General features: G+C 67.2%; 49 protein-coding genes and 1 pseudogene. 18 read left to right on the top strand and 32 right to left on the bottom strand.

From position 1 onward, the window contains the following. Nucleotides 1-81: 81 nt before the first annotated feature. From EIL87_RS12475 to EIL87_RS12460, 4 genes and pseudogenes are all read right to left on the bottom strand, one after another. Nucleotides 82-1059, bottom strand: a pseudogene (locus EIL87_RS12475) (MFS transporter); the annotation flags it as partial. Between the two features lie 36 nt (nucleotides 1060-1095). Next, nucleotides 1096-2304, bottom strand: a complete 1209-nt coding sequence (locus EIL87_RS12470) for a tyrosine-type recombinase/integrase (protein WP_125090417.1) — start codon at nucleotides 2302-2304, stop codon at nucleotides 1096-1098. 104 nt (nucleotides 2305-2408) lie between these two features. Then, nucleotides 2409-2744 carry a helix-turn-helix domain-containing protein gene (locus tag EIL87_RS12465; protein WP_125090415.1) on the bottom strand — a complete coding sequence of 112 codons (336 nt, stop codon included), beginning with the start codon at nucleotides 2742-2744 and terminating at the stop codon, nucleotides 2409-2411. Next, complete coding sequence (locus EIL87_RS12460) at nucleotides 2741-3640, bottom strand: TRM11 family SAM-dependent methyltransferase (protein ID WP_125090413.1); 900 nt, start codon at nucleotides 3638-3640, stop codon at nucleotides 2741-2743. Before EIL87_RS12460 ends, EIL87_RS12465 begins: the two co-directional genes overlap by 4 nt. Before the next feature lie 170 nt (nucleotides 3641-3810). On the opposite strand from EIL87_RS12460, the gene EIL87_RS26820 reads away from it, so the two are divergent. The 10 genes from EIL87_RS26820 to EIL87_RS12410 all read left to right on the top strand — a co-directional run bounded on the left by EIL87_RS26820 (nucleotide 3811) and on the right by EIL87_RS12410 (nucleotide 15582). Beyond that, on the top strand, nucleotides 3811-4089 hold the full coding sequence (locus EIL87_RS26820) for a hypothetical protein (RefSeq protein WP_158628632.1): 279 nt from the start codon (nucleotides 3811-3813) through the stop codon (nucleotides 4087-4089). A 790-nt stretch (nucleotides 4090-4879) separates the two neighbouring features. After that, nucleotides 4880-5719 carry a hypothetical protein gene (locus EIL87_RS12450; RefSeq protein ID WP_233576205.1) on the top strand — a complete coding sequence of 280 codons (840 nt, stop codon included), beginning with the start codon at nucleotides 4880-4882 and terminating at the stop codon, nucleotides 5717-5719. Continuing rightward, entirely contained in the window at nucleotides 5710-6120 is a 411-nt protein-coding gene (locus tag EIL87_RS12445; protein ID WP_325049449.1) for a pilin, read from the top strand. Before EIL87_RS12450 ends, EIL87_RS12445 begins: the two co-directional genes overlap by 10 nt. A 4-nt stretch (nucleotides 6121-6124) precedes the next feature. Next, a complete protein-coding gene (locus EIL87_RS12440) occupies nucleotides 6125-7087 on the top strand; it encodes a hypothetical protein (protein WP_233576204.1) in 963 nt (320 codons plus the stop codon). 21 nt (nucleotides 7088-7108) lie between these two features. Beyond that, nucleotides 7109-8215, top strand: coding sequence for a hypothetical protein (locus tag EIL87_RS12435; RefSeq protein WP_125090411.1), 1107 nt, complete (start codon nucleotides 7109-7111; stop codon nucleotides 8213-8215). Next, entirely contained in the window at nucleotides 8212-9267 is a 1056-nt protein-coding gene (locus EIL87_RS12430; protein ID WP_125090410.1) for a PrgI family protein, read from the top strand. Before EIL87_RS12435 ends, EIL87_RS12430 begins: the two co-directional genes overlap by 4 nt. After that, nucleotides 9264-11036 (top strand): VirB4 family type IV secretion system protein, encoded by a 1773-nt coding sequence (locus tag EIL87_RS12425; protein ID WP_233576203.1) that lies wholly within the window; start codon nucleotides 9264-9266, stop codon nucleotides 11034-11036. The genes EIL87_RS12430 and EIL87_RS12425 overlap by 4 nt, the downstream gene beginning before the upstream one ends. 42 nt (nucleotides 11037-11078) lie before the next feature. Then, the gene (locus EIL87_RS12420) at nucleotides 11079-13526 is read left to right on the top strand and encodes a type IV secretion system DNA-binding domain-containing protein (protein ID WP_125090405.1); all 2448 of its coding nucleotides are present in this window, start codon (nucleotides 11079-11081) and stop codon (nucleotides 13524-13526) included. A gap of 190 nt (nucleotides 13527-13716) precedes the next feature. Further along, a complete protein-coding gene (locus EIL87_RS12415; RefSeq protein ID WP_325049448.1) occupies nucleotides 13717-14604 on the top strand; it encodes a replication-relaxation family protein in 888 nt (295 codons plus the stop codon). A 6-nt stretch (nucleotides 14605-14610) separates the two neighbouring features. Then, nucleotides 14611-15582, top strand: coding sequence for a M23 family metallopeptidase (locus EIL87_RS12410; protein ID WP_325049447.1), 972 nt, complete (start codon nucleotides 14611-14613; stop codon nucleotides 15580-15582). Between the two features lie 72 nt (nucleotides 15583-15654). Here EIL87_RS12410 and EIL87_RS12405 read toward each other — a convergent pair whose 3' ends face one another. The 21 genes from EIL87_RS12405 to EIL87_RS12305 form a co-directional block, all read right to left on the bottom strand. Beyond that, a complete protein-coding gene (locus EIL87_RS12405) occupies nucleotides 15655-15948 on the bottom strand; it encodes a hypothetical protein (protein WP_125090401.1) in 294 nt (97 codons plus the stop codon). A 244-nt stretch (nucleotides 15949-16192) separates the two neighbouring features. After that, nucleotides 16193-16888 (bottom strand): hypothetical protein, encoded by a 696-nt coding sequence (locus EIL87_RS12400; RefSeq protein ID WP_125090399.1) that lies wholly within the window; start codon nucleotides 16886-16888, stop codon nucleotides 16193-16195. Between the two features lie 95 nt (nucleotides 16889-16983). Continuing rightward, a complete protein-coding gene (locus EIL87_RS12395) occupies nucleotides 16984-17610 on the bottom strand; it encodes a helix-turn-helix domain-containing protein (protein WP_125090397.1) in 627 nt (208 codons plus the stop codon). A 199-nt stretch (nucleotides 17611-17809) separates the two neighbouring features. After that, the gene (locus tag EIL87_RS12390; RefSeq protein WP_125090395.1) at nucleotides 17810-18124 is read right to left on the bottom strand and encodes a hypothetical protein; all 315 of its coding nucleotides are present in this window, start codon (nucleotides 18122-18124) and stop codon (nucleotides 17810-17812) included. A 55-nt stretch (nucleotides 18125-18179) separates the two neighbouring features. After that, complete coding sequence (locus tag EIL87_RS12385; RefSeq protein ID WP_125090393.1) at nucleotides 18180-19892, bottom strand: hypothetical protein; 1713 nt, start codon at nucleotides 19890-19892, stop codon at nucleotides 18180-18182. A 36-nt stretch (nucleotides 19893-19928) separates the two neighbouring features. Next, nucleotides 19929-21059, bottom strand: a complete 1131-nt coding sequence (locus tag EIL87_RS12380; protein WP_125090467.1) for an AAA family ATPase — start codon at nucleotides 21057-21059, stop codon at nucleotides 19929-19931. A gap of 262 nt (nucleotides 21060-21321) precedes the next feature. Further along, complete coding sequence (locus EIL87_RS27070; protein WP_199740385.1) at nucleotides 21322-21465, bottom strand: hypothetical protein; 144 nt, start codon at nucleotides 21463-21465, stop codon at nucleotides 21322-21324. Nucleotides 21466-22022: 557 nt separating this feature from the next. Beyond that, nucleotides 22023-22475: a hypothetical protein gene (locus tag EIL87_RS12375; RefSeq protein WP_125090391.1), complete on the bottom strand. Its 453-nt coding sequence runs from the start codon at nucleotides 22473-22475 to the stop codon at nucleotides 22023-22025. A gap of 66 nt (nucleotides 22476-22541) precedes the next feature. Further along, entirely contained in the window at nucleotides 22542-24545 is a 2004-nt protein-coding gene (locus EIL87_RS12370) for a BTAD domain-containing putative transcriptional regulator (RefSeq protein WP_233576202.1), read from the bottom strand. Nucleotides 24546-25267: 722 nt separating this feature from the next. Continuing rightward, nucleotides 25268-25675: a hypothetical protein gene (locus tag EIL87_RS12365; RefSeq protein ID WP_125090387.1), complete on the bottom strand. Its 408-nt coding sequence runs from the start codon at nucleotides 25673-25675 to the stop codon at nucleotides 25268-25270. After that, on the bottom strand, nucleotides 25672-26103 hold the full coding sequence (locus EIL87_RS12360; RefSeq protein WP_125090385.1) for a TadE/TadG family type IV pilus assembly protein: 432 nt from the start codon (nucleotides 26101-26103) through the stop codon (nucleotides 25672-25674). Before EIL87_RS12360 ends, EIL87_RS12365 begins: the two co-directional genes overlap by 4 nt. Next, nucleotides 26100-26513 carry a TadE/TadG family type IV pilus assembly protein gene (locus tag EIL87_RS12355; protein WP_125090384.1) on the bottom strand — a complete coding sequence of 138 codons (414 nt, stop codon included), beginning with the start codon at nucleotides 26511-26513 and terminating at the stop codon, nucleotides 26100-26102. Before EIL87_RS12355 ends, EIL87_RS12360 begins: the two co-directional genes overlap by 4 nt. A gap of 22 nt (nucleotides 26514-26535) precedes the next feature. Further along, the gene (locus tag EIL87_RS12350; RefSeq protein WP_125090383.1) at nucleotides 26536-26766 is read right to left on the bottom strand and encodes a hypothetical protein; all 231 of its coding nucleotides are present in this window, start codon (nucleotides 26764-26766) and stop codon (nucleotides 26536-26538) included. A 46-nt stretch (nucleotides 26767-26812) separates the two neighbouring features. Beyond that, nucleotides 26813-27682, bottom strand: coding sequence for a pilus assembly protein TadB (locus tag EIL87_RS12345; RefSeq protein ID WP_125090382.1), 870 nt, complete (start codon nucleotides 27680-27682; stop codon nucleotides 26813-26815). Next, entirely contained in the window at nucleotides 27679-28521 is an 843-nt protein-coding gene (locus EIL87_RS12340; protein WP_125090381.1) for a type II secretion system F family protein, read from the bottom strand. Before EIL87_RS12340 ends, EIL87_RS12345 begins: the two co-directional genes overlap by 4 nt. Beyond that, nucleotides 28518-29864: a CpaF family protein gene (locus tag EIL87_RS12335; RefSeq protein ID WP_125090380.1), complete on the bottom strand. Its 1347-nt coding sequence runs from the start codon at nucleotides 29862-29864 to the stop codon at nucleotides 28518-28520. Before EIL87_RS12335 ends, EIL87_RS12340 begins: the two co-directional genes overlap by 4 nt. Beyond that, nucleotides 29861-30448: a P-loop NTPase family protein gene (locus EIL87_RS12330; RefSeq protein WP_158628630.1), complete on the bottom strand. Its 588-nt coding sequence runs from the start codon at nucleotides 30446-30448 to the stop codon at nucleotides 29861-29863. Before EIL87_RS12330 ends, EIL87_RS12335 begins: the two co-directional genes overlap by 4 nt. A 260-nt stretch (nucleotides 30449-30708) precedes the next feature. Then, on the bottom strand, nucleotides 30709-31284 hold the full coding sequence (locus EIL87_RS12325; RefSeq protein ID WP_158628629.1) for an SAF domain-containing protein: 576 nt from the start codon (nucleotides 31282-31284) through the stop codon (nucleotides 30709-30711). A gap of 1106 nt (nucleotides 31285-32390) precedes the next feature. Then, complete coding sequence (locus EIL87_RS12315; RefSeq protein WP_125090377.1) at nucleotides 32391-32912, bottom strand: hypothetical protein; 522 nt, start codon at nucleotides 32910-32912, stop codon at nucleotides 32391-32393. A 12-nt stretch (nucleotides 32913-32924) separates the two neighbouring features. Continuing rightward, nucleotides 32925-33602 (bottom strand): A24 family peptidase, encoded by a 678-nt coding sequence (locus EIL87_RS12310; RefSeq protein WP_125090376.1) that lies wholly within the window; start codon nucleotides 33600-33602, stop codon nucleotides 32925-32927. Nucleotides 33603-33614: 12 nt separating this feature from the next. Further along, the gene (locus EIL87_RS12305) at nucleotides 33615-34028 is read right to left on the bottom strand and encodes a WhiB family transcriptional regulator (protein ID WP_125090375.1); all 414 of its coding nucleotides are present in this window, start codon (nucleotides 34026-34028) and stop codon (nucleotides 33615-33617) included. Nucleotides 34029-34242: 214 nt separating this feature from the next. Between EIL87_RS12305 and EIL87_RS12300 the strand changes: the two genes are divergently transcribed. The 4 genes from EIL87_RS12300 to EIL87_RS12285 are packed head-to-tail and all read left to right on the top strand — an operon-like array spanning nucleotide 34243 to nucleotide 37909. Further along, nucleotides 34243-34779, top strand: coding sequence for a hypothetical protein (locus tag EIL87_RS12300; protein ID WP_125090374.1), 537 nt, complete (start codon nucleotides 34243-34245; stop codon nucleotides 34777-34779). Continuing rightward, nucleotides 34772-35728, top strand: a complete 957-nt coding sequence (locus EIL87_RS12295) for a hypothetical protein (protein WP_125090373.1) — start codon at nucleotides 34772-34774, stop codon at nucleotides 35726-35728. The genes EIL87_RS12300 and EIL87_RS12295 overlap by 8 nt, the downstream gene beginning before the upstream one ends. Nucleotides 35729-35730: 2 nt before the next feature. After that, nucleotides 35731-36915: an MAB_1171c family putative transporter gene (locus EIL87_RS12290; protein ID WP_125090372.1), complete on the top strand. Its 1185-nt coding sequence runs from the start codon at nucleotides 35731-35733 to the stop codon at nucleotides 36913-36915. Beyond that, a complete protein-coding gene (locus EIL87_RS12285; protein ID WP_125090371.1) occupies nucleotides 36896-37909 on the top strand; it encodes an LLM class flavin-dependent oxidoreductase in 1014 nt (337 codons plus the stop codon). Before EIL87_RS12290 ends, EIL87_RS12285 begins: the two co-directional genes overlap by 20 nt. Here EIL87_RS12285 and EIL87_RS12280 read toward each other — a convergent pair. The 3 genes from EIL87_RS12280 to EIL87_RS12265 are packed head-to-tail and all read right to left on the bottom strand — an operon-like array spanning nucleotide 37868 to nucleotide 39512. Further along, entirely contained in the window at nucleotides 37868-38731 is an 864-nt protein-coding gene (locus tag EIL87_RS12280) for a helix-turn-helix domain-containing protein (RefSeq protein ID WP_158628628.1), read from the bottom strand. The genes EIL87_RS12285 and EIL87_RS12280 overlap by 42 nt on opposite strands. Before the next feature lie 23 nt (nucleotides 38732-38754). Continuing rightward, on the bottom strand, nucleotides 38755-39291 hold the full coding sequence (locus EIL87_RS26815) for a DUF6879 family protein (RefSeq protein WP_325049451.1): 537 nt from the start codon (nucleotides 39289-39291) through the stop codon (nucleotides 38755-38757). Between the two features lie 2 nt (nucleotides 39292-39293). Then, nucleotides 39294-39512, bottom strand: coding sequence for a hypothetical protein (locus EIL87_RS12265; protein WP_125090368.1), 219 nt, complete (start codon nucleotides 39510-39512; stop codon nucleotides 39294-39296). A gap of 205 nt (nucleotides 39513-39717) precedes the next feature. On the opposite strand from EIL87_RS12265, the gene EIL87_RS12260 reads away from it, so the two are divergent. Then, on the top strand, nucleotides 39718-40053 hold the full coding sequence (locus EIL87_RS12260) for a hypothetical protein (RefSeq protein WP_125090367.1): 336 nt from the start codon (nucleotides 39718-39720) through the stop codon (nucleotides 40051-40053). Nucleotides 40054-40350: 297 nt separating this feature from the next. On the opposite strand, the gene EIL87_RS12255 is transcribed toward EIL87_RS12260, so the two are convergent. Both EIL87_RS12255 and EIL87_RS12250 read right to left on the bottom strand, forming a co-directional pair. Continuing rightward, nucleotides 40351-40812 carry a hypothetical protein gene (locus EIL87_RS12255; protein WP_125090366.1) on the bottom strand — a complete coding sequence of 154 codons (462 nt, stop codon included), beginning with the start codon at nucleotides 40810-40812 and terminating at the stop codon, nucleotides 40351-40353. Then, on the bottom strand, nucleotides 40809-41072 hold the full coding sequence (locus EIL87_RS12250) for a hypothetical protein (RefSeq protein ID WP_125090365.1): 264 nt from the start codon (nucleotides 41070-41072) through the stop codon (nucleotides 40809-40811). The genes EIL87_RS12255 and EIL87_RS12250 overlap by 4 nt, the downstream gene beginning before the upstream one ends. 430 nt (nucleotides 41073-41502) lie before the next feature. Between EIL87_RS12250 and EIL87_RS12245 the strand changes: the two genes are divergently transcribed. Together EIL87_RS12245 and EIL87_RS12240 are read left to right on the top strand one after the other, a co-directional pair. Beyond that, on the top strand, nucleotides 41503-42357 hold the full coding sequence (locus EIL87_RS12245; RefSeq protein ID WP_125090364.1) for a helix-turn-helix domain-containing protein: 855 nt from the start codon (nucleotides 41503-41505) through the stop codon (nucleotides 42355-42357). A 2-nt stretch (nucleotides 42358-42359) separates the two neighbouring features. Further along, nucleotides 42360-42554 (top strand): DUF397 domain-containing protein, encoded by a 195-nt coding sequence (locus EIL87_RS12240; protein ID WP_125090363.1) that lies wholly within the window; start codon nucleotides 42360-42362, stop codon nucleotides 42552-42554. A gap of 64 nt (nucleotides 42555-42618) precedes the next feature. Here EIL87_RS12240 and EIL87_RS12235 read toward each other — a convergent pair whose 3' ends face one another. Together EIL87_RS12235 and EIL87_RS12230 are read right to left on the bottom strand one after the other, a co-directional pair. Beyond that, the gene (locus EIL87_RS12235; RefSeq protein WP_125090362.1) at nucleotides 42619-43563 is read right to left on the bottom strand and encodes a hypothetical protein; all 945 of its coding nucleotides are present in this window, start codon (nucleotides 43561-43563) and stop codon (nucleotides 42619-42621) included. A 988-nt stretch (nucleotides 43564-44551) separates the two neighbouring features. Continuing rightward, nucleotides 44552-45097 carry a hypothetical protein gene (locus tag EIL87_RS12230; RefSeq protein ID WP_125090361.1) on the bottom strand — a complete coding sequence of 182 codons (546 nt, stop codon included), beginning with the start codon at nucleotides 45095-45097 and terminating at the stop codon, nucleotides 44552-44554. Between the two features lie 483 nt (nucleotides 45098-45580). Between EIL87_RS12230 and EIL87_RS12225 the strand changes: the two genes are divergently transcribed. Further along, the gene (locus tag EIL87_RS12225; protein ID WP_125090360.1) at nucleotides 45581-45769 is read left to right on the top strand and encodes a hypothetical protein; all 189 of its coding nucleotides are present in this window, start codon (nucleotides 45581-45583) and stop codon (nucleotides 45767-45769) included. Nucleotides 45770-45800 lie beyond the last annotated feature (31 nt).

The following is a 45800-nucleotide window of genomic DNA, read 5'->3' as shown; positions in this document are numbered from 1 at the left end:
CGGATAGATGTTGATCTTCTTCGTCGCTGATCCATCTACCGGAGACCTCACTATGTTCAACCACCGGGCCCCACGTTCCTAAACAGCTCCTAGCAGGGTGGGGTAGACCATCGCGGTGCCCGCGCCCAGCAGTGCGGTCGCGATCGCCCATGCCGGGAAGGTGCCGACGAGGGCGATGAGAGTGAGCCCGGTTGCTTGGACGAACATTCCGGTGGTGATGAGGTGCTTGCGCCCCCATCGGTCGGACAGGGCTCCGGTGGCGAGTTGCCCGATGCCCCAGACGGCGGGGTAGAGGGCGACGAGGATCCCGACCTGGTCCACCTCGAGTCCGGCGCCGGCGAACAGCAGTGGGAACAGGCCCCAGGACAGGCCGAAGTTGAGGTTGTTGATCAGCCCGGCTTGGCTGGCCGAGGACAGCGTGGGGGCGGTGAAGGTCGTGCGGACAAGGACTTGCCGGTTGGTCAGATCGGCGTGCTGGCCGGTGAAGCTGCCGGACTGCGGCTGGCTTGCTTCGAGTCGGGCGTGTTCGCGGGTCTCGCGGACGGCCAGGGTGGACAGGGCGAGGCCGAGCACGACGTAGGCCGCGCCGAGCAGGAATGGTGCGGGGCGCAGCCCGTACTGCTCGGCGAGGTAGCCGGCCAACGCCGAGGTGATCGCGACGGCGCCATACCCGGCGGCTTCGTTGAAGCCCATCGCGAGCCCGCGTTGCCGGGGGCCGACGAGATCGACCTTCATGATCACGGTCGTCGACCAGGTCAGGCCCTGGTTGCTACCCAGCAGGAGGTTGGCGGCCACGATCCAGCCCCAGTGATCAGCCCAGATGAGCATCACCGGTACGGGGATCGCGATGAGCCATCCCGCGATCAGGACGGGTTTGCGGCCGAAGCGGTCGGACCAGGTGCCGGCGAAGTAGTTCGTGGCGGCCTTGCTGAGCCCGAACACGAGAACGTAGGTCAGCAGGACGGTGTAGCCGGTGAGGTGGAATTCCCGTTCGGCCAGCAGCGGCAGGACAGTCTGCTCCTGGCCGACCATGCCGTCGACCAGGGCGTTGACCACCATGAGCAGGATGAACTGGGTGGCTACTTGCGTAGCGGGTCAGCTTGTCGGTGAGAGTGCGTCGAGGCTTAAGGTGGGTTCTTGGGCGCTGCTTGTTCGTGTGATGGCATGTAGTGCTGTTTCCCATCGTTGTTGGAGGGCGTTGAGGAGTCGGCTTTCGACTTCGTGGGCGACGTGGGAGTAGATGTGTTCGATTTTGTCGGGGAGGACGTGGCCCATTCGGCGTGCTTGGGCGACTTGTGGGATGGCGTCGGCGATGAGCCAGGTTTTGTGGCTGTGGCGTAGTCCGTGGAAGGTGAGGCCGGGTACGACGGGCTGGAGTTTCCGGCGGGGGTTGGGGTGGTGGAGGGTGCCGTCGGTGGCGGGGCGCATGGCGCGGCGGGCGTAGTTGCTGCGGCGGATGGGCTGGTGGTCGAGGGTGACGAAGACGTGGGGCCCATCGTGAGTGGCGACGTGGTGTCGGAGTAAGTCGATGAGGAACGGGGGGAGGCTGATGGTGCGGGCGGAGTCTTCGGTCTTGGGTGGTCCCAGGGTGAGTTTGCCGTTGATTTCGTGGAGTGCGCCGTTGTCGGGGTCGATGACGATGAGACCGTCGTCGAGGTGGATGTTGTGGCGTTGGAGTCCGGTGAGTTCGCCCCAGCGCGCCCCGGTATAGGCGGCGGTGATCATGAGGATGCCGGCGCCTGGCCATGCGTAGATTGCTGCTTGGAGGGCGATGGTGAGCACTTGTTCTGGGGTTGCCCAGAGGGCTTCGCGTCGTCGGGTGTCGCGGCGTCGTTGTTTTCCGCGGCGTTGGGGACGGACCGGGTTGTCGGGGATGAGTCTTTCGTGGGCGGCGTCGGCGAGCATCATGGAGAGCACTTTTACGATGGTTGAGACTGTGGTGTGCGCATAGCCGTGGCGACGAAGTTTCTTGGCCCACCCGTGGACGGCGCTACCGGTGATGTCGCCGATGGCAGTGGATCCCCAGCGCGGAAGGATGTGGTTCTTGGTTATGCTGCGGTACTGAGATTCGGTGTTTTCGGAAACGTCGATGGAATCGAACCAGGTGGAGGCCCAAGCCTCAAAAGGAACCTTTCCGGCGCTGGGGTCGAGGAAAGTACCTCGACGTCGGTCTGCGTCGATTTCATCGGCTTTGCGTTGTGCGGCGGGTGCGCTGTCGAAGCCGGGGATTGATCCGAGTGTCCCATCGTCTTTGGGGTATCGGACGCGCCAGGTGCTGTTTCCTGTCTTTTCAACGAACGACATGGTGGTGGGTTCCGTATCTATCCGTGATGGTTGGTTCTGTGGCGGGGGCCAGTGAATATGGACGCTCGTCTTCGAATGTTTGTCAAGCCGCCGTCATTTGGGAACTACAGGGATTCTCCGTGCTGACTTGAGAGGCCGGCGATTTGTCGGAGGTCTTCTTCTGCGAAGCGGAGGTGTTTGCCGATGAATCTGCACGGGATCGCGCGTGTCGAGGCTTTCCGGCGCAGCCAGGACGGGCGGACTCTGAGTTTGGCGGCAGCTTCCTCCGGTGTATAGAGAAGTTGAGCATCGGCGCTCGCTTTTTGTTCGTCAGATGCGCATGGTTTCTGATCCGATTTTTCGGCCGTCTGGTCGAGATCGGACTCAAGGGGCTCGTATAGAGGTCTTCTCAGTCTGGACCGCTGCCTGCTAGTTATCGTCGTCCTTTTTGGGGGTGTCATGGTGCGTCCACCTGTGGGGGAGCGGGGGCACAGTCGGTGGTCACTTCTGTCGATGGTTTATGGAAGATGAGGACGTCTTCGTGAGTGATGAGATGAAGAGGTAGTCCAGCATTTCGTTGTTTGCGGACGAAGTCGCGTTGAAAGAAGCTGCCGCGGGCTACGAGCTTGTCGTCGGCAACGCGTCCGAGAAGTGCGACGCAGCGTTCGGTGAGCGTCAGGCCGGCGTGGGTTCCGCATGCCTGGATTTGGGATGGAAGGTCGATGAGTTCGGCGTTTTCGCGCCAGGGGCGGAGGGTGATGACGACGTGGCCGCCGGGGCGAAGGTAGGGGGCGGTGGCGGTGAGGATGCGGGTGAAGCCGCTGAGGAGTCTGTGGTGGCCGATGTTGGCGAGGTTGCCTCGGTCGAGGGTGTTGCCGTAGCGGTGGAGGCGCTTATGCACGCCGGCGTCGCCGGTGGTGACTCGGCCGTGGGTGGAGGGGCCGTAGGGCGGTGAGGTGACCACGAGTGCGACCGTGCCGCGAAGCTCGGAAGGGAGAACCGAGTCGAGTTGGCGGGCGTCGCCACGGAGGACGCGCCCGGGTGTGTGGGTGCCGGTGCGGTGGGCGCGGTCAAGGTTGTGCTGGGCGATCTGGGCCCACTGGTGTTCGTATTCGACACCAATGCCACGCCGCTGCTGGTGCAGTGCTTCGACCAGGGTGGTGCCGATGCCGCACATGGGGTCGAGCACGGTGTCGCCGGGCTGGGTGTAGTGGGCGATGGCGTGCGCGGCGATGGCAGGCAGCATTTTGGCCGGGTGCGCGGTGGACTCCCGGAGATAGCGGCCCTTGCGTTGGGTGACCGGGGCGGCCTGAGCGGTGGCCCACACCGACAGCGGGGGCAGGTGAGTGTCGGTCATCGCTGGGCTCCTTCGGTCCGTGCGGCCGGGTGCGTGTCGGGCTCGGGCTGACGGGGCTGGGCGAAGACCAGCAGGTCCAGGTGGACACGGCTGTGCACCGAAGGGGCGCCGTCGGGTGCTGGTCGCGTGGATCGGGTGAGCTCCTTCAACGGCGCGAGCAGTGCCACGACGTGCTGGAGATAGAGCAGATCCTCATCTTGGGCGGCCGTGACCACCGCGCCCGTGGGATCCACCAGTTGTTGGTCGTGGAGCTGGTGGTGCGTGAGAACCACGAGCACCCCACCCGCGCGGAGCACAGCGGCGGCCTGCTGAGCCAGGTGCTTGCTCTGCTCGGCGTGGCCGGGTCCGGGCGGTACAACGGCGAGCGCCAGGTCGACCGTTCCCTGGGCCGCCGGTTCGTCCACGGGTTGCCGCTGGTGTGCGCGGAGCACGCCGTGCAGCGCCGGTAGTTCCGCAGAGGTCGCGTTGAGGAACGCGACTTTCTCGCCCGCGCTGCAGAAGGCCCGCATGATCTCGTCGAGTACTGATCGGGGCCACCGCTGCGGGCCGTGTGTCTCTGTCGCTGTGGTGCAGGGCCACACGGTGGTCGGGGTGGTGTCGCCCGTCTTCGTTGTCGGTTCGCCGGCTGGGTGCACGGGCGCCGCCTGCGTGCTCGACTTTGCCGGGTCGGTGTCAATTTGGCTCGATGGCGATCGAGATTCCGAGGCGCTCATTGCGTTCCTCCGCAATCCCCTGAACGGCGCGAGCCGTTCGCGGTTGTGACACCTCTGAACTCCGAGGCCGGGCACGTTCGGGGACAGGCGAGAAATGAAATTATGAGGACGTGGTCGGCGCCTGTGATCGCGGGAAAATTTTTAGGAGTGATCGCCGTGGTAAGTAGTTCGATCTTGACGGCGGGCTCGTAGTAGTGCGCGTGTGGTGGGTCTGCGGCGACTTCAGTCCGCTAACGTCGCAGCTCATAAGGCTGCGGGGCGCCTAGGCGGCTCGCTTGTTTGCGCGTGGGTTCGATCTTGCTGACTCGGGTTCTTCTCGTTCGTAGTTTTTGCGTAGTTGTGCGGAATGAAATTCGTAAGAGGCAGGTAGCAGGTATGTAGTGGTGCGCATGGCGTGATGCAGAGGTCGTTGATTCGACGTTTGCAGAGAGGTCACGTCATGCGATCAAACTCGAACTCGAAGAATGAATCCGGCGGGCGGGAATTGTCTCCGCTCGCGGCCGCTCGTCAATCCTTCTCCTGGCTGGTGACCGGGCCCGAGCCGATCACGGTCAACGGCCGTGACTTCCCAGATCTGCCCGCTCGCATGCTGCGGCTCGATGAGCTGAGGGACTGCCTGCTGCGCAGGGGTTGCTCGCAGGACACCCGCGATGCGGTGTGGGCACACCTGGTGTCAGCCTCCCGCGCCGAGGGCGCGGTGTGGACCCTGGGGTGCGTCGGCGTGGCGGCGCCGGCGCTGATCCGGACCAGTGCCGCACTGACCTCGCGGTTCGTCGGCGACACCGCGGATATCGAAGCAGCGGTGCTCGCCGGTTTTATCGCCGAGCTCGCGCAGATCGACTGCTCCCGGAAGCAGATCATGGTGCGCCTGCGGTGGGCCGCCTACCGTGCCGGGCACGCCGCAGTCCGCGAAGCCCTGGACACACCCTTGCCATCGGGCACCACGCCGTCCTCCGCGCCCCCGCCCCGGCCGTGGGGGCACCCCGACATCGTCCTGGCCCGCGCGGTCGCCGACGAGGTCATCACCCCCGACGAAGCCCACCTGATTGGCGCCACCCGCCTGGAACGGATCCCGCTGACCGAGGTCGCCGAGCGCTTCGGCGCGAGCTACGAGGCGATCAAGAAGAAGCGGCAGCGCGCCGAACGCAAGCTCGTCGACTACCTCCGCGACGACAGCGACGCCGGCCACGACGACGAGACCACTGCCCGAACACCGAGCCCAGCCCAGAGCCCGTCCGCCGGTCGGCGGCGGTGCGCTGACGGGTTGTCCCGAACGTGCGGCGAATCCGGAGTTCAGAAGTGCGGGGCTCGCCCCGCACTGCCGTCGCCGGCGCCCGCGCGCAAGGAGGACACCCCATGCGACTGAACACCGCCACACCCCTCTCCGAACACCACGCCAACCCCGTGCGATCACGCCGCCCACGGCGAGCCGCACGGTGCCCACGATTCGTTCTCGCGGCGGGGCTCGCCCTGGTCGGCATGCTGCTTGGCGCTGCGACCGGTCACTCGGCTCCCGTGATGGTTCTCGCCGAGGCGGCCAACCTCGAAACGGTCATGAACAACGCCCGCAATTGGATCATGGGCATTCTCGCGGTGGTCGCCACGTTGTTCCTCACCATCGGCGGCCTGCGCTATCTACTCGCGGGCGGGGACCCGAGCGAAGTCGAAAAAGCCAAGCAAGCGGTCAAGCACGCTGCCTATGGCTTCGCTGTCTGCGCTCTCGCGCCGATTCTGGTCGGCATCCTCAAGGGAATTCTTGAGGTGTAAACCCATGTCCCATCAGGCCGCGCGACGCGGCACCACCCTCGTGGTGGCCGGAACGGTGCTGTGGTTGCTCTGCGGAGTGATGGGCGTAGCCCACGCTCAGGACATTCCGCTGCCATTTCCGGATCCCACCGCACCGCCCTCCTCGGTGCCGGTCGATGCCCCGCCATTGCCGTTGCCCAGCACGGCCCCACCGGCCCCGCCCGCTGCTCCTGCGACGGCACCGGATGGGAATGAAGCGCAGGAGCACGGGTGGATTCAAGAATTCCTCACCGGATGGTTCTGGGGATTCTTCGAAAACATCGCCACCTCAGGGCTCAACGCAGTTCTGGACTGGCTGGCTCACTCATTGCTGGCGACTCCCGCGCTTGATGAGTTACCGGTCGTTGGCCAAATCTGGGGAGGCTCACAACGCATCATGCTCGCCTGCTCCGGCCTACTGATCACCCTGGCTGGACTGAGCGCGATGGCCTACCAAACTCTGCACACACGAGCCTCGGTCAAAGAAATCCTGCCCCGCATCGCCGTGGCGTTCACCGCAGCCAACATGTCCCTGTTCTTCGGAGGGAAAGCCATTGAATTCGCCAACGCGCTCTCGGTCGCCGTTCTGGTGGGAGACCCGGGAAAAGCTGCGGAGACGGCCGCGGAATTCACGAACACTCTTCGCGGGCGCCTCCCCCAGGGAGAAGGTCAGCTCAGCGAACTGTACGTGATCTTCACCGTTCTCGTTCTCGTCGTCATGATCATCGCGGTGCTGCTCACCTATGTCGTCCGAGTCGCACTCACCGTCCTATTGCTAATCGCGGCGCCCCTGACGCTGATGTGTCACGCCCTGCCCCATACCGAAGCGGTCGCCTACTGGTGGTGGCGCTGTTTCGGCGGAGTGCTGGCCGTGCAAGTCGCTCAATCACTGGCCTTTGTCGCGACCATCCGACTCTTCTTCCTGCCCGGCGGGGTCACGCTCTTCTAGACCTCGATTGTGAGGTGTGTGATGGCGCAGCTTCTGATCGCGATCGCGATGTGCTACATCCTCATCAAAATCCCATTCTGGATCCTCGGGTCACTGCGCAACGGCCACCGTTCGTTTCTCGGATCCATGGTGCGCGGTTTGATCGCCTACAAGACCTTCGGCCTCATTCGCGGCGCCTCAGCCGCAATCGGACCGCCCGCCGGCGCGGGCGAGAACAAGCCCTTCACCCACGGCGAAACCGCACCCGATCCGTATTCGAACGTGCACACGGGGGCCGGTGGGCAAATGCTTCTCCCACTCGGACGCTTGGCACGAACCCGCGCACCCGCGCGCACCACCCGCACCCCCACACCGCCCACTCGCACCTTGGCGGCACGCGGGCGACAGCCCGCGCTGTGGACCCGCGACGGCAAACCCAGCCGCAACGCCCTTCCACCAGCGCTTGGCCCCGGCGCGGTGCCGACCAGCACCGAAGTCGGGCAACAACAGATGCTGCCCTTCCACACCCGCCACCACCCTGATGCGACCGGCCGCCACACCCTGCACGACAACCCGACCCCGGCCACCACCGATGCGACGCCGGGACCGGGCCAGGGTGCCTTGTTCACCCGCACCGGCCGCCCCCACCCGACGGCCCGCCCCCAGGTACCCGGGCAACCCGGCATGCGCCCCTCCACGGTCCCACCCGGCGGCCAACACCACCTGCCCCTCATCGGAGGCACACCGGTACCCAGCACGCCACCACCGGCCCCAGCACCACCACCGGCGGCGGCTCCGCCCCCGCGAGGCAGTGGCCAGCGGCCCTTGTTCACCAACTCCGGCGAGGTCGCAGCGCACGCTCGCCCGCCGCGCCCACGCCGCCGGAAACCGCCGGACCTTCCCGCCTACAAGGGGATCCGCCCGGACAAGCACGGCCAGTACGCCCTGCCGCTCGACCTGCCCACACCAGCCAGGAAACCCCGTCCCCAGCCGACCTCGAGACCGCCGCACACCACAGCCGCCACACCGCCGAAGTCACCGCCGAAGTCGGCCTCCGCAGCGCCGCCTGGCCGCGCGTCTGAGCCCGTTGAGCCCGAACTGCCGCTGACCTGGACCGAAGGCGATCGTCCACCGAGGAGTACCCGATGAATGGACCGGCACGCATCCCCGCCGATGTGGACCGCGAAGACCGCCTGTTGGCCGGACTCACCGCCCGCCAACTCACGCTGCTGGCCGCGACCGGCGCCCTGCTCTACGGCGCCTGGGCAGCCACCCGAAGCATCCTGGCGTTGCCGGTCTTCGCGGTCCTGGCAACCCCGATCGCCGCAGCCGCCCTCGTACTCGCCCTGGGCCAGCGGGATGGCGTCGCGCTCTACCGACTGGTCGGCGGAGCCGTGCGGCACCGCTTCTCCCCGCGCCAAAGGGTCGCCGATCCCACTCCGGCCGAGCCCGTCCCGGAGTGGCTCGTGCCCGCTGCCACGACCACGAAGGCTCCCCGGCTGGGAGCCGTGGCCGCCCCGGCCAGCGGCGTGGAACCCGCCAGTACCGGGGAAGCTGGAGTTGTCGACCTCGCCGGCGAGGGCATCGCCCTGGTCGCCGCGGCCAGCACAGTCAACTTCGCGCTGCGCACCCAGACCGAGCACGAAGCCCTCGTCGGCGCCTTCGCCCGCTACCTGCACTCCCTGACCGCACCCGTGCAAATCCTCATCCGTGCACAGCGCTGCGACCTCACCGACAAGATCACCGCTCTGCGCGAGCAGGCCCCGAGCCTGCCGCATCCGGCTCTGGAAACCGCGGCCGAAGAACACGCTGAGTTCCTCACCCATCTGGCCGGCCACACCGACCTGCTCCGCCGCCAGGTCCTGCTCGTCTTCCGCGAAGCACCCACTCACAGCAGCGCCGACACCCGTCCACGGCGTCCACGACAGCCACGGCGGGGGATGGACGCGGGAGCGCGCCACGCCGCCGAAGCCCGACTTCTCCGCCGTGTCAATGAGGCGATCGACCTGCTCGCCCCCGCGAGCATCCGTCTCACCGTGCTCGACACCGCCCAGGCCACTCACGTCCTTGCCGGTGCCTGCAACCCCGACCACACCGGCACCGCCGAGGCGGCTCTGGCCGACCCGTCTGAGGTCATCACCACCCACCACGCCACACCCGACGAACTCGTCGACCCGCACGGATGGGAGGCCACTCCATGACCCCGCAGCACAGCGTGTTCACGCCCGACTCGATGACCATCGGTGCGCGACACCTCACCGTCGCCGGCGAATGGGTCGCCTCCTTCGCCATCACCGGCTATCCACGCGAGGTCAACGCGGGTTGGCTGCAACCCCTGCTGAACTATCCCGGCCGCCTCGACGTCTCCCTGCACATCGACCCTGTCGACCCCGCTCACGCCGCGAAACACCTGAAACAGCAACTGGCGAAACTGGAATCCGGACGCCGCCACACCGCCGAGCACGGCCGTCTCGCCGACCCCCATGTCGAAGCCGCCACCGAGGACGCCTACGACCTGTCGACCCGCATCGCCCGCGGCGAATCAAAGATGTTCCGACTCGGCCTGTACCTGACCGTGCACGCCCACAGCGAGCAACATCTCGCCGACGAGGTCACCGCCGTGCGCGCGCTGGCGTCCTCGATGCTGCTGGACGCCAAACCCACCACCTACCGCAGCGTGCAGGGCTGGGTGGCCACCCTGCCGGTCGGACTCGATCCGCTCGGGATGCAGCGCACCTTCGACACCCACGCCCTAGCCACCGCGTTCCCGTTCACCTCCCCGGATCTCCCCGCCGCCGACCCCGCCGATCTGGAGACCACCACCGACGGCGTGCTGTACGGCTACAACGCCCAGTCCTCAGGCCTGGTGCACTGGGACCGGTTCGCCGCCGACAACCACAACGCCGTGGTCCTCGGACGATCCGGCGCGGGCAAGTCCTATCTGGTCAAACTCGAACTCCTGCGCCACCTCTACCGGGGCGTGCAGGCCAGCATCATCGACCCTGAAGACGAATACACCCGGCTCGCCGAAGCCGTCGGCGGCACCATCCTGCGCCTGGGCGCACCCGGCGTGACGCTCAACCCCTTCGACCTGCCGGTCACCGTCGGCCCGGACGGGCGCCGCAGCGCCCCCAGCGACGCACTGGCCCGCCGAAGCCTGTTCCTGCACACCGTCCTGGCCTTGATGCTCGGCAGCGACCTCACGAGTGCCGAACGCGGCACCCTGGACGAGGCCATCGCCACCACCTACCGCCACGCGGGCATCACCACCGACCCCCGCACCTGGTCACGCCCCGCACCCCTGCTCGCCGACCTCCGGGACACCCTGCACACCACCGGCGCGCACGAACTGGCCGAGCGCCTGCGCCCCTTCGTCGACGGCGCGTTCAACACCCTGTTCAACGGGCCGACCACGACCCGCCCCGACGGGCACCTGGTCGTGTTCTCCCTCAAAGACCTGCCACCGGAACTGCAGGCGATCGGCGCCGCACTCACCCTCGACGCGATCTGGCGCGAGGTCTCCCACCCCGTCGTGCGCCGCCGGCGCCTGGTCGTCGTCGACGAGGCGTGGCTGCTGATGAGCCACACAGCAGGGGCGGAGTTCCTGTTCAGGATGGCCAAAGCCGCACGTAAACACTGGTGCGGCCTGACCGTGGCCACCCAGGACGTCGGCGATCTGCTGGGCAGCGACCTCGGCAAGGCGATCGTGGGCAACGCGACCACTCAGATCCTGCTGCGCCAGTCGCCTCAAGCCATCGACGAGGTCGCCACGCACTTCGGGCTCGCCGCGGGGGCACGGCAGTTCCTGCTCACCGCCGACCAGGGCCAAGCCCTGCTGTCCACCGGAACCCAATGGGTTGCCCTGCACACCGTGGCCTCACCCGCCGAGCACGACCTCGTCACCACAGACCCGGAGTTCCTCGGGTCCGCCACCACCCATGCGGACAGCGACGACTGGATCGACCTCTAAACCCGATTAAGCAGAGCACTTTTCGACAAGAAAGGGGGACCGATGTCTCTGCGCGTCTTTCCGAACCTGTGGGGCCCGGTCGAACTCCTCGGGGACAGCATTGCCGACTACCTCCAGGACCCCGAGACCGCGATCCGCTCCCTCCTGCACCGACCACTACTGCTCGCCTCCATGCTTGCTGGGCTCGCAACGGTCGCTCTGTTGCGTTTCGTGCTGCGTGCGTATCGGCGAAACAGGCTGAACCAAAACGCCAAAGTGGTCACCATCCAATCGCCGCCCACAGTGGACCCGGATGGTGGGGCCGCGTTGTGGTCGCACCTAGTGGGGTTGCTGCGTCCGGCGTGGAAACGTGGGGTGCTCGGCCAGCCGCACCTGGCGTGCGAGTACGTCATCACCCGCGATGGCATCACCATCCAGATCTGGGTGCCCGGCACCATCCCACCCGGACTCATCGAGCGCGCCGTCGAAGCGGCCTGGCCCGGCGCCCGCACCCACACCCAGCCGGCCGCCTCACCCATCCCCGAGCCCGCCGACGAGCACACCCTGGTGGTCGGCGGAGAACTCCGCCTGGCCCGGCCCGAGACACTGCCGATTAAGACCGACTTCGACACCGACCCGCTCCGGGCGATCCTGGCTGCACCCAGTGGTCTCGGTCCGGGGGAGTACGTCTGCGTGCAAGTACTCGCCCGCCCTGCTGCCGGACGCCGACTCACCGGCGCTGCGAACCTGCGCGGATTCCTCTTCGACCTTCTCACTCCCGGAACGGCGGGCTCGCCACATGCGAAGTCCACGCGAGGGCACGCAGATGCGCACACGCGGTTGGAGCGCTCGGCGCAGGACAGGGTCCGTGTCACCAAACAACGCGGCAGTCAGTACGAGACCCGCCTGCGCTACGCCGCCAGCACCACGCTTGCCCGTCCGATCGATCCCGAACAGCGACGCCGAGCCCGCCGAGTGCTGCGCGGCCGAGCCCACACGGTGGCCACTTGCTTCGCGGCCTACACCGACCACAACCGCTACTGGCGTCACCGACTGCACCGCCCCGCCACGGCACTGCGAGGTCGTGGCTTCGGCCGGGGAGACCTGCTCTCGGTCCCCGAGATCGCCGCGCTGGCACACCTGCCCACCGATGAGGCCATTCCCGGACTGCACCGCGCGGGTGCCCGCGCCCTGACTCCACCACCCGAGGTCGCCGCACCGGGCCCGGAGGTCAAGCCTCTGGGCTCCACCGACACCGGAGCGACCCGCCGCGTGGGTCTGCGCGCCGCTGATGCCCGCCAGCACTTGCACCTCATGGGTGCGACCGGCTCCGGCAAATCCACCCTGCTCGCCCAGATGATCCTCGCCGATGCCGAGGCCGAACGCGGCTGCCTGGTCATCGACCCGAAAGGCGACCTCGTCACCGACGTCCTCTCCCGCCTGCCCAAATCTGCCGCGGACCGGCTGGTCCTCTTCGACGCCGACGCCCGCAGCCGCCCACCCTGCCTCAACCCCCTCGACGGCGAGGCCGTGGACGTCACCGTCGACAACCTCGTCTCGGTCTTCCGCCGCGTCTACTCCGCGTTCTGGGGACCACGCACCGACGACGTCTTCCGCGCCGCATGCCTGACCCTGCGCACCCAAGGCGGCGTCACCACGCTCGCCGACGTCCCCCGCTTGCTCGCCGAACCCGCCTTCCGGGACCGCGTCACCGCCGGTGTCACCGACCCTGTCCTGCGCGGATTCTGGGACTGGTACGCCGAGCTGACCGAGGCCTCCCGCGCCCAAGTCATCGCCCCGTTGATGAACAAACTCCGCAGCTTCCTGCTCCGCCCGTTCGTGCGCGACGCCCTGACCGCCGGTGCCTCCACAGTGGACATGAACGCCGTGCTCGACGGTGGCATCTGCCTCGTGCGCATCCCCAAGGGCTCGCTCGGCGACGAGACCAGCCGACTCTTCGGCTCCTTCGGGGTCGCCCGAGCCTGGCAAGCCACCACCGCCCGCGCCGCGACCCCGCAGCGCGAACGCCGCGACGCGGCGATGTACATCGACGAATGCCACAACTTCCTCAACCTGCCCTACCCGCTGGAGGACATGCTCGCCGAAGCCCGCGGCTTCCGCGTCTCCATGACGCTGGCACACCAGCACCTCGGCCAGCTCCCACGCGATCTCCGCGAAGGCATCTCCACCAACGCCCGCAACAAGGTCCTCTTCGCCGCCAGCCCCGAGGACGCCCGCGCCCTCGCACAGCACACCCACCCGAACCTCACAGATCACGACCTCGCCCACCTCGACGCCTACCACGCCGCCGCCCGGCTCGTCGTTCACGGCCAGCAAGCACGACCGTTCACGCTGGTCACCGACCCCCTCCCGGCCGCGATCCCCGGACGTTCGCGCGCACTGCGCCGCCAGGCCGCCACCCGCACACGCCCCAGCGCCGAGCCACCGTCCGCGTCGGCCGGGACCAGCCAGCCGCCTCGGCCGAGCACCGACCCACGTCTGCAGGAGTGATTTCCCCGCTCGCATGTCTCGAAAAGCCTGTGCCTGATCCACGGAGGTGCTCGTGCTCAACAAACCAATCCGGCAGAAGTCACTGCACGGAGTGCGCCCCACGCGACGACAGACCCGAGTCGCCAACTCCGTGGAACACCAGGCACGTTTGGCCAAACGGCTGACCAGCCGAGACAAGTGGATCATCCGGATGGTCCACGAGCACCGGGTGCTCACCGCACCCCAGATCACCTCCTGCGCCTTCCCCTCGCCGCGCTCCGGACGGCAGCGGATGCGGGAGCTCTACCAGTGGTCGGTACTCGACCGCTTCCAGCCCACCGTGGATACCGGCAGCGCACCCCAGCACTACGTCCTCGGGCCCGCCGGGGCCAGCGTGCTCGCCGCCGACGCCGGCATCGACCCCAAGACCCTCGGCTACCGGCGCGACCGCGCCACCAGCATCGCCCACAGCCAACGCCTCGCCCACGCCGTCGGAGTCGGCGAGTTCTTCACAGCCCTCATCGCCCGCGCCCACACCCACGAGTCCGAGCATGTCTCGGCATGGTGGTCGGAGGTCCGCTGCGCACGGCATTTCGGGGACCTCGTCCGGCCCGATGCCTACGGCCGATGGCGCCACGACGGTCGCGAGTTCGAGTTCTTCCTGGAATACGACCTCGGCACCGAAACCACCGGACGCGTAGCAGCCAAACTCTCCGGCTACGCCCGGCTGGCTGCTAGCACCGGCATCGTCACCCCGCTGCTGCTCTGGGCCCCCACCGCCCGCCGGGAAGCCAACCTCCGCACCCAGCTCGCGACCGCCTGGCGCGGACTCGACCACCCCGAGCACCTGCCCATCGTCACCGCCGCCGCCGACCTCCTCGACCCCGATCCCGAGGCACACCCCAGCCCGGCGGAGGCGATCTGGGCACCGCTGGCACAAGGTGACGACCAGCGCCGAGCGCTGCACAACCTCGCCGCGGCATGGCCGCAACGACCGCGCACCCGGCCGAGCCCGCAGCCAGAGCACCGCTCCAGCACAGAGATCGTGGCGCCGAACCCGATGCCGCCCGCACCCACCATGTCCTCAACGGGCCGGTGAACCGCGATGAGCAAAGTCCTCCTGCTCCTCGCGGCGGTGGTCATCGGGTTCCCGCTGATGGTGGTCGCGGTGGCAGGCGCGGCGATCACCAGTATCTTCGCTGCGCGCCAGACGAGCTCGTCGACCTGCCTCGTCGCAGGAGCCGATGGGATGACGCTGGTCGGCTACGGGCCGGAGGAGACACGCAACGCCGCCACCATCGTCGCGGTCGGCAAGCAACTCCACGTCCCCGAACAAGGCCAAGTCGTGGCCATCGCGACGGCGCTGCGCGAGTCCTGGCTGCGAAACCTAACCTGGGGCGATCGCGACAGCCTCGGGTTGTTCCAGCAACGCCCCTCCATGGGCTGGGGCACCCGCGAGGAGATCCTGAACCCGGTCTACAGCTCCACCCAGTTCTACACACACCTGCTCGCCGTCCCCGGCTGGGAGAAAATGCGGGTGACGGATGCCGCCGACGCCGTCCAGAAGTCGGCCTTCCCCGAGTCCTACGGCGAACACGAAGCGGCCGCGCGCGCCATCGTCGCCGCTCTCCACGGCGCGCACTGCCAGCCTGCCCCGGCATCAGGTGGCGGCTGGGTCGTGCCGACCACGGGCACATGCACGTCCGGCTACGGGCCGCGTAACGGCGAGATGCACCGGGGCCAGGACATCGCCGCACCGATTCGCACCCCCATCCTCGCTGCCCACACCGGCACCGTGATCGACTCCGGTCCCGCTAGCGGCTACGGCCTCTGGGTCCGCATCGAGCACCCCGGCGGGGTCATCACGGTCTACGGCCACAACAACGTCAACCACGTACGCGTCGGTGACCGGGTTCAAGCAGGCCAGGTCATCGCTGAGGTCGGCAATCGCGGCGAATCCACGGGAGCACACTTGCACTTCCAGATCGAGAACAACGGCCAGCCCGTCGACCCCGTCGCCTTCTACCGTGACCGCGGCCACCCGTCACTGTGCGACGAGGCGGAGAAGCGCGGCTGATTTTCGGGGGCACGCGTCGGCCCCGCCACACCGAGTTGTCCTCGGGTGACGGGGCCGACGGGCATCTTGGTGCTAGGCGAGCCGGTGCGCGGGCGGGGTGGCCATGTTGGTGAGCGTGTACACCGCCAACGGTTCTGTGAGAGGGCGTTTGGGGTCGGTGGTTTCGTGCTGCTGCCCGTCGGCGGTGACGATGCGGCAGTCATCGCGGATGTGGTCGAGGCAGTAGTAGCTGCCCACCAGTCGCCCGCGACGGGTCACCACGCCGTAGATGATTGCTTGCTCGCAACCGGGGTCACGCACGATTGCGGTGATCAGGCACTCGTTCTCGCGGAACTGGCGCACAACGTATTCGGGTCGAGAAGTCATGTCGTACTCCCTGAATGTGGCAGGTCAGGCCCTCCCGGAGGAGGCGGGGTGAGTTGCTGCGGCGGTCTGCCTCCCAGATCAAGCCAGTCGAGAAGTTGCGCTGCGTGGGCGGCCAATTCGTTGGCGTACTCGTTGACGTGGTCCCAGTGCGAGGGATCCACCATGTCGGCGTAGTCGATCGCTGCGCGCCACTGATTCACGGCCCCGCGCACGCTCTGCCAAGTGGCATCCGGGTCGTTGAGTGTCATGAGCGCTCCCGCAGGTAGCGCTTGAGCCAGGTGTGAACGCGCGGTGGCTGATCCGAGGAGATCTGCCGTCGCAGCGCAGTCAGTTCTTCCTCGGCGTGGAAACATCCATGGCGATCGGCGAGCTGCGCGAACACGGTGAACCAGAGCGCGTCGGTGTCGCGGTCGATTTGCCCGATCACCTCGTCCAGCTCACGGGGCTCCGGGAGCGTGCGGGCGGGGTGCTGGGGGAGCGGAACCGGCGATGCAATGGCCCGGTCATGCGTCGTCCCACGCGCACCGTCGTCGGGCGCTGCGAGGTTCCTGCGGCACTCCTGGTCCGGGAGTGTTGGCTCCTCCGGATCGACGCGGTACCAGCCCACTCCTCCGCCGACCGTGACGAACACGGCACCGATGCCGGGGTCGAAGGTGATGATCCAGTCGCTGTGATGACTGCTCGGGTACGGCCACGGCCAACCCACTTGGTTCGGATAGGTGGCGCTCCACTGGTCATGCTCGGGCCACTTGTTGAACAGGACATTGACGCGGCGCCGGTAGGCGCGCTCATACACCGATCGCAGCAGCGTTCGGCCGGATGGAGTGCGCAGCATCTCTTCCGGCTCGCGCGCCGCGCGTACCGAACCGATCCACTCGGCTTGCACGCCACGTCCTACGTAGAAATCGACCACTACGTAGCGATCGAAGAAGGTGCCCATAGCTCGGTTCCTTTTCATCTCACGTCGTTGTTGATCTCGTGCCGACCCCGAGCCCGGGCCCGCTCGGTGGCGGGCGGGCCCGGGCAGTCACCGACTTAGGGCTCCTCGCTGCTAGCGGCGAAGCGCTTGGGGGAGTTCTGGGTTTGGTGGGCGTAGCCCTCGTCGGCGAGCTTGTGCAACGCGTTGTTGACCGCACCGGCCGACCGGTCGAGGGCCTTGGCGATCTGGCCAGGGCTGAACTCCGCGCCGGGGTGGGCGGTCAGGTAGTCCTCGACCATCCCGCGCAGTTCGCCCTTGGCGAGGCGCTTGTCGGACGCGACCGGTGTTTCGCTGCCTTCGCCGTCGCCGGTGGGGGCGGTTGCGTGCGCGCACGACGAAGGTGTGGCGTCGGTCCGATTCGTCTCGGGCTCGTCCGGAGCGCTGGCTGCGTCGGCTTCTGCGGGTGTGGTGGCCGGCGTGGGGGTGTCCGGTTCGGGCGTGGTGACCGGGGCGAAGCGGTCGGGGAGCCGCCGAGTGCCGTCCTTGATACCGGGGATGCGGGTGATGTCACCGGATTTCGACCACGCGGCGAGGATCTTTCCTGCGGTGGACCGGCCGATTTCGGCGTGCTGCGCGATCTCGGCGGTGGTGGATTCGGGGTGGGCGTGGAGTGCGGCCCATGCCTTGGATTCGGTGTCGGTGCGAACGGGGGCCGGTGCGTTGTCTTGGGTGGTGCTGGGCATGACGGTCTCCCTGTGTGAGTGGGGTGGTGGGTCATGCCCTCCGGAGGGCGATGTAGCCCCGGCGCGCGCTGCCGGTTCGCGGCTACATGGATATGGACGCTCTCCTCTCGTGAGGAGTCAAGCGTTGTCAGTTGTCTCGACCGGCCCGTGTTGCGGCGGGGCCGCTCGTGGACGCGTTGTCGGTGTGCTGCGGGATGGGTTACAGGTCGAGGATGTTGATGGCTCGGTTGATCAGGTTGCTGACGATGGGGCGCAGTTCGCGGGACGGGTTGAGTCCGGGCCGGTCGGGCGGTGACGTCTTGGAGAACCAGCTACCGGGGTTCTGCGCGGTGACCTGGGACCAGGTTCGCGGCCTGGCCAGGACTTCGACGGTGGCCCGGCTCCGGCTCACGTCGGGGCCGCGAACTACCTTGGCGCGGATGATGTTCCCGTTCGCCTCGACGGTGGCCTCGTAGCTGTAGCGGTCCGGGTCCTGCCCGATGGTCTCGTCAATGGTCGTGACGTTGTGGTGCATAGCCGTTTCCTTGTTTGGTCTCTATTGGTGGCCCGCTGCGAGGCAGCGGTGGTCTCTAGCGGGTGGCGCGCAATGCCTGGGTGGCGCTACGGCCGATGGCCTGCGCGGTCGCTGCTGGGTCGCTGAGTTCGAGGACGGCTGCCCCATCCAGCGGGGTGCTGGTTTTCCGGTTCGGTACCAGCCACAACACGCCGCACCCCTGGGCACGCAACCGGTCGTGGAGGCGCTGGCCCTGTTCACGCGGCTTGTCGCAAAAGATGCCGTCGGAGACGATCACGAGGAGCCGCGCGGCGCCGGGGGTGGCGAGCCCGAGTGCGCCGTCCAGGGCAGCCAGGGCGCCGGGGATGTCCTCCCAGCCGCCGCCACAGTCGAATTCCGACACGTTTGCCGGGGCGACGCCCGGGTAGGTGACGGGGTGGACGTGACGGCCGAAGATCACGGTGGCGGTGCTGGCATCGACCTGGGCGTGACGTGCGGCGTGAGCGAGGATCCACGCGGCGCTCGCGACCGGCTTGGCGAAGCTGCGCATCGAGCCGGACACGTCGCAGGCGATTCCGAGCCGCAACGGTGGCGCCGGTGTCATCTGGCGGCTGATACGGGTGAAGGGCTCGGCGGTGGGCATGGCACCGGCCGCGCGTTGCGCGTCGGCGGCCAACGCACCGCGCATCCGCAACCGGCCAGGCGGGGCCGCTGAGGTGGTCTTGACGGTCACACGGTCACGGATTCCGGCGGTAGACAGCGACCGTGCCAGTTTCCGTGCTGCCTGACGCTCCCCGTTGGTCGGCGTCCGTGTTCTGGACACCGAAGGTCCGGAACCACTTGGTGCATCGGTGGAAAAGACCTGTGCGGAGGTGCGCAAGGCCGTGTGCCGCGCCTTCTCTTCGTCCCGTTTCGCTTGCGCCTTCTTAGCGGCGGCATCACCGGGCAGTGTGGCGGTGGTGTTCTTGGCGACCTTCGCGAGCGCTGCGGTGACGGCCTTCGCTAGTGGGGTAGGAGTGCCATCGGATTGCGTGGTGCTCGGTTTCGGCGGTGTGGCGTCGGGATCGGTTCCCAGCGCGGCACACCAGCGGCGGCCGAGGTCGATCATGGCGTCGGTGTCGTCGTCGGCGGTGCGGTGAGCTTCTTGCCAGATCTCGCGCAGCTGCCGCAACGTGTCGGTACCGAGAAGTTCGCGGACTTTGCTGGTGAGGGAATCGAGTTCCGTCCAGTCGAGAATCCCGGCATCTGCGCGGGCCAGGAGCAGGGCAGCGGTGTGCGCCGCACTGGCGCGGTCCTCGCTCGTGGCCCGGACTTCATCGAGGATGAGTTTCGTGGACGCGGCACGCAACCACGTCCGATCATCAGGACGGCGGCGCACGTGGACGGCCTCAATTCGGGATTCTTCCAGGTTCATCGCGGCGTCGATGACGCTCGGCGGTGTGCCTTCGCGTGGTTCCCACCTGCTGTGTGCCGCGTGCGCGCACTCATGCGCGAACACCCCCCACGCCACCGGATACCGAACACGGTCGGCGGCAACGGCCGGTGCGACGGTCGCGGGGTCGACCCTGCCCAGGTGCGTACCGTCGAGTTCGATGGTGGCCTGGTGCGGCAGGAACCGGCCGGGCGCGCCGTCCCCTGCGCCGGGGGCAATCGTGACCACCAGGTCGTCACGCCCGGCGATGTCGGGAGCTTCGTCGGTGAGCGCGGATGAGAGCTCCTGCCACGCCGTATCAGCCGTGCTGATCGGAGTTGGGGTAGCGGCGTCGTCATGGGTCACGTGTGCCGTCATGATGGTTGTCCCTTCTGGACTCAGCTGGGGCGGTGGTCAGATCCGGCTGCCGAGTGAGAGCGGTTCGGCGCTGACCTTGAACACGTCACGGACGAGTTTTGTCACGGCCTCGCGATCGTCTTCCGGTGCGATGCCGATCAGGTTCCGCGCGGCGGCATCGGTGCCGAGTGCTTCGGCGATCTTTTGAAACGCGATCAGTTCGCGCAGTTGTGGGGCCCACGTGACGTCGCCGGTGCGCTGCCGTGTCGCGAGATTGCGTGCCACCCTGACAGCAAGGGGATCGATCTTGAGTTGGGTGGCGAGGTCGAAATCGGTGGACACCTGGATCTGCGCGGAAAACCGTGAGGCGAGCGCATCGGTCAGCACCGCCCCGTGAACGCCAGGGTTGTGACCGGCAACGGTATAGAAACCTGGTGCGGCGGTGACGGTTTCACCGCCATTAGCCTTGACGGTGATCTCGCGTCGCCCGTCCATGGCGGGATAGACCACCGCGAGCACCGTGGGTGGGATCAACGTCGCGTCATCGATGAACAGGCATCGGCCCTCACGCATCGCGGTCACCAGCGGCCCATGCACGAAAACGTAACGACCCTCCGGCGTTTGGGTGTACTCACCAACGAAATCGGCAACCGTGGTGTCCCCGTCGCCGGGAACGGTGATCAAGTCCGGAAACGCCGCTTCGATCACCGAGGTTTTCCCGGTTCCGGGCGGTCCGTACATCAACGCGGGAATCCCCGCGTCGCGCAGCTTGCGCAACGCGGTCACGTCCGGCAGTCCAGCCAGTTTCCGAGGGTGATAGGTCTGCCCATTCGGGCGCGTGACCGGACCGGCCACCGGCTTTTCCTTTTTCGGCGGGGTTTTGGCCTTTGCCGGTTTGGCTGGTGTGGATTTCTTGGGGGTGGTCGCCGGGGCCGGGCCCGCCGTGGGTGCGGCGGCTGATCGTGTGGCGTCGTTGGCCCGGAAACGCAACGGGGCGGTACCGGCTTGTTCGGCTGTGCCCTGATCGACCAGTGTCCGCAAGGCGTTTCCCACCGCGCCCGATGACCGGCCCAAATCCGCCGCGATTTCGCGCGCGGTCACGTCGCGACCGGGGTAATCGGCAAGCCAGCCCGCGACCATTCGCCGCAATTCGCCGCTGGCCAGGCGTGCACCGGTGGGCGTGGTCATCGTTCGTGTTTCCGTGTCTGTGGTCGGGTTCGGGGTGATGTCCACGGCAGCGGGCACGGCAGGCTCCTAAAAATGAACATGGCTCACGCCACGAGAAAATGACTGAAATGGTCCACGCGTGGGCGGGACGTGAATCCGAAAATGCCGGGGCCTGTCAGGGCATGCCGCGAATTCATCAGAATTCGGGGACATGACCCCGGCGGGTCAGGAAATCGCGCACGATGATGCGGCGCGGGATGCAAACAGCTTGGCTGGCTGGTGGTCAGTCCTGGTCGTCCTGGCGGTTCTGGTGCCGTTCGGCAGCCTGTTCGGCCATTTCCAGCGTGTCACAGTTTTCCGGCCAGCCGCAGTAGCAATACGCGGTGGCGGTACCGTCGTCGTTCGCGCTGGTGTCGGCGTAGCACATGGTTTCCCCAATCAGTCATATTTTGACATGGCTCGCGCCAGGGGTGGAATTCGGTGGTGATGTGCCGTTCCTGGCGACACATATAAATTAACTCGATCCCACGCCGCGCGCAACACAAAAACCCGGATTTTCCAGGGAAATTCCGGGAATTCATGAGCGGCCTGATTTGATGCATTTGAATGCGTTTTGAAAAGCCGTGCAATCGGCGCTTTGTGGGATGGTCGGGGAAATGCCAGTGAACCAATAATGAATGAGGTGGGGGAATTCTAAATAAAAGAATTCAATGGTGATGTGGGGTGGTGCGACGCCGCGGGGTCGTGACCTGCTGCCTGGTTCCTGCCGTTGTGCCGTGGCTGTGGCTGGCCGGCCGATGTGCTTTCCGGCTTGCGGGGCAAGCCAGTTGGGGAGAGCAGCGGATCCCCCTGTGCGGGTGCTGACCTGCGTTGGGGGCGGCGCCCCCTGGTGGGGTTCTGAGCGCCACCCCCAACGGATCCACGAGTGGATCCCCCATCGGCACCTCCAATGCTGCCGTTGCCTTGCTTTGCCGGATTGCGTGGTCAGGCGATGCGCCGCATGGTGCCGCTGCTGGAGTGGTGTGCGGCGTGAATGAGCGGTGCGGTCAACATCGGCCATCCGGGTCCGGAGTTCTTCCAGTGTCCGAGGAGGAGGAAGCGCCGGTTCCGGGCGATCCACAGCCACACATCGACGTGGTCGTCATCGTCGGTGGCGGGGCGGCGCAATTGGAGTACGAGCGTTGATTCCCGAACCGCACTGGCTTGCAGCTGTCGTTTCCAGACTCCGTTGAAACTGGCGAGGCCCCCATCGGGCCGTGACTCGACCTGGGTGATGACGATTCCGCCTTCTTCGGCGGGCATTCTCATCGGCGGCTGCGGTCCGAGCGTGTAGGCCACGCGGTGCTGGGCGAATGAGGCGACCTCGGCGACTGCGGGCGACAGCGGCATTCTCGCGGCGGTGTGGGCGTCTCGATTCTTCGGATCTGGTGTCGACATGGTGTGTCTCCTCGAAATGGGCGAACGTGTGGTGCGTATTTATGGACGCTCGCGGGTGTGGAGGTGTCAATGGTTCTTCGGGGCGGAGGGGTGAAGACCGCCCGATCGCGCGGGTTCTCCTTTCGTCGCGGGGGGTTCGGAGTCGGGGTGCTGCAGCGCGGTGGCGAGTGCGAGGGTTTCGGGGGCGGGTTCGGTGTCGATATCGCGGAGCCGCTGGGTCAGTAGGTCGAGGGTGGCTGGGATCGCGCTGGTGTCACCGAGTCGGGCGTGCAGGCGCATGATGTCGCGGTAGAGGTGTTCGTTGGCCGGATCGAATCCGGTCGCTGTTTCCAGCAGGCGAAGGGTGCGTTCCGGGTCGGTGGGGGTGTGGTGACGGGCCAGGGCGCTGACGGCGTTGATGGCGGTGCGCAGCGCGGCGAATCGGGGCGCTTGGATCCATTCGCTGTCGATGCCGGCGGCGAGCTCGCCCTGATACAGCTCCACCGCGGTGTGGTGCGCGTGCAGTCGCTGCGGCTCAGCGGTGGTGTCGTGGCTGGTGCGTTCGGCTTCGGTGAAGGCGGCGTAGTCGGTGTTGATCTGGGCGGTGTCCAGGTTCAGGCGCCGTTGGCGGGCGTCGTCGAGGATGTCGGTGACGGTGCCGTGGGTGGCGGATTCCAGCGCGGTACGCAGCCGGGAGAGCGTGGTGTTGAGCGCGTTGGTGGGCCGGTTTGAGGGTGCGTGCTGCCACAGGTCGGCGATCGTGGTATCCCGAGTCACGCCAGGATTGACCGCGAGGTAGGCCAGAAGCTCCAGCAACCTCGGTGTGAAGTGCTCGGTGATGTCTTCTCGTTCACCCTCGGGTGGGGTCCACAGCAGACGAACCGGTCCGAAAATGCGCAGAGACAACGGAACACGCTCCTCAGGTGTCTCGGCACACTCGGGTGATGCCGAAGAAGGTGGCGGTTCGGGGTCCTTTAGGACGGGGTGCACGGGCGGGCTGGCGTCGTGCTGCGGGGCGCGGCCGAGTGTGAGGAGATCACGCGCTGTGGCCTCGTCCGCGGTGAACAGGCGGGCCCCGAGCAGCGAAGACACCTCGTGGCTCGCGCCGCTGACGACTCCGTTGTCCTCCACTGCTAGCTGGGTGCCGGCCGGTGATGGTCCCAAGGCGAGGACGGAGGCGCCCTCGGTCGGTGGCAGTGCGTCGTTGTCGAGGACGGCGGTGTAGGCGACGAGCACGTCGCCGAGCTGTTCCGGCGGTGTGGTGTGTAGGTCGGTGATCTGATGCCAGTCGCCCAGTTCTGGCGGCGGACCGTCGGGGAACAGCGCGGCGACGGCGGCCGTGTGGATGCTGAGCCGGGGACGTTCCGGGTGAAGTGCCAGGTTGACGAGGATTGCCCGCACAACATCGTGGGCGCCCGGCCCGGTGACACCGACCCGGCGGACGTCGGAGAAGTTGAGGTGTCGGGTCTCGCCGCCGGCGACGCCGATCTCCAACCACAGCGCACCCGAGTCGGCGTCGTGACTTCGTTCGGGCGGTGGCTCGCGTCGAGGCGCTCCTGGTTCGTCATCGGGCGCGTGCGTGGTGCTGGTGGGGCGGGCGCGGTGGAGCGCATAGACCGCAGGAGCGATGGGGTAGTCGGCCGTGGCGTGGGTGCCGGGACGGTGGTGTCGGCGATGCCGGCGGCGGACGAGTACGAGCGCGGCGCTGACCGCGGCTGCCGTGGCGGCGCCGAGAAAGGTTCTCGCGCCGAGCTGAATCTCCCCGGTATCGGTGATCACCGGTTGCGGTGCTGGTGAGACCCTGGCCGGTTCTACCGCCGGTCCACGCGTGACCGCTTCGGGGGCCGAATCGGGGAGAGACGGGGCTGGTAGGGCGAGGTGCCATCCGGGGAAGAGGTGGTGGGGGTCGCGCAGCACGCGGCCATCGGGCTGTGGTCGTTCGGCGTTGACGGCGAACAACACCGGCCACTGGTCGGGCGAGCCGAGTTCCCGCGCGGCGATCGTGGCGAGGGTGTCACCTGGTTCGGTGGTGATCCACCGTGCGGTCGCGGGAATCCCGGCAGGGGTTGGCAGGGCCGCATCGGTGGGCATGCGCAGCACCCACCCGGTTTCCAGCCGGTCTGTGCCCTGGAGCAGGTCGTGGTTGAGGTCGCGCAGCTGGGCCCAGCGGTGCGGGTTGCCGAGGTAGCGCTCGGCGAGGTCCCACAGCGTGTCGCCGCGAACCACGGTGTAGCGCGGGTGACCGGGGTCGGTCGTGGTGGGGCCGGGCGGCGGGTCGGGGTACCCGCCCGGCCCCACCGGGGCGTCGCCGTAGACGGGGGTGGCGGCGACACCCTCTGGGAGAGGAATCAGGGCCGTGACACTCGGCGGCGTGGCGACAGGGGCCGCCGACAGCGTCCCCTGGAACAGGGACAGCACAGCCCAGGTGATCACGGCAGTCAGCCAGGCTCGAGGCGTGCCACGCCGCACCGGACGCGAACGCCCGGGGACCAGGAGGCGGGCAAGATCGGCCACGGTCCACGCCAGCAGAAGTGCCCAACTTGCCCACCCGGTGAGCAGGACGCCGAGCAGTGCACACCGGGAGGGGCTCAGTTCGAACCGCAGTGTCTCCGCGAGGCGTTCGGCCCAGTCGCCGAGCTGGACCGGCAGCGGCGCTGCCCACGGGGAGAAGTCCGGGACCGGCCACCGCACGGTGGGAAAGGGGGCGATCTCGGCCAGCGCCCGCAACATGACCGGCAGCCCGGCCAGCAGCGCCGCGAGCCCTGCAATCGCGGCACAGGCCAGCAGCCGCGTGCGCACCTCGGCCGCCGGGGTCATGGCCCGGCACCTCCGTCAGACTGAAGAGTGGCGGTTGCGTGGCCAGTGACCGTGTGGACGTCCCACAGCAGCCCGATCGCAGCAGGTTCGGTGTAGGTCACCGTGGCCGCCACACTCGACGGGCCCTGCAGCGAGACGGTCCCTGTGTGGCCGGTGGCCACTAGGTAGCGCCGTGCTGCCGCGGCGGCCGCGGCTGGTTCGAGCGTGACTGTGGTGTGGCGGGTGTCGAGTGCGGTGAGTGCGCTGCGCGCGGTCTCGGCGGCGACCGCGTCAGCCCGGGCGCGCACCCGAAGCCGGTCGGCACCGTCGACGAGCAACGCGCACAGCAGCAACAGGCAGGGCACCAGGACGGCGACAAGCACGCTGACCGACCCGTTGTCACGCCCACGCGCGAAGGAGGTCATGTTCGCCCCCGAAACGGGTCGACCGGGCTGGAAAACTCAGCACGCAGCGGAACCCCGCCGGGCAGTCCGGACAGGCCGGTCAAGTCCGCCAGAGACACGCTGCACCGCAGCCCGACCGTGACCACGCCGGTCGTGCCCGCCCGGGTGGCCAGGCCACTGGTGTCGAGGTCCTGGGCGAAGCCGGAACACGCCAGGTGCTGCTCGCCCAGGACCTGCAGGCCGGTCGAGGTGGCTGCGCTGTGGGCACCAGTGGGCGTGCGGGCCAGTGACGCGGCGCGCGCGGCCGTGGTCGCTGCGTGCTCCAGCGAGTGATGGGCGGTGACGACGCGGCCGGCGGCGACGACCACGACGAGCACCGCCAACAGCAACGGAGTCAGCACAGCGACTTCCACACTCGCCGAACCTTCCTCGCGCGGGTGGGTGTTCATGGTGTGTCTCCCGGGGTGGTGAAGCGTTCTTTGCTGGCTTCGGCGACTTGCGTGACGGTCCCCAGCCCCGGAACTGGGAGAAGGCGGGGCGGGTCACCGGTCACGCGCACGGTGACCCGCGTCCCGGTGACCTGAGCGCTCACCCGGGGTTGGGTCACGAGCCCGGAGCTCTCGGCCAGGAACGACTCCGCGGTGGACTGGGCGTCGGCGGTGGTGCCGTGCAGCGTGCGCGCCACCTGGACCCCCTGCTGCGCGGCAGCCGAGCAGATCGTGCGCGTATGCCACCACAACCCGGCCTGCACCACTGTGAGCAGGACGAGCAGCACCAGGGGCGCCAGCACCGCCAACTCCACGGCAGCCGACCCCGTCTCGAACCGGTCCGCCCGTTCGCCTCGGGTGCGAGTCAACATCAGCGATCACCTCGCCCCGGTGTCAGTGGATTTGGGCTTGGTACTTCTGGACCACGGCAGTGATCGCGGCCCCGAGCCCGAGTGCCGCAGCCAACGCGATCGCCGTCAACACGGCCTTTTCGGTGCTCTCCGAACCGCGATCATCGAAACGAACCCTCTCGACGAAACGGGCGAGCGCGGTGGTGCTGGTGGCGAGCCAGGCCGCGACGAGCACCACTGTCACGGTCACGTGCTTACGAATCATGGGGATCATGACAACCTCTCAGCGATGGGGATCGGCTTGTTCTTGTGGTGCGCGACTATCCGATGAGCAGCCGCGCGACGGTGGGGTAGAGGGCCAGCAGAAGGAACCCGGCCATCAGGGCGGTGACCGGTAGCGTGAGGCGCTCGGTGCGCGCGTTGGCCTCGGCCTTGTCCTCGGTAGTGGTCGTGGCGCGCAGACTCGCGGCCTGCGCGGTGAGACTGGCGTAGATCGCGGCACCATCTGCAGCGGTCGCGGCCAGATCAGCGACCGTCACGAGCTCGTCCAGCCGAACCTGTTCCCCGAGGCCGCGCAGCGCGTCCCAGGGCGAGTACCCGTGGTTCTCGGCCCTGACCAGAGTGTGGTGTAGCCGCTGCAGCAGCGGGTGGTCTGTGAGCGCGGCGGCCTCGTGCAGGGCCGGTCCCGGCGCTTGGCCGGCGGCGCGCTCCTGGGCCACCAGGTCCAGATAGACCGCCAGCACTCGGCGCGCATCGCTGCGCGCGTGGCGCGCGGCATCGCGCGTGCGCCACACCGGCACCCACGCCCCTGCTGCCGCACACCCCAGAACCAGCACCGGCGCGACGAGGAGCGAAACAGTCCCGGCAGCCACGAATCCCATTGCGAGGACCAGTCCGGCGAGCCCGGCGGACAGGCCCCACGTGATTCGATTGGACACATAGGACCGCGGTGTTCGCTCGAGCAGATCGAGGTCGGCTTCGGGGATCGCCAGCCACGGGGGACCGGCCTGCTGTGCCCACTGGATGAGCCGGTCCAGGTGCCGGTGCTGTGCGGTGGTGGGGTGGGTCAGGTGGTGCAGTGCTGCCTGCAGCCCCATCGGAGCCGGGCCGACCACACTACGAACGCCGGCGGCGAGCCCGATCCCGAGCAGGGCTCCGACGAGGGCGGCCAGGCCGAGCGTGGGAGTCATGACGTGCCTCCCCGCAGGTAGCGAGCCGCAGCACGGGGTGTGGAGAGGCGGTGCATGTGCCAGAGCGCGCCGGCGAAGATCGCCACGACTACCGCGAGGACACCTTGGCCCAGCGCCGTACTGATCGGTGCGAGGTAGTCCCGAGCGAAGACCACCAGCCCGAGGATCATGACCGTGGTGATGCCGATCAAGGTGCGCACCGTGGTCCGGGGCTTGGCCCGGTCGGCTTCCACCTCGCGGGCACTGGCGGCCCGTGCGGTCAGACTCACCGCCTGGCCTTGCAAGATCTCGACCACGCCGCGTCCACCCGCACGCACGCGCAGCAGCAGCGCGAGCACGACCTCATCGGCGGCGGGATGGGACACCTCCGCGGCGAAGGCCCGCAGCGCTGGTTCCGTGCCCTCCCGGCGCATCGCCTCGGCCAACCGGGCAACAGCGGGAGCCAACAGCGCCGGTGCGGTGTCGGCCGAGCGCGCCACGGCCTGGTGCAGGCCACCCGCCCCGGAGGCCAGCAGATCACTCAAACGTCGCGTCCACGTCGCCATCGCCTCGTGCAACGCGATGTCGTCGTGCACCTGCCGGGGCGCCAGCAACGCCGGCACCGCCAGAACCCCGAGAACAGTGGCGGCCGTGGCCACGGGCCAGCCCGTGGCCCACCACGTCACACCAGCGGCCAACGACGCGATCAACCCGCGCCGTCGCCACCGCTCCAGCCACGCCAACACCGAGCTCACCCGCGAGGGCATCGTGGGTGGACGCGGCGGCCGGAAGAACAGAACGCTGAAAAGCAGGCCAAGTCCCAGGAAGAGCCCGAACACAGCTGCCAATGCGATGATCATGATGCAACTCCTTCGTCGCGTTGCAACGCCTGTGCGTCAAGCCCGTGCTGACGGAGCCGGGCGCGCAGCGGCTCGCTGGGCGGGTACACGGGTGCGATGCACCCGCTGCTGGGGTGCGGGCCGAACAGCGGGATCAGATCGGGTGTCCCGGCATCCCCGACCGGCCCGACTTCGCAAATCTCGGTGACGACCCGCTCGCGTCGGCCCTCGCAGTCCCGACGGGTCACGTGCACGACCAGATCCAGCGCCGAGGCCGTCCAGCGATGAGCCGCAGCGACACTCAGCGGCGGGTGCGCGAGCTGGCTGAGCGCGGCGATGCGGTCGGGCACCGCCCTGGCCGAGGTGGCGTGCAACGTGCCCATACCCCCGGCGGCCCCGTTGCCCAACGCGCGCAGCAGCGAGGTGATCTCGCCACCCCGAACCTCCCCGACGATCATCCGCGAAGGGGAATGCCGCAGGGTCTGCTTCAGCAGGTCATCCAGGGTGATCTCCCCGGCGCCCTCGGCATTGGGCGCACGCGCTTCCAGCGCCGTCACCAGCGGATGCGCGACCGGATTCAGATGCAGTCCGAGCTCGTAGTCGTCCTCCACGGTCACCACGTGCTCGTGGTCGGCAATGGCGTGGCACAGCGAACGCAGCAGCGTCGTCTTGCCCGCCGCCGGTCCACCGGTGACCAGCAGGTTCAGCCCGGCACGGACAGCGGCCTGCAAGAAATCATGGACGCGGTCGTTGACCGTGCCACGCTGGTGCAGATCATCCAGCGTGGCGTGGGCGAGCCGGTGGCGCCGGATCGCGATCCGCGGCCGGTCGGCGACCTCGCGCACCGCCGCCAACCGAGCCCCCAACGGGCCCCCGGCCGGCAGACGGAGATTGCCCATCGGGTGGGCCGGAGAGAACTCCCGGCTGGTCTGTCCCAGCCGAGCGAACATCGACTCCAACTGCGCCAACAAGTCCGCGTCCGACCGGCCGACCGGATGCGGCCACGCCTGCACGCTTCCATCCGAGCGTTCGAGCCACACGCGGTCGTAGCCGTGGATGTGGATGTTCTCGACGTCCTCGCGCTCCAGCAGCGGCTGCAGATCACCCAACCCGGACAGCGCCGCCAGGACGGCATCGGTGAGCCGCTTCTCGGCGATCTCCGACAACGGCTGATCACCCTGCGCGGCGCGGTGCAGAGTCCACGCGGTGATCTCAGCGGCGACCAACGACCGGTGCCGGGCAAGATCGTCTCCGGGCGCGAGACGTTCGGCTACCCGTGACCGCAGCTGCGCCACCGTGTCCGCGTCCGGGACGGGGCCGGGCTCGTCGGCGGGATTCATCCGTGAACGGATCTGAGAGGTCATGCCACCTGCTCCTGTCCCTCGTCGCTGACCGGAGCGGAGGAAACCCGGGCAGGTCCGGCGAGTTGGTTGTGCAGGCGGCGCGCTGCTTTACGGCTGGTGCGCAGCAACGCCGAACGGCGCGGTTGCAGGCAGGGCGTACCGCCATCACAGAGCGCCCCTGCGGTGGTCGGGTCATCGGGGAGTTCCATCCCGACCGGGATGGCCAAGGCGCGGGCGGCATCGTCGGCTTGGCGGCTGGTGGCCGCCGACACCGCCGCGCCCAACCGCTGGGAGGGCACCAGGTCACGCAAGACCGTGACCAGTCGGCCGGCCGCGACGATGTGCCGCAGCGTCGGGCGAACCCCGACCAGGACGAGATCGGACTCGGCCACCAGCGGCCACGGCGTCGCAGGACTCCACCGACCCGCGTCCACGAGCACATCCGGACCACTGTCGCTGAGGTCCCGCAGTGCGCTGGCCAGCCGTTTCCACCCATCGGAGCCGATCGCGCCGGCCTGGACCGGACCGTTGACCCCGGCCAGAAGCCGCAATCCGCCGCTGTCGGGGACTTCTTGTGCGTGACCGGCCAAGCCTTCGGCCGGCACGGATTCGAGGTGCCGAGTCGAGGAGGCGAAGCTGAGCACGCTGCGGTCGGAGGTGAGCCGACCATCGACCCACCACTGTCCCGCCCATCCGGGCAGCAGATCGCCTCCCGCCGGATCGGCATCGACCACGAGCCGGGCGTGTGGCCACACCGTCGCCAGCGCTGCGATCCCCGTAGTCACCCCCGGCGACCCCTTCGCCGACAGAACCGTCACCAAAGCCATTGCGCTCACGCTCCTTTCAACGAAATACGGCTGCTTCGCTAGTGATCCGGTCCGAGAACCGTCAGAACCGCGCCGGTCGCGGCGGCCGAGGTGGCTTGATGGGCGGCGTAGTCGGGAAGGAGCAGATCCACCACGACCGCCCCTTCGGCATCCGGCGGTGCCATCCGAACCACGCGGGCACGAAAAGCCGAAGTCGTGGGACTCGCCTCGGCTATGGAACTCGACGCCCCGGACAGCGCTGTGACTTCGACTGGTGTGTTGGGGATCAGTCCTGCCGAAGGGAACCGGCCGGGCTCCAAGCGCAGGCCGACGACGACTTGCCGGGGCCCCGGAACCGCCTGCGTCGTGAGGTCCCGTGGAGTGAGCAGCTCGCCGGCACGCAGATTCGTTGCCGCGACCTTGCCGGTGATCTCACCCAGGCGTGCTTGGGACACAGTGAACCGCGCCGCCTCGGGCGGAAGATCCACAGTCGCCAGGTCCGCCTGCGAGATGGGCTCGGCCCAGGCGAGATCCCTGGTAAGCACCAGCACGGGCTCGCGGTCATGCGCTCCGGCCACGAGCGCGACAACGCCGGCCACCGATCCTGCGATCAACCCGGCCGACAGACCCAGCATCCACCAACGCCTGCGCCGAGGGACCCTCGGACCACGGGAACGGTGACCGTTTCCCCGCTCATCAGATGAGGCCGTCAGCTCAGCAAGACCCGAATTAGACATAGACGTCTCCCCACAACGGAATTGAAAGCGAGATCAAAGAGAAAAAGAGAAATGAATCAGAAAACGCGGTTATTGAGCGCGGAGGGCTTGCGCTTCGGCAATCACGAGCTGGGTCTGGGCTCGGGAGGTCATCGGAGGCAGGACACCACCAGTCGGGGAACCCCCGGTCCAGCCGCGCCAGGTCACTTCCCAGGTAATGGACCACTGCGCCGATACCGGCCCAGCAGAAGGCCGCTCGTAGACGACATCGCAGTCAGGCGACGGGGAATGCACGCCGAAGGACCTCTCATAAGGTGTCCCGGGTCCCGTGCAAGAGACGGGCGCGGTGCCATCACCCGGTTCCATCGCCAGCCGGACGGGCGTAGCGGTGACTTCGGCCCACACCGGTCCAGCCTCAACGCGCTGGCGTTGCGGGCGCCAGGTGCTGGGATCGGTCCAGAACCAGGTGAACTCGCCGACCACGGTCGCGACCTGACCGTCCTGCAGGCGCAGGTCAGGAGAGTGCTGTGGCACTGGGAGCGGAAGCCGAAGCTGCTGGAGTGCTTGCTGGGCGAGCACCGCGGGATCCGGTGGGCCGGCGGCGCCCGGTGGTGTTTCCCCGGGCCGGTGCTCGCCCGGCGGGCACCGGCCTTCGTCTAACGGGCCGAAGCACCACGATGACAGCGGGCCCGTACTCAGCATCAACGCAGGATCGTCCGAAGCAGGCGAGTCGCACATGATCGTGGGGCACAACGGGACCACCGCAGGACCAGAACCATGCAAGCCCCCCGAGGACCCGCCCGACGCTGACGCCGACGAGGAACCCCCTGACGAGCCACCCGAGCTGCTGCCGGAGCTGCCTGGGCTGGTGGCGCCCATCTCGATCGAGGGAGAGGAGTATAAGCCCCCGAAGTCGCCAGGAGTCACCTCGACCCCACCCTCCTGCGCTGAACCCAACGGACTGAAACCCACGCACAGCAGCACGGCACCGCCGACGGCGAACACCGGAACACGACGCGCAGGCATCAGCACTCACCACCCGGGTACTCGATCTTCGCCACCCGCCAGCCACCTGACTGCCGGGACAGGGTCGCCGAGACGGCATTGCGCGAGGGACCGACGTTGCGCGGCTTTCCCGTGGCGGCATCCGCCAACCCGGCCTGGCTACCGTCCTGGCAATCGGTGACCACCGCGCGATCTCCCTCGATGCGTGTACCGGTGATCTGCGGGGTGACGGTGCCGTAGAGCCGAACCCCCTGACTCCGCTGCTGCCGGGCGCGCGTGGCCACCTGCTCGGACAACTCAGCGGTGGCCACCGCCCGCAGCCGCTGCACCCAGCCCTGATCCGGCTCCGCGCTCGACACCCACGACACCGACCAAAACTCGCGATACACCCCTTCAATCGCAGCATTCTCCGAAGGCTGAGCCGGGGGAGCCGCGATCTCGCCCGTCGGCGGGACCGCAGGTGGCGTCGACGAGCACGCACTTGCCACCGCGCCGGCAACACAGGCCGCAATCACCAGAACCTGTGAACTGAATCGGGACATCAGGACCTCTCCTCATGAATAGCTGACGATGGCGATCCAGCCACCAAGAACAATGCTGGGACCAGCGGCGATGCGACTCTCCTCGCCACGTCGGCCCATCAACCACGCAACAGCGGCCACGGCGCCGAGCACGACCAGCGACAGGAACAGGCCCCAGAGCACGGTGCGCCACCCCAGCCAGCCCCAAAACGCCGCCAAGGCACTCAGCAAGGTCACGTCACCGAAACCGAGCCAGCCGGGCGCCGCCGCGAAGATCCCGGAACCCATGGCCAGGACAAGCAGCACTGCTTCGCCACTTCGCAACAACTGGGTGAGGCCGCCGGATCCGGTCGCAGCGACGAACGCGAAGACCCCGACGCCGCCCGCGACCAGGGCAAGCACCCACGTCCGAGGCAAGCGATGACAGTGCAGATCGATCGCACCGAGGCCCACACCGATTACGCCCAACCACCACCACGCCAGCAACGCGGGGTCCCTGCCGAAGAAGACACCGACACCCATCGAGACGAGTGCGCAGATGAGCACGAGCGCAGCGAGTGGAGCGGCTTGGCACGCGGTCGGAACCCAGCGCCGCAGCACCCACGCCAAGCCGACAGCCGCGCCGACTCCCAGTGATGCCCACAAGCCGGCCACCACGAGGACCTCGTCGTGGGCCGTTATCGGTCCGACGGTGGCGCGGAGGATCTCCATGACGCTCTCCGCCTACGCAACCCGTCGAACGAGCTGCAGGGGATCCCGTTGCTTCGTCCGAGGCAGTGGAATCACCTGGGCCGACTCGCAGGAGTCCAGGACGTTCTCGGCGAGCTCATCGAAGTCGACGGCATCCCGTGGTGTGCCGGATGCGGCAAGTTCCCGCAGCACCTCACGTCGGTCGCGCGCACTCACTCCACCCCAGATACCCCACGAGTGACCGTCATCGGCCTCGAATTCCAGTGCCATCGCCAGGCATTGCGCCTGCAGAGGGCATCCCGAACACACCTGCTGCGCCCGCGACCGTTGCCGCTCCACGGCGCGCCCGCCACGAGCGTCCTCGTGAAACCAGTCGGCTGAGAACGGATGCCGCGCGCACTTGCCCTCAGCGAATACTTCCGGATACCGGTTGATCGGATTTTCCATGACAGCGCCCCCTCGTCAAGAAATGATGTTGAATCAGGCGTATTGATCTCCAGCTGGAGGTGTCGAACGAATCGAGCGAATTTTGATCTTTTCGTGCTCGATGAGAATTACGCTACTACGAATTGATGCTTCGTCAATCGATACGCAGGTATCGCTAGCGAGGATCGCTCTGCGGTGTCATGCTGGCTGGGCAACGCTGACCTGGGGAGCTGTGATGCCGAAAGAGTCAGGGCGAACGCCGTCAACAACACCGCCAAAAACTGTGGGCGAACGACTCAACCGTTTGTTCGACGTTCAGCGCCCTCCAGAGTCACCCGATCGAGTGTTCACGAATCGCGAGGTCGTGAACGCGTGCAAGGAAGCCGGGCGCGACTTGTCCGAGTCGCACTTGTCGGAGCTGCGCCGTGGCGTCAAAACGAACCCGACACTTCGAACGCTTGAGGCCATTGCCTGGTTCTTTGATGTCCGAACCGGCTACTTCACCGACCCGGCGGTAGCCGCCGAGGTCGAAGCTGAGCTCGCCGATCGCGAGCAGGAGCTGCACGCCAAACTGGATGCTGAGCGAGCAGCGCAACAGGAACTCCGAACCGCATCGGAGGAGCTTCAGCGCGCGATGCGCGAGTCCGGAGTCGCCAAGGTCGGCCACCGCGGCGCCACGAACGTCACCGCCGCACGCGAACGGGCGAGGATGATGCGAGCTCTCGCCGAGGCCTTGCGCTCGGATGACGAGTCGGAGGATGTCGATGACTAGCGCCGAGAGCATCGGCTCAGTCACTGACCGCCTGAACTGGCTTTTCGACGTCGTGACGGTCCTCGACCCGGCGACCGGACGCCGCCCGTACACCGATGCCGAGGTAGGTGAGGGCGTCGGCGTCAGCCAAATCAAGATCGCCTTGCACCGGCGCGGTGAACCCGCGACACCGGATCTGCTTAGTGCCGTAGCGAGATTCTTCGGCACCGATCCGGCGTTCTTCGGCTCCGACCCGTCAGCTGTAGCCGGCGCCTACGAACAGGTCGTCCAGCGTGCCTTGCGCGACTGCGGCCTCGACGAACACCGCCTGTGCCGGGTGTTCAGCCCTTTGCCGGAACCACGGTGGGACCAGCTCAGACGAGTCCTCGTTGGACTCCGGGCGCCGTCCCCCCTCGGTGAGGAAACGCCGCAGGCCGAGCCGGAGGCCAGGACCCGTCTCCGAATCTGGAGTTCAACGCTCACCGGCCCGATGAGCGCGGCTCAACTCGAAGACCTCTGCCGAGACGTGCTTGCCGCGCTGGATGTCCGCCCGCCCTGGGATCCGATCGACCTGTGCAAGCGCCTGAGCGCGTACCGAGGCCGGCGCATCAAGGTGAAAGGAGTCGATCTCGGCGCGACCACGTCGATCGGTCACCTGGTGCAGCAAAGCCGAGTCGACTCGATCTTCTACGAACGGACAGCTCCTGCACCACAGCGCGACCTCGTGATCGCACACGAGCTCATTCACCTGCTTCGCCGACACTTGGACTTCGGTGACGCACTTACCTGCGGCGCTGACCTCGGCACTGAGAACGCCTACTCGGACTGGCGGGAGTGGGAAGCCGAGGTTGGAGCACGAATTCTGGCCGGTTTGGCGAGGGAACGACCACGACCCAATGGCCTGCGACCAGGCGTTTCGCCGGAAGAGCGCGGTATCGCAGGTGCGTTCGGTTTCGTCGATCAGGAGTGATCATGGATTTCGAGATGGCGCTGCGCCTGTTCAAAGCGGTCGTGATCCTGGCAGTGACGGTCTGGGAGACCGTCCAGCTCACACGTCGACGACAGGACTTCGCCCTCCGCATCCTGGTCGTGGGCTTGTGGGCTCTTTCGTTCGCGGCCGTCTTCGGTATCCAGACACCCATCCTCGAGCCCATCGAGGACTTCTTCGGCCCCGTATGGGGCGTGATCATCAATGGCTGCTGGATGGTCATGGCCTACTCCTGGGCAGCGTTCTTCGCCCTAGCCGACCTGCGAAGGCCGGTGCCGGTACGGGTACGAACGGCACGAGTCGAATTCGTTGTGCTCGTGGTTGCTCTAGCTGTCATGGCCTTGGTCTTGCTGGTCTGGCCAGAGGCGCAGGGCCGTGGACAACAGACCTGGCAGCGCACGGTTTTCTACCTGTCCATGGACGGCTATTCCCTCAGTGTCTGGATTCTGGGCATCTGCCGCGCCGGGGGCTATCTCTCGCGTCTGCAGCACCCACTCGCGCGGGCTGCCTTCGCTCTCGTGATCGTCGGCAGCGCCGGCATGACCCTCGGAGTCAACGCCATCTCGCTTGTCCGCTACGGCATCCGACTCGTCACACGTGACCTCGACCTTGGCTTCATGAGCACGTTGTACTCGATCGGGCAGCTCGGTGGGCAGCTTCTCCTCGCGCTGGGCTTGGCCTTCGCGCCTCTGGCCGGCGTGGTGGTCGCGAGCAGGGATCGTTATGAAATGGCACTGCGCGCCCGCTACTCACAGCAGCTCATGCCGCTATGGCGCACGCTCACCACCGAGTTTCCCCACATCGCGCTCAATCACCACGTTAGCGACAGTGGCCGTCCGCGTCCCGATGACGACTTCGAACGAATAACGGCGGAGATTACCGACGGCCTGGCAGAGCTGGCTCGTGACTGCCCACCGCCCAATGACGCTGCACGGAACCCACGACACGCGGCCGATGCCGTCGCAGCGGGTTTGCAAAGGCGGATCGCCGTGCGGGAGGCACGCTGGGACCATGAAGTACCCACTCCGATCGAACCGCCCTACCCGGTCATTGAGCCCGACTTCGACGGAAGCTGGCGCCGACGGGCCCGCTGGATGATCCAACTCAGCAACGAACTCGCTTCGCGCGGGGCAATCCGGAAGGACCTTCATGACACAGTCAGAGACTGACGGTGGAGTCCTCCTCTCGGTCCTTGACACCGCCCCGATCGTCGAAGGCTCCAGCGCCAGCCAGGCCCTGCAGAACACGGTCGATCTGGCAGCTCACGCCGACGCGCTCGGATATCACCGGTACTGGGTGCCCGAGCACCACAGCATGCGTGGTGTGGCTAGCGCGGCCCCGGCGGTTTTGGTGGGACGCCTCGCCGAGGTCACGCGCTCTATACGGGTGGGAAGCGGCGGTGTGCTTCTTCCGAACCATTCGCCCCTGATCATCGCCGAGCAGTTCGGCACGCTTGAAGCTTTCCACCCAGGGCGAATCGACCTCGGTCTCGGCCGTGCGCTAGGCGGACCATCGCGTGCGGCTTCGGCGATCCGGCCCACGGGTTCGGATCAGAAATCCTTCGCCGAACAGCTGCGCGAGTTGCTTGGCTACTTCGACGAGCGCGAGCCGGAGCCGGGAACCGTGACGGCGGTACCTGCTGCCGGAAACCGTCCGCAACCGTGGATCCTTGGCACTAGCCCCGCTAGTGCGGAGCTCGCTGCCATCGCAGGGCTTCCCTACGCCGTCGCGCACCACCTCAACCCGGATTGCGGCGAACTACTCCAGGTTTACCGGGAAGCCTTCCAACCCTCGGTGGGCCTGGCGACCCCGCGATCTCTCATGAGCGTCTCCGTCATCGCTGCCGACTCGGACGCCCGTGCGGAATGGCTGGCCGGATCGAGTCGGCTCAAAATCCTGAGCCGCTTGAAAGGAAGCCGCATACGACTTCCCACACCGGAAGACGCGGCGAGCGTGCACTACACGTCCGAGGAGCGCGACACCGTCGACCACCACACGCGCGGGCTGATCGTCGGAGCCTCGCAAACGGTGCGCCAGAAGCTCGACGCGTTGATCAAGCAGTTCGATCCCGGCGAGATCATGGTGACGACGCCCATCTTCCACCACGACGACCGACGCGGGTCATACGAGCTGGTCGCGGAGATTGGCCGAGACGCGCAGTAGGAGCGCTTCGAGTTCCGGTCCGGTGACGGCTGCTTCACGGAGCTGGTCAAAGTAGCTTTCGTAGCTCTTGACGTCGTCGGGGGAATCGAGGCGTTGTTGCGCGGTGATGGATTCGATGAGGACGTGGTCGTCGTAGAGGAGGAAGTTCGTCAGCGGGAAGACCGGCATTGCCGCGGCGAAGGGCACGACGCCGATTTCCACATGGGCGTATCCGGTCAGTGCGAGTAGCCGGTCCAGTTGCCCGATGAGCGTTTCGGTGGTGCCGAAGCGAGTGCGCAGGGCGGCTTCGCCCATGACGATCTGAATCTGCTGGTCCGGTTGGTAGAGGACCTGCTGGCGCTCCATGCGCTTGCCGACGATCTGGTCGATCTCGCCGGGCGTGACCCCGTTGGAAGCGGGCCCGCAGGGGCGGGTGAGGATGTCGCGGGCGTATGCGGCCGTCTGCAGGAGACCGGGGATCATCGCGGGCTGGAACTCAGCGATGCGGCTGGAGGCGGCATCTTCGCGGGCCGTGGTTTCCTGCTCGGCCACGGCCCCGCCGTGCTGGCGGTATCGGTGCTGGAACGTGGCGTACTCGATGCGCGCGGCGCTGGCGAGTTCGTAGAGCTCGTCGAGCTGTGCCGGGCTGGCTCCGACGGCCTCGGCCCATTCGCGGAGGTCATCGTCGGTGGGGCGCTGGTTGCCTTGTTCGAGTTTCGAGACGCGGGTCTGGTGCCAGCCGAGGTGGCGGGCCAGGGCGCTGCCGGAGGTGAACGCAGCAGCGCGCAGCTCGCGAAGACGTCGGGCGAGCAGGGCTCGTTGCGGCGTGTTCGGGGCCGGCACTGGGCTGCGTCCTCCTGTTGATCTCAGCGTGGGTTGTAGTCACGCCAGGGTAGTGACTGCGCCAGCGCGGCATCGCGGATGGCGCAGGCGTCGGCGATCTGTTGCGGATCAGTGACCAGGTCGGCTCCGAGCCACTGGCCGTCGGGCGCGTAGCGCATCGAGAACAGCTGACGTGCGTCGATGAGCCAATAGTCAGACTCGAACGGTACGTCAGCGGGCCACTGGCCTTCGCGGACGGGGATGACACGCACGTCTTCGCCGGCCTGGATGTTGGGCTCGTAGGAGGCCAGTTCGAAGCGCATGTAGTCGGTCAACGGCTCGGTGACGACGTGGACGCGTTGTGCGCGGCACCCGTCCTTGACGCGGCGGTCGATGCGCTCGCACCACTGCCGAAGCTCGTCGGTGAGGGGGATGGCGCCGGTACGCCGCCACTGGGCGATGGCTTCGTCTTCGCTGCTGCCGGAGTACTGCTGGAGCGTTTCCAGGCGGAACAGCGAGTACTTGAAGTTGACCAGCCCATCCCACAGGGAATCGATGCCCGGCCGCGGATCCGAGGTCATGGTCACGCGGACCTTTCCTGGTAGAGCCGAGCAGCCTCCAGGATGATCTCGGGCTTGATCAGCACCCCGCTTTCACCGGGCAGCACGTTTTCCATGTTGGCGTAGGTCTCGGCGTCCATTTCGAGCCCCTGTACGGCGAACATGCCGTTCTCGGCCAGGTACACGGTCTGGCAGCCACCGGGGTTCGACTCGGGGTCCTTGCAGAGCTTCCGAAGCTGCACGACAGCCTCCACAGAAGTGAGGAACACGGACCCAACCATGGTCGCTTAGATCGACCTTAGATGTCCACTAGCAACACGACTAACCTCAAACTAACCTTGAATGAACCTAGGGTGGGAGTTAGTGTGATCGGCACGCCGCGAGAGCTCGGATGACCGGGTGGGGGAGCGGTCCAATCACCTTCTACTTCGGGGGACCGACGTGACGATGGCAGCCACCGACGACGAAACACCGCACATCACGGCCATCCGGCGGAGCGTCGATGCCGGATTTCGCTTCCTGCATCTCTCCGACGCCGATGGCAGAGAGGTCATCGCGATTCACGCTGAGTGTTTCCGCGGTGGCGTGGTGGACACCTACACGGTGCGGGCAATGAACGAGGCCGTCGGCGCCCGGTTTCGCGCCGACGACTATCCCGACGGTGACCCGCTATGGCAGCACCACGGTCCTGTCGTTGACGTGGTCACCGCACTGATGGCCCTACCGCCGCCTGGGGTGAGGGGAGCGCCGAGTCAGACTCTCCGGCGATCGAGCGGCCTGTAGTTGCTCAGTTGACCTCAGCTGGTGGCGTGGAGCTCGCCGGGTGCGGGTGCTGCTGGCAGCGAGATGGTGCCGACAGGTAGGGGAACGGCTCGACGAGTTTCTCGCATGCCTCGCAGGGAGTGCCTGAGCCGTGGGGCATGACGAATGCTGCCGGGTGCGCATAACCGCAGATCGGGACCCGGTATTCGACTTCGCCGAGTGCGGGTGCGTAGGAGACGCCACTGGGGATGAACCCGCCGTCGGCAGGGTAGGCGTGGCTGTGGGCGTCGAGTCCGGACTGCCGCCAGACGAGGTGGTTCACGGTGTGCTCCGGTCGGGGTTGCATTGTGGGCAGGGCTGGTAGCCGGTTGGTGGGTCGCCGCGTGCGAGGAAGCCGATGACGCCGCAGGCGCAGAGAACGGCGTCGCGTCCCTCGAACCGAGTCGTGACAGGGTTGGGCGCGAGGCGGTGCTGCACGCGTTCGCCGCGGAGTCCGATGGCATACGGCGTGCCGTCGGTGCTCGGTGGGGGAGCGGGTGGCAGGTTCGCGTTCGTCGCGTCGCCGGGAAGTAGATCGGTGGGGAGGGCTGCGAGGCATAGTTCGCAGCCCATCCCGGAGATCTCCGCGACGGGTACGAGAAGCGTTGCGGGAGCTGAGAAGCCGCAGAGGGCCTGGCGTCGATCGCAGGCGTTGTGCTGGCCGGCGGCGAATACGTGGATGACCTGGCGGGACTGCCCGAAGAACTCGGGCCTCGGCCGAGCGAGGATGAACGGGCTCATCGCCCCTCCTCGGTGGGCGTGCCGGTACCGACGGTGGAGTACATGGCCTGCCCGCCCCGGTCGAGGGGAGATGGTTCCGGGGCGGGCAGGTGCTCGTTCGTGCAGGTCGGTCGCGCTTCGGGGTGTCGCGCCCAGATCTGGCGGGTCGTGCGCCGCGCACGGCGCGTTGCCCACCACTGCCGAACGAGCGGAAGATCAGCGATCACTGCGGACCACGGCATGACCACGAGAACCCCGAACAGGATGTAGAAGGCGATCACGCCGCACCTCGCATGGCCGCTTTTGCGCGGATGTTCATGGCGTGGCCACGGCTTTCAGCGCTCGATTGCAGTCCTGACACGTCGGTGCGATAAACCATTCGGCCTCCGTCGGTAGATGCATGGAGACGTGCAGTCCGCAGATCGAGGTGTCCGCCTCCTGATGCATCCAGCGACGTCCTCTGAAGGCATGCCGGACCTGATCGCCGCAGGGCAGCCAGTAGTGCCGTGGAGGGACAGCCGCGTCCAGCTGTGGTTCGGCGTTGGTGCCGGTGTCCCGGTTGCCCTGCATATCTGCCTACCTCGTTACAGTCTGCTTCTGAGATTCAAAATCGGTAAGGTCAAAATTAGACGCTAACTAATAGCGGACAGCAAGTGTATGCGTCCTATTGGGTGATCTCTTCTTGGAGATCTTTCGTGAGATGCTGATCGCATGGCAGGTACCGCACGGCAGGTGCATCTTGGGCGCGAGCTGAAGAAGCTCCGCACCGCCAAGGGACTTTCGCTGGACGACGTGGCCGCCCACCTGGAGCGGTCGCGGTCCACGGTGGGGCACTGGGAATCAGGGCACTCCCGTGTGGGGCCCAACGATCTGCGGGAGGTTCTGAAGCTGTACGGGGCCTCCGAGGAGTTGGGGGAACAGCTTCAGCAGCTCCGCAGGGAGGCCGGCAAGCGTGGGTGGTGGCAGAGCTACAAGCTTCCCGCGCACCTTGCGCCGTTCGTCGGTTTCGAGGCGGAAGCCTCCGAGATCTTCCACTTCGAGCTCGGGCTGGTGCCAGGGCTGCTACAGACGCAGTCCTACGCCAGAGAGGTTCACGAAGTTGGGCGGCTGACGCTCACGGATGAGCAGCTTCGGGAATGGGTGGAGGTCCGGCTGAAGCGCCAGGAGCGAATTCAGCCTGGCCATGGACTCACGTTGCACGCTGTGGTCGCGGAGGAAGCGCTGCATCGCACCGTCGGCTCCCCGTCGGTGATGGCAGAGCAGCTCGAGCACCTGGTGAAGGCATCGAAGCTGCCGACGGTGAACCTCCGGGTGCTGCCCTTCGACGCAGGTGTTCATGTCGGGATGGTCGGGCCGATCACGGTGCTGAGGTTTCCCGACGCCGGGCATGCGGACATCGCCTACAGCGACACACCGTTGGGTGGCCATGTGATCGATGATCTGCGGGACGTCGCTGAGCTGAGCCGATTGTTCGCATCGCTGGAACCTCAGGCGCTCCCGGCGGTCGAGTCGAGGAAGGTGCTACGTAGGATTGGAGGTGACTACGCGGCACGCATGAAGGAGTAGACGTGAACGCGCGACCTGAGTGGCGGAAGTCCAGCCGCAGCAACCAGGGCGGCAACTGCGTTGAGGTTGCCCTCAACTTAGAGACACCCATGATCCGGGACTCCAAGCTCGGCGACGCCTCACCAGTCCTGAGCGTGGAGCGAGAGGCATACCGCGCCTTCCTACGAGCCGTGGACTCAGGCAAGTTCACAAGGTGAGCACACTGCTGCCGTCATGGCGCTCCCTCGGTCAGTTGTAGGTCTGCTGACGCCTTCCGCGTGGTCAGCGCCGGAACGGGCGGCGGCGGTCCCGCGGGGTCATGTTGTTGAAGGGTTCGAACCATGCCTGCGGGCGGTAGTCGCCGATGCCGGTGGTCTGGTTGAGTTCGTCGTCGGGGTCTTCGATTCCGTCGAGGCTCGCATCGAACAGTTCGAGTATGTCTGTGTCTTGGAATAGTACGTCGTAGAGCTCGTTGAAGTCGGCGTCGGTGGCGCGCTTCGGGAGATCCTTGAGCGTGCCGTCAAAGGTGATCCAGCCACCCCGAACTCCGTCGGTGGCGTAGCGCAGCATCCGGTGCAGCGCCATCTCCTCGGCCGGGCACGTGGGTTGTGGCCAGTCACCTGATTCGATGTCGGTGGTCAGGTCGTCGAACGACCGCGCGGCTTGGCGTCTCCAAATGGCGTTCCGCCGCCATGTGATGCGCGGGTACTCATCGAAGAGCATCCAGGCGCCGGCCTTAGGATCGACCGGGTCGTCACCGAAGGTAGTCACGTCGTCGTAGGCGTGGTCAGCGAGGAGCTTCCCGGCTGTCCACAGCGCTGCGGCAGTCCGTGGTGCCAGCTGGAAGCCGTCGCATGCGGTACATGACTCGCGTCCGCACTCGCACACCGGGAACAGTGCCGCGAAGTCCGGATACGTGACCCGCGACGCGTCGACATGGAGTTCTTCCGCCTGATGTGAGGTCTCCGAGGCGTCGATCCCCGGAATGTCAGAGGAGATCATCCGCATCGGGTCGGCGAGCCAGCTGACGGCCGCGGCCAGGTCGCCACGAACCTCGTCCCGCTCACTCTCCACGGCCTCGTCTTGGGTCTCGCCTTCGGACACGTTGAACTCGGAGGACGCGATGTCGTCGAGTGCCGCATGCTCCACCGCGGCGGGGTCGGTGACCTCGAATATCGCTTCCGCTGTGATCCGCACCCGTCGCACGGTTATCTCGCCTTCCGTCATGCCCGAAACCATAGCGACAGGGATCGAAAGATCGCTGAGGTTTGGGGATGCGACGCGGTCGCGGGGGCCAGCCTGCCACTCGGCTAACGCTATGTGATGACGACCCGATGGCTAAACCGTGGACCAGAGCCGCCGTGCGAGGGTCTGACCCGAATCTGGAGCAGGAGCGAAACTGGAGCGAACAGCCCGTCCACAACGGTAGCGAACTACATTGAACTGCGGTTCCAAGAGCGCGATACGCTGCAGTTTCTCGTGTTTCGCGCATGACTGTCTCTTGTGGACGAAACTGGGGGTCAAGGGGTCGTGGGTTCGAATCCCGCCGTCCCGACCGGCAAGAGGGTTTCCGCAGGTCAGAGCCTGTCGGAAACCCTCTTTTTTGTTCTTGGACCGTTGGCGGGATCAAGCGCGCCGCGACGAAGACCACGATGGAAGAAGCTGGTGGATGTCCGCCGCCGCAGGCCGTGGAGCCGCCTGGTGGTTCTGGTCGGGCGTTGAGCGCTCGGCGGTAGGTGGCGAGACCACCGGCAGTCTCCGCAACCGGGCGGCGTGACCACGATCCGAAGCGTGCAGACACGATCGTGCCCAGCGCTTGCGAGTGGAGGCTGCAGTCGATCAGCTGGACGCGACAGGCAGCCGATCACCCTCGCTGTCGTCGCCCACGAAGCGCCTGTCGACCTGGCGGGTCTACGCCGAGGGCGCGCGAGCACATCGAAGCCGCCCGCCAGCGTGACGCGGCCCCCGTCCGAGATCAACAGGCAGGAGTCGCGCCTGGCCCAGCCAGCATGCGCACTCACCTCGAACTGGCCCGCGCCGGCATCGAGGCCCTGCGCTAGCAGTGCTACGGCCTCCGCGAAGTCTTGAACCGGCAACTCGGGCGTCAGCTCGATCCGTTACGCAGCGCAAGCTGATCACTCGCATCGATGAGCAGCCCGCCGACGCATGCACCGCGCTCAACACGGGGTGGGGAGGTGGGTGGAGTGGACGTCGATCACTGCGAGCTGCCGAACGTGGTGCGGCGCGCGATCGTGCGGGCCAGCAGGACGTCGAGTCCGCCGACCAGCAAGTAGGCCAGAACGGTCCCGAACGCGGACAGCGGCCAAGCCACGAACCCGCTGATCCGGGACACGCCGTAGGCCGTCATCACCGCGGCGACGATGGACAGGACGTCGATCCCGCCGGTGAAGGTCGCCACCTGCCCGCTTTCCGGCAACCGGCCGTGCGGGAAGCGGGCCACGAACACCGAACCCACCAGGAGGAAGGCGAACGCGGCCCCGAAGGTGAAGGAGATCGTCTCCAGAGCGCTGGCCGTTCCCCGCGCTTCCGTCACCAGGCCGTACGCAGCCGTGATGGAGATCGAGAAGCCGTAGGCGGTGGCGTTGTTGTGCAGGGCCGTGCGCACGCCCCGTCCGAAGACCTCCCAACGGCCGGTTTCGGCGCTCTCGTCCAGAGGGCGTTGTTCCCCGGGTCGGTCGTCGGGCTCGCCGGCGGCACGGTCATCTCCGCGCTGTGGTGGGTCGCCGTCCTCGTCGTTCATGGAAGAAGCGCATCACAGAGGCTCAGCCGTCGCCACTCGCCTGCGCCACCAGGAGGTGGGTTCGTCCTGGAGATCGGCGTCCCTCGGTGGAACCGCTTCGGCCTGGCCGACCTGTCCCACAAGAGCTGGCCAGGCGGCGCAGCTCCGAGGTCTTCGGGGTGTCCGCACTTCCGAGCACGACTGCGCGGACGAAAGGGGTTGGCGCGCAGGTCGAGGAGCACAGTTGGCCGAATCTCGGCACTGCGTCCGACGGCCCTGCTCCGACATCCGAATGATGCTGCGGAGGACGGTGAGTGGGGTGTTGCTGTCCTCCGGCACCATGGCCCGCGATGCCGATCACGAGGGGTCGTGCACGTCTCGATCGCGAGCCAGCGCCCGCGGGAGCGTTCCGCCGCAGGGGGTGGGGACGAGTGGAGGTGCGCGGTGACAGGCGTGAGTTCTGGTGGGGGAGCAGTCCGGAGATGGGGTCGCATGCTGGGGAGCATGAGCGGACGTCGACGCGCCTCCGGGGCGTCGGGCGGTGCGCTGATCGGCGTTGAGGACCTGGAACCGCCGCAGTGGGCGGACGTGGACCAGGAGGTGGCGCGTGCCAACCTGTGGGAGGCGGTCCGCGAGCTGCCGTGGCCGCAAAGCGGGTGGTCGGGTTGGCGTACCGGGCTTCCCCCGGTCTGACGGTGCTGGCGGGAGCGGTCCAGGTGGCTTC

Origin of the sequence: Saccharopolyspora rhizosphaerae (assembly GCF_003931915.1) — a bacterium.
GTDB classification, from domain to species: domain Bacteria; phylum Actinomycetota; class Actinomycetes; order Mycobacteriales; family Pseudonocardiaceae; genus Saccharopolyspora; species Saccharopolyspora rhizosphaerae.
This window is presented reverse-complemented; position numbering and strand designations above follow the sequence as displayed.

Excerpts from the sequence above, each read along its gene's own strand:
- EIL87_RS12470 (WP_125090417.1), bottom strand. The coding sequence starts at position 2,304 with ATGTCGTTCGTTGAAAAGACAGGAAACAGCACCTGGCGCGTCCGATAC.
- EIL87_RS12465 (WP_125090415.1), bottom strand. The coding sequence starts at position 2,744 with ATGACACCCCCAAAAAGGACGACGATAACTAGCAGGCAGCGGTCCAGA.
- EIL87_RS12460 (WP_125090413.1), bottom strand. The coding sequence starts at position 3,640 with ATGACCGACACTCACCTGCCCCCGCTGTCGGTGTGGGCCACCGCTCAG.
- EIL87_RS12445 (WP_325049449.1), top strand. The coding sequence starts at position 5,710 with ATGCGACTGAACACCGCCACACCCCTCTCCGAACACCACGCCAACCCC.
- EIL87_RS12440 (WP_233576204.1), top strand. The coding sequence starts at position 6,125 with ATGTCCCATCAGGCCGCGCGACGCGGCACCACCCTCGTGGTGGCCGGA.
- EIL87_RS12435 (WP_125090411.1), top strand. The coding sequence starts at position 7,109 with ATGGCGCAGCTTCTGATCGCGATCGCGATGTGCTACATCCTCATCAAA.
- EIL87_RS12430 (WP_125090410.1), top strand. The coding sequence starts at position 8,212 with ATGAATGGACCGGCACGCATCCCCGCCGATGTGGACCGCGAAGACCGC.
- EIL87_RS12425 (WP_233576203.1), top strand. The coding sequence starts at position 9,264 with ATGACCCCGCAGCACAGCGTGTTCACGCCCGACTCGATGACCATCGGT.
- EIL87_RS12420 (WP_125090405.1), top strand. The coding sequence starts at position 11,079 with ATGTCTCTGCGCGTCTTTCCGAACCTGTGGGGCCCGGTCGAACTCCTC.
- EIL87_RS12415 (WP_325049448.1), top strand. The coding sequence starts at position 13,717 with ATGGTCCACGAGCACCGGGTGCTCACCGCACCCCAGATCACCTCCTGC.
- EIL87_RS12410 (WP_325049447.1), top strand. The coding sequence starts at position 14,611 with ATGAGCAAAGTCCTCCTGCTCCTCGCGGCGGTGGTCATCGGGTTCCCG.
- EIL87_RS12405 (WP_125090401.1), bottom strand. The coding sequence starts at position 15,948 with ATGACTTCTCGACCCGAATACGTTGTGCGCCAGTTCCGCGAGAACGAG.
- EIL87_RS12400 (WP_125090399.1), bottom strand. The coding sequence starts at position 16,888 with ATGGGCACCTTCTTCGATCGCTACGTAGTGGTCGATTTCTACGTAGGA.
- EIL87_RS12395 (WP_125090397.1), bottom strand. The coding sequence starts at position 17,610 with ATGCCCAGCACCACCCAAGACAACGCACCGGCCCCCGTTCGCACCGAC.
- EIL87_RS12390 (WP_125090395.1), bottom strand. The coding sequence starts at position 18,124 with ATGCACCACAACGTCACGACCATTGACGAGACCATCGGGCAGGACCCG.
- EIL87_RS12385 (WP_125090393.1), bottom strand. The coding sequence starts at position 19,892 with ATGACGGCACACGTGACCCATGACGACGCCGCTACCCCAACTCCGATC.
- EIL87_RS12380 (WP_125090467.1), bottom strand. The coding sequence starts at position 21,059 with ATGACCACGCCCACCGGTGCACGCCTGGCCAGCGGCGAATTGCGGCGA.
- EIL87_RS27070 (WP_199740385.1), bottom strand. The coding sequence starts at position 21,465 with ATGTGCTACGCCGACACCAGCGCGAACGACGACGGTACCGCCACCGCG.
- EIL87_RS12375 (WP_125090391.1), bottom strand. The coding sequence starts at position 22,475 with ATGTCGACACCAGATCCGAAGAATCGAGACGCCCACACCGCCGCGAGA.
- EIL87_RS12370 (WP_233576202.1), bottom strand. The coding sequence starts at position 24,545 with ATGCCCACCGATGCGGCCCTGCCAACCCCTGCCGGGATTCCCGCGACC.
- EIL87_RS12365 (WP_125090387.1), bottom strand. The coding sequence starts at position 25,675 with ATGACCTCCTTCGCGCGTGGGCGTGACAACGGGTCGGTCAGCGTGCTT.
- EIL87_RS12360 (WP_125090385.1), bottom strand. The coding sequence starts at position 26,103 with ATGAACACCCACCCGCGCGAGGAAGGTTCGGCGAGTGTGGAAGTCGCT.
- EIL87_RS12355 (WP_125090384.1), bottom strand. The coding sequence starts at position 26,513 with ATGTTGACTCGCACCCGAGGCGAACGGGCGGACCGGTTCGAGACGGGG.
- EIL87_RS12350 (WP_125090383.1), bottom strand. The coding sequence starts at position 26,766 with ATGATCCCCATGATTCGTAAGCACGTGACCGTGACAGTGGTGCTCGTC.
- EIL87_RS12345 (WP_125090382.1), bottom strand. The coding sequence starts at position 27,682 with ATGACTCCCACGCTCGGCCTGGCCGCCCTCGTCGGAGCCCTGCTCGGG.
- EIL87_RS12340 (WP_125090381.1), bottom strand. The coding sequence starts at position 28,521 with ATGATCATCGCATTGGCAGCTGTGTTCGGGCTCTTCCTGGGACTTGGC.
- EIL87_RS12335 (WP_125090380.1), bottom strand. The coding sequence starts at position 29,864 with ATGACCTCTCAGATCCGTTCACGGATGAATCCCGCCGACGAGCCCGGC.
- EIL87_RS12325 (WP_158628629.1), bottom strand. The coding sequence starts at position 31,284 with ATGCTGGGTCTGTCGGCCGGGTTGATCGCAGGATCGGTGGCCGGCGTT.
- EIL87_RS12315 (WP_125090377.1), bottom strand. The coding sequence starts at position 32,912 with ATGTCCCGATTCAGTTCACAGGTTCTGGTGATTGCGGCCTGTGTTGCC.
- EIL87_RS12310 (WP_125090376.1), bottom strand. The coding sequence starts at position 33,602 with ATGGAGATCCTCCGCGCCACCGTCGGACCGATAACGGCCCACGACGAG.
- EIL87_RS12305 (WP_125090375.1), bottom strand. The coding sequence starts at position 34,028 with ATGGAAAATCCGATCAACCGGTATCCGGAAGTATTCGCTGAGGGCAAG.
- EIL87_RS12300 (WP_125090374.1), top strand. The coding sequence starts at position 34,243 with ATGCCGAAAGAGTCAGGGCGAACGCCGTCAACAACACCGCCAAAAACT.
- EIL87_RS12295 (WP_125090373.1), top strand. The coding sequence starts at position 34,772 with ATGACTAGCGCCGAGAGCATCGGCTCAGTCACTGACCGCCTGAACTGG.
- EIL87_RS12290 (WP_125090372.1), top strand. The coding sequence starts at position 35,731 with ATGGATTTCGAGATGGCGCTGCGCCTGTTCAAAGCGGTCGTGATCCTG.
- EIL87_RS12285 (WP_125090371.1), top strand. The coding sequence starts at position 36,896 with ATGACACAGTCAGAGACTGACGGTGGAGTCCTCCTCTCGGTCCTTGAC.
- EIL87_RS26815 (WP_325049451.1), bottom strand. The coding sequence starts at position 39,291 with ATGACCTCGGATCCGCGGCCGGGCATCGATTCCCTGTGGGATGGGCTG.
- EIL87_RS12260 (WP_125090367.1), top strand. The coding sequence starts at position 39,718 with ATGGCAGCCACCGACGACGAAACACCGCACATCACGGCCATCCGGCGG.
- EIL87_RS12255 (WP_125090366.1), bottom strand. The coding sequence starts at position 40,812 with ATGAGCCCGTTCATCCTCGCTCGGCCGAGGCCCGAGTTCTTCGGGCAG.
- EIL87_RS12245 (WP_125090364.1), top strand. The coding sequence starts at position 41,503 with ATGGCAGGTACCGCACGGCAGGTGCATCTTGGGCGCGAGCTGAAGAAG.
- EIL87_RS12235 (WP_125090362.1), bottom strand. The coding sequence starts at position 43,563 with ATGACGGAAGGCGAGATAACCGTGCGACGGGTGCGGATCACAGCGGAA.
- EIL87_RS12230 (WP_125090361.1), bottom strand. The coding sequence starts at position 45,097 with ATGAACGACGAGGACGGCGACCCACCACAGCGCGGAGATGACCGTGCC.
- EIL87_RS12225 (WP_125090360.1), top strand. The coding sequence starts at position 45,581 with ATGAGCGGACGTCGACGCGCCTCCGGGGCGTCGGGCGGTGCGCTGATC.